This window comes from Kribbella sp. NPDC051586 (assembly GCF_044453965.1).
Lineage (GTDB): Bacteria > Actinomycetota > Actinomycetes > Propionibacteriales > Kribbellaceae > Kribbella.
The window spans coordinates 227,001-284,671 of record NZ_JBITDF010000003.1 but is presented as its reverse complement, the minus strand read 5'-3'; the positions used below and the strand labels follow the sequence as shown (position 1 = coordinate 284,671).

Annotated in this window: 48 protein-coding genes (2 of these 48 cut by a window edge); 28 read left to right on the top strand and 20 right to left on the bottom strand. The window is 69.1% G+C overall.

Going from position 1 to position 57,671, the window contains the following annotated elements; genetic code table 11:
- On the bottom strand, window positions 1-218 hold the start of the coding sequence (locus ACIA58_RS20255; protein WP_396405260.1) for a response regulator transcription factor. Its footprint begins 484 nt before the window's first position; only the first 218 of its 702 coding nucleotides appear in the window; the start codon lies at window positions 216-218; its stop codon lies beyond the left edge, outside the window.
- Between the two features lie 122 nt (window positions 219-340).
- Here ACIA58_RS20255 and ACIA58_RS20250 point away from each other — a divergent pair, with 122 nt between their 5' ends.
- The 5 genes from ACIA58_RS20250 (at window position 341) to ACIA58_RS20230 (ending at window position 5,528) form a co-directional block, all read left to right on the top strand.
- Window positions 341-991: a glycosyltransferase family 2 protein gene (locus tag ACIA58_RS20250; RefSeq protein ID WP_396405259.1), complete on the top strand. Its 651-nt coding sequence runs from the start codon at window positions 341-343 to the stop codon at window positions 989-991.
- Complete coding sequence (locus ACIA58_RS20245) at window positions 988-2,295, top strand: DUF2064 domain-containing protein (RefSeq protein WP_396405258.1); 1,308 nt, start codon at window positions 988-990, stop codon at window positions 2,293-2,295. Before ACIA58_RS20250 ends, ACIA58_RS20245 begins: the two co-directional genes overlap by 4 nt.
- A 224-nt stretch (window positions 2,296-2,519) precedes the next feature.
- Window positions 2,520-3,698: a glycosyltransferase 87 family protein gene (locus ACIA58_RS20240; protein ID WP_396405257.1), complete on the top strand. Its 1,179-nt coding sequence runs from the start codon at window positions 2,520-2,522 to the stop codon at window positions 3,696-3,698.
- The gene (locus ACIA58_RS20235) at window positions 3,655-4,503 is read left to right on the top strand and encodes a RimK family alpha-L-glutamate ligase (protein ID WP_396405256.1); all 849 of its coding nucleotides are present in this window, start codon (window positions 3,655-3,657) and stop codon (window positions 4,501-4,503) included. The genes ACIA58_RS20240 and ACIA58_RS20235 overlap by 44 nt, the downstream gene beginning before the upstream one ends.
- An 89-nt stretch (window positions 4,504-4,592) precedes the next feature.
- Window positions 4,593-5,528: a threonine/serine dehydratase gene (locus tag ACIA58_RS20230; RefSeq protein WP_396405255.1), complete on the top strand. Its 936-nt coding sequence runs from the start codon at window positions 4,593-4,595 to the stop codon at window positions 5,526-5,528.
- Here the strand turns inward: ACIA58_RS20230 and ACIA58_RS20225 are convergent.
- Both ACIA58_RS20225 and ACIA58_RS20220 read right to left on the bottom strand, forming a co-directional pair.
- Complete coding sequence (locus ACIA58_RS20225; RefSeq protein ID WP_396406490.1) at window positions 5,525-6,982, bottom strand: glycosyltransferase family 87 protein; 1,458 nt, start codon at window positions 6,980-6,982, stop codon at window positions 5,525-5,527. The two genes, ACIA58_RS20230 and ACIA58_RS20225, sit on opposite strands and share 4 nt — an antisense overlap.
- A gap of 91 nt (window positions 6,983-7,073) precedes the next feature.
- On the bottom strand, window positions 7,074-7,568 hold the full coding sequence (locus tag ACIA58_RS20220) for a MarR family winged helix-turn-helix transcriptional regulator (RefSeq protein WP_396405254.1): 495 nt from the start codon (window positions 7,566-7,568) through the stop codon (window positions 7,074-7,076).
- A 40-nt stretch (window positions 7,569-7,608) separates the two neighbouring features.
- On the opposite strand from ACIA58_RS20220, the gene ACIA58_RS20215 reads away from it, so the two are divergent.
- Both ACIA58_RS20215 and ACIA58_RS20210 read left to right on the top strand, forming a co-directional pair.
- A complete protein-coding gene (locus ACIA58_RS20215) occupies window positions 7,609-8,502 on the top strand; it encodes a DMT family transporter (RefSeq protein WP_396405253.1) in 894 nt (297 codons plus the stop codon).
- The gene (locus ACIA58_RS20210; RefSeq protein ID WP_396405252.1) at window positions 8,499-10,505 is read left to right on the top strand and encodes a glycoside hydrolase family 36 protein; all 2,007 of its coding nucleotides are present in this window, start codon (window positions 8,499-8,501) and stop codon (window positions 10,503-10,505) included. Before ACIA58_RS20215 ends, ACIA58_RS20210 begins: the two co-directional genes overlap by 4 nt.
- On the opposite strand, the gene ACIA58_RS20205 is transcribed toward ACIA58_RS20210, so the two are convergent.
- Window positions 10,484-11,176, bottom strand: coding sequence for a hypothetical protein (locus ACIA58_RS20205; RefSeq protein ID WP_396405251.1), 693 nt, complete (start codon window positions 11,174-11,176; stop codon window positions 10,484-10,486). The two genes, ACIA58_RS20210 and ACIA58_RS20205, sit on opposite strands and share 22 nt — an antisense overlap.
- A 121-nt stretch (window positions 11,177-11,297) precedes the next feature.
- Between ACIA58_RS20205 and ACIA58_RS20200 the strand changes: the two genes are divergently transcribed.
- Complete coding sequence (locus ACIA58_RS20200) at window positions 11,298-12,317, top strand: LacI family DNA-binding transcriptional regulator (RefSeq protein ID WP_396405250.1); 1,020 nt, start codon at window positions 11,298-11,300, stop codon at window positions 12,315-12,317.
- Here ACIA58_RS20200 and ACIA58_RS20195 read toward each other — a convergent pair.
- From ACIA58_RS20195 to ACIA58_RS20175, 5 genes are read right to left on the bottom strand one after another with little or no spacing between them, the layout of a single operon-like run.
- A complete protein-coding gene (locus ACIA58_RS20195) occupies window positions 12,293-14,188 on the bottom strand; it encodes a beta-galactosidase (protein WP_396405249.1) in 1,896 nt (631 codons plus the stop codon). The two genes, ACIA58_RS20200 and ACIA58_RS20195, sit on opposite strands and share 25 nt — an antisense overlap.
- Window positions 14,185-16,341 carry a carbohydrate-binding protein gene (locus ACIA58_RS20190; RefSeq protein WP_396405248.1) on the bottom strand — a complete coding sequence of 719 codons (2,157 nt, stop codon included), beginning with the start codon at window positions 16,339-16,341 and terminating at the stop codon, window positions 14,185-14,187. The genes ACIA58_RS20195 and ACIA58_RS20190 overlap by 4 nt, the downstream gene beginning before the upstream one ends.
- Window positions 16,338-17,243, bottom strand: a complete 906-nt coding sequence (locus tag ACIA58_RS20185) for a carbohydrate ABC transporter permease (protein WP_396405247.1) — start codon at window positions 17,241-17,243, stop codon at window positions 16,338-16,340. Before ACIA58_RS20185 ends, ACIA58_RS20190 begins: the two co-directional genes overlap by 4 nt.
- On the bottom strand, window positions 17,240-18,148 hold the full coding sequence (locus ACIA58_RS20180) for an ABC transporter permease (protein WP_396405246.1): 909 nt from the start codon (window positions 18,146-18,148) through the stop codon (window positions 17,240-17,242). Before ACIA58_RS20180 ends, ACIA58_RS20185 begins: the two co-directional genes overlap by 4 nt.
- Before the next feature lie 58 nt (window positions 18,149-18,206).
- Complete coding sequence (locus ACIA58_RS20175) at window positions 18,207-19,874, bottom strand: ABC transporter substrate-binding protein (RefSeq protein WP_396405245.1); 1,668 nt, start codon at window positions 19,872-19,874, stop codon at window positions 18,207-18,209.
- 49 nt (window positions 19,875-19,923) lie between these two features.
- Here ACIA58_RS20175 and ACIA58_RS20170 point away from each other — a divergent pair, with 49 nt between their 5' ends.
- Together ACIA58_RS20170 and ACIA58_RS20165 are read left to right on the top strand one after the other, a co-directional pair.
- Window positions 19,924-21,168 (top strand): ROK family protein, encoded by a 1,245-nt coding sequence (locus ACIA58_RS20170; RefSeq protein ID WP_396405244.1) that lies wholly within the window; start codon window positions 19,924-19,926, stop codon window positions 21,166-21,168.
- Between the two features lie 159 nt (window positions 21,169-21,327).
- Complete coding sequence (locus ACIA58_RS20165; protein ID WP_396405243.1) at window positions 21,328-24,099, top strand: glycoside hydrolase family 3 C-terminal domain-containing protein; 2,772 nt, start codon at window positions 21,328-21,330, stop codon at window positions 24,097-24,099.
- Here ACIA58_RS20165 and yicI read toward each other — a convergent pair.
- Window positions 24,048-26,297: an alpha-xylosidase gene (yicI, locus tag ACIA58_RS20160; protein WP_396405242.1), complete on the bottom strand. Its 2,250-nt coding sequence runs from the start codon at window positions 26,295-26,297 to the stop codon at window positions 24,048-24,050. The two genes, ACIA58_RS20165 and yicI, sit on opposite strands and share 52 nt — an antisense overlap.
- 121 nt (window positions 26,298-26,418) lie before the next feature.
- On the opposite strand from yicI, the gene ACIA58_RS20155 reads away from it, so the two are divergent.
- The 4 genes from ACIA58_RS20155 to ACIA58_RS20140 all read left to right on the top strand — a co-directional run bounded on the left by ACIA58_RS20155 (window position 26,419) and on the right by ACIA58_RS20140 (window position 29,770).
- Window positions 26,419-27,096 carry a response regulator transcription factor gene (locus ACIA58_RS20155; RefSeq protein WP_396405241.1) on the top strand — a complete coding sequence of 226 codons (678 nt, stop codon included), beginning with the start codon at window positions 26,419-26,421 and terminating at the stop codon, window positions 27,094-27,096.
- A 139-nt stretch (window positions 27,097-27,235) separates the two neighbouring features.
- Window positions 27,236-28,531, top strand: a complete 1,296-nt coding sequence (locus tag ACIA58_RS20150) for an ATP-binding protein (protein WP_396406489.1) — start codon at window positions 27,236-27,238, stop codon at window positions 28,529-28,531.
- 68 nt (window positions 28,532-28,599) lie between these two features.
- A complete protein-coding gene (locus ACIA58_RS20145; protein WP_396405240.1) occupies window positions 28,600-28,788 on the top strand; it encodes a DUF1918 domain-containing protein in 189 nt (62 codons plus the stop codon).
- A gap of 217 nt (window positions 28,789-29,005) precedes the next feature.
- Complete coding sequence (locus ACIA58_RS20140) at window positions 29,006-29,770, top strand: SDR family oxidoreductase (protein WP_396405239.1); 765 nt, start codon at window positions 29,006-29,008, stop codon at window positions 29,768-29,770.
- Between the two features lie 10 nt (window positions 29,771-29,780).
- Here the strand turns inward: ACIA58_RS20140 and ACIA58_RS20135 are convergent, their stop codons facing one another.
- Window positions 29,781-30,362 carry a superoxide dismutase family protein gene (locus tag ACIA58_RS20135; RefSeq protein WP_396405238.1) on the bottom strand — a complete coding sequence of 194 codons (582 nt, stop codon included), beginning with the start codon at window positions 30,360-30,362 and terminating at the stop codon, window positions 29,781-29,783.
- A gap of 56 nt (window positions 30,363-30,418) precedes the next feature.
- Complete coding sequence (locus tag ACIA58_RS20130) at window positions 30,419-31,315, bottom strand: LysR family transcriptional regulator (RefSeq protein WP_396405237.1); 897 nt, start codon at window positions 31,313-31,315, stop codon at window positions 30,419-30,421.
- An 81-nt stretch (window positions 31,316-31,396) separates the two neighbouring features.
- Between ACIA58_RS20130 and ACIA58_RS20125 the strand changes: the two genes are divergently transcribed.
- Window positions 31,397-32,326, top strand: a complete 930-nt coding sequence (locus tag ACIA58_RS20125; protein WP_396405236.1) for a DMT family transporter — start codon at window positions 31,397-31,399, stop codon at window positions 32,324-32,326.
- Here the strand turns inward: ACIA58_RS20125 and ACIA58_RS20120 are convergent.
- Window positions 32,225-33,619 carry a ricin-type beta-trefoil lectin domain protein gene (locus tag ACIA58_RS20120; protein WP_396405235.1) on the bottom strand — a complete coding sequence of 465 codons (1,395 nt, stop codon included), beginning with the start codon at window positions 33,617-33,619 and terminating at the stop codon, window positions 32,225-32,227. The two genes, ACIA58_RS20125 and ACIA58_RS20120, sit on opposite strands and share 102 nt — an antisense overlap.
- 31 nt (window positions 33,620-33,650) lie before the next feature.
- On the bottom strand, window positions 33,651-34,757 hold the full coding sequence (locus tag ACIA58_RS20115) for a DNA glycosylase AlkZ-like family protein (protein WP_396405234.1): 1,107 nt from the start codon (window positions 34,755-34,757) through the stop codon (window positions 33,651-33,653).
- 184 nt (window positions 34,758-34,941) lie between these two features.
- On the opposite strand from ACIA58_RS20115, the gene ACIA58_RS20110 reads away from it, so the two are divergent.
- Together ACIA58_RS20110 and ACIA58_RS20105 are read left to right on the top strand one after the other, a co-directional pair.
- A complete protein-coding gene (locus ACIA58_RS20110; protein WP_396405233.1) occupies window positions 34,942-35,691 on the top strand; it encodes a hypothetical protein in 750 nt (249 codons plus the stop codon).
- 105 nt (window positions 35,692-35,796) lie between these two features.
- The gene (locus ACIA58_RS20105; RefSeq protein ID WP_396405232.1) at window positions 35,797-36,066 is read left to right on the top strand and encodes a GlsB/YeaQ/YmgE family stress response membrane protein; all 270 of its coding nucleotides are present in this window, start codon (window positions 35,797-35,799) and stop codon (window positions 36,064-36,066) included.
- 17 nt (window positions 36,067-36,083) lie between these two features.
- Here the strand turns inward: ACIA58_RS20105 and ACIA58_RS20100 are convergent, their stop codons facing one another.
- From ACIA58_RS20100 to ACIA58_RS20080, 5 genes are all read right to left on the bottom strand, one after another.
- Window positions 36,084-38,453, bottom strand: a complete 2,370-nt coding sequence (locus ACIA58_RS20100; RefSeq protein ID WP_396405231.1) for a glycoside hydrolase family 65 protein — start codon at window positions 38,451-38,453, stop codon at window positions 36,084-36,086.
- Window positions 38,450-39,229, bottom strand: a complete 780-nt coding sequence (locus ACIA58_RS20095) for a beta-phosphoglucomutase family hydrolase (RefSeq protein ID WP_396405230.1) — start codon at window positions 39,227-39,229, stop codon at window positions 38,450-38,452. Before ACIA58_RS20095 ends, ACIA58_RS20100 begins: the two co-directional genes overlap by 4 nt.
- A 10-nt stretch (window positions 39,230-39,239) precedes the next feature.
- Entirely contained in the window at window positions 39,240-40,190 is a 951-nt protein-coding gene (locus ACIA58_RS20090; protein ID WP_396405229.1) for an RNA polymerase subunit sigma-70, read from the bottom strand.
- Complete coding sequence (locus ACIA58_RS20085) at window positions 40,187-40,600, bottom strand: glyoxalase superfamily protein (RefSeq protein ID WP_396405228.1); 414 nt, start codon at window positions 40,598-40,600, stop codon at window positions 40,187-40,189. Before ACIA58_RS20085 ends, ACIA58_RS20090 begins: the two co-directional genes overlap by 4 nt.
- Before the next feature lie 106 nt (window positions 40,601-40,706).
- Window positions 40,707-41,717, bottom strand: coding sequence for an acetylxylan esterase (locus ACIA58_RS20080; protein WP_396405227.1), 1,011 nt, complete (start codon window positions 41,715-41,717; stop codon window positions 40,707-40,709).
- A gap of 140 nt (window positions 41,718-41,857) precedes the next feature.
- Between ACIA58_RS20080 and ACIA58_RS20075 the strand changes: the two genes are divergently transcribed.
- The 8 genes from ACIA58_RS20075 to ACIA58_RS20040 are packed head-to-tail and all read left to right on the top strand — an operon-like array spanning window position 41,858 to window position 52,307.
- On the top strand, window positions 41,858-42,445 hold the full coding sequence (locus ACIA58_RS20075) for a PadR family transcriptional regulator (RefSeq protein WP_396405226.1): 588 nt from the start codon (window positions 41,858-41,860) through the stop codon (window positions 42,443-42,445).
- Window positions 42,446-42,485: 40 nt separating this feature from the next.
- A complete protein-coding gene (locus ACIA58_RS20070; RefSeq protein ID WP_396405225.1) occupies window positions 42,486-44,069 on the top strand; it encodes a sulfatase in 1,584 nt (527 codons plus the stop codon).
- A gap of 10 nt (window positions 44,070-44,079) precedes the next feature.
- Window positions 44,080-45,594 carry an ABC transporter substrate-binding protein gene (locus ACIA58_RS20065; protein WP_396405224.1) on the top strand — a complete coding sequence of 505 codons (1,515 nt, stop codon included), beginning with the start codon at window positions 44,080-44,082 and terminating at the stop codon, window positions 45,592-45,594.
- A 4-nt stretch (window positions 45,595-45,598) separates the two neighbouring features.
- A complete protein-coding gene (locus ACIA58_RS20060; protein WP_396405223.1) occupies window positions 45,599-46,540 on the top strand; it encodes an ABC transporter permease in 942 nt (313 codons plus the stop codon).
- Window positions 46,537-48,231, top strand: coding sequence for a dipeptide/oligopeptide/nickel ABC transporter permease/ATP-binding protein (locus ACIA58_RS20055; protein ID WP_396405222.1), 1,695 nt, complete (start codon window positions 46,537-46,539; stop codon window positions 48,229-48,231). The genes ACIA58_RS20060 and ACIA58_RS20055 overlap by 4 nt, the downstream gene beginning before the upstream one ends.
- Window positions 48,224-49,051: an ATP-binding cassette domain-containing protein gene (locus tag ACIA58_RS20050; RefSeq protein ID WP_396405221.1), complete on the top strand. Its 828-nt coding sequence runs from the start codon at window positions 48,224-48,226 to the stop codon at window positions 49,049-49,051. The genes ACIA58_RS20055 and ACIA58_RS20050 overlap by 8 nt, the downstream gene beginning before the upstream one ends.
- Window positions 49,048-50,799 (top strand): sulfatase, encoded by a 1,752-nt coding sequence (locus ACIA58_RS20045; RefSeq protein ID WP_396405220.1) that lies wholly within the window; start codon window positions 49,048-49,050, stop codon window positions 50,797-50,799. The genes ACIA58_RS20050 and ACIA58_RS20045 overlap by 4 nt, the downstream gene beginning before the upstream one ends.
- Entirely contained in the window at window positions 50,799-52,307 is a 1,509-nt protein-coding gene (locus tag ACIA58_RS20040) for a sulfatase (RefSeq protein ID WP_396405219.1), read from the top strand. Before ACIA58_RS20045 ends, ACIA58_RS20040 begins: the two co-directional genes overlap by 1 nt.
- Here the strand turns inward: ACIA58_RS20040 and ACIA58_RS20035 are convergent.
- Window positions 52,291-55,002 (bottom strand): ATP-binding protein, encoded by a 2,712-nt coding sequence (locus ACIA58_RS20035; protein ID WP_396405218.1) that lies wholly within the window; start codon window positions 55,000-55,002, stop codon window positions 52,291-52,293. The genes ACIA58_RS20040 and ACIA58_RS20035 overlap by 17 nt on opposite strands.
- A 73-nt stretch (window positions 55,003-55,075) precedes the next feature.
- Here ACIA58_RS20035 and ACIA58_RS20030 point away from each other — a divergent pair, with 73 nt between their 5' ends.
- The 3 genes in view from ACIA58_RS20030 to ACIA58_RS20020 are tightly spaced (at most 13 nt apart) and all read left to right on the top strand, a layout consistent with a single transcriptional unit that may run on beyond the window.
- A complete protein-coding gene (locus tag ACIA58_RS20030) occupies window positions 55,076-55,786 on the top strand; it encodes an SDR family oxidoreductase (RefSeq protein ID WP_396405217.1) in 711 nt (236 codons plus the stop codon).
- A gap of 13 nt (window positions 55,787-55,799) precedes the next feature.
- Complete coding sequence (locus ACIA58_RS20025) at window positions 55,800-56,645, top strand: DUF427 domain-containing protein (RefSeq protein WP_396405216.1); 846 nt, start codon at window positions 55,800-55,802, stop codon at window positions 56,643-56,645.
- Window positions 56,642-57,671: the 5' portion of an MOSC domain-containing protein gene (locus ACIA58_RS20020; protein ID WP_396405215.1), read on the top strand. 647 nt of this gene lie beyond the right edge of the window; the window shows 1,030 of its 1,677 coding nt (coding positions 1-1,030); it begins with the start codon at window positions 56,642-56,644; the stop codon falls past the right edge of the window. Before ACIA58_RS20025 ends, ACIA58_RS20020 begins: the two co-directional genes overlap by 4 nt.

Genomic DNA, 57,671 nt, shown 5'->3' with positions numbered 1-57,671 from the left:
TCGGCCGCACGCATCCGGCGCAGCACGTCGAGGCCGGACAGGCCGGGCAGCATCACGTCCAGTACGACGACGGACGGTTTCCACTGCTGCCAGACCTCGACCGCCGACACGCCGTCCGCCACCACGCGGGCGGCGTACCCGGCCTTGGTCAGGTACGCCGACACGACGTTGGACACGGTGGGGTCGTCGTCGACCACGAGTACACGAGTAGCAGCCACGATCAGAGCGTAGATCGTCCGGTCGGCACCGGGCCGCACCAGCACCGGAACGCAGTACGACGTAAGCGATCCGTAGCCGGGTTGGGCCACCGGAGGCGCAGATTCGTCCTTACCGTCGGAATATGCCCGTCGATCTCGTCCTGCCGTGCCTGAACGAGGCGGCCGCCCTGCCCTGGATCCTCGAACGGCTCCCACCCGGCGTCCGCGCCATCGTCGTCGACAACGGCTCCACCGACGGATCCCCCGAGGTCGCCGCCCGGCTGGGCGCCAGCGTCGTGCACTGCGAGATCAAGGGGTACGGCGCCGCGTGCCACGCCGGACTGGAGGCGGCCGAGGCCGACGTGGTGGCCGTGATGGACGCGGATGCGTCGCTGGATCCGCAGCAGCTGAGTCGGGTGACTGCACCAGTCCTTGCCGATCGCGCCGACCTCGTCGTCGGTCGCCGGCGCCCGGTGACACGGGGCACCTGGGCGTGGCATCTCCGCCTCGCCAACCTCGAGCTGTCCCGGCGGATCCGGCGCCGTACGGGCGTTGCCCTGCACGATCTCGGTCCGATGCGGGCGGGTCGTCGTACGGCGCTGCTCGAGCTCGGACTGACGGATCGGCGGTCCGGGTACCCGCTGGAGACGGTTGTCCGGGCGGCCGACGCGGGCTGGCGGATCGCCGAGGTGGATGTCGATTACCTGCCACGGTCGGGTCGTTCGAAGGTGACGGGCACCCCCCTCGGCGCGGCCCGCGCTGTGCTCGACATGTCGAAGGTCCTGGCCCGGTGAAAGGGGCGGTGAAGGGGACGCTGATCGTCATCGCAAAGGAGCCTGTGCCGGGGCGGGTGAAGACGCGGCTGCAGAGCGAGTTCACCGCTCAGGAGGCGGCCGCGTTGGCCCGGGCGTCGCTGGTGGACACGCTGAGCGCGGTACGGACGGCCCGGGTGTCGCGGCGGGTCGTTGCGCTCGAGGGCGATCCGGGACCGTGGCTGCCGGCTGGGTTCACGGTTGTCGGGCAGCGTGGGGACGGGCTGGACGAGCGGATCGCGGGCGCGTTCGAGGACGCGTACGACGGTGGGCCGATGCTGCTGGTCGGGATGGATACGCCGCAGCTTCGACCCGAACTGCTCGGGTTCCACTGGTCCGGGTACGACGCGGTGCTCGGGCTGACCGAGGACGGCGGGTATTGGTGCCTCGGGCTACGAGTTCCGGACCGGCGCGCGGTCGTCGGCGTACCGATGTCGACCGATCACACCGGACGCGATCAGCTCCAGCGGTTGCAGGAGCTGGGTCTGCGGGTGGGGATGTTGCCGACCCTGCGTGACATGGACACGCCACGCGACGCGGCGTACCTCGCTGCCGAGTTCCCGTCATTGCGGGTATCGCGGTTGTTTCGGCGTCTGCAGCATGCGGCGCACCCAGGGCTGCTGTTCGAGCAGGCTCTTGGCGGTACGGCGCGAGTAGTTGCTACTGGCATCGATGGACGGACTGTGCCGGCGCTGTCCGAGCTCGACCGCTGGACGGCGCCCGCCGACGAGGTCGACCGGCTCGCACTGAGCCGCTGCGAAGGCCCGGTGCTCGACATCGGCTGCGGACCCGGCCGGATCGTGACAGCTCTGGCCGAACGTGGGATCCCCGCGCTCGGCGTCGATGTCTCGCCGCGCGCGGTCAAACTCACGACGTCGCGGGGCGCGGCCGCTCTCCATCGTCCGGTGCAGGATCGGCTGCCCGGCGAGGGGCGTTGGGGCAGCGTGCTGTTGATGGACGGCAACATCGGGATCGGCGGCGCTCCGGTCGACCTGCTCCGCCGCTGCGCCGAACTCGTCCGGCCCGACGGCCTGGTGCTGGTCGAGGTCGACCCCGACGACGACCTCGACGACACCGACCCGATCGTCCTGCGCAGCTCCACCGGGCGCCGCTCCACCCCGTTGCCCTGGGCAAGAGTCGGCACCCGTGCGGTACTCCGGTACGCCCGCCACGCCAACCTCCACCCGACCGAGGACTGGCGCGCCGGCCACCGAGCCTTCCTCGCCCTCCGCCGAACCACCTCCCCAGCCCTGACCCCGACGACCTTGTGCACGGCTCAGCCATGATCCGGCGCCCGAAATGGTCGAACCGTGCTCAAGGTTGGGTTGGCGGGGGCGGGGCGGTGGTTGTGAGTGTGGGGGTGGTGGGGGCGGCGGCGGGGCAGTGGGGGCCTAATGGGGTGCTTGCGGCGGGGACCGTTGCGGTGGGGGTGTTGGTGTGGCGGTTCGGGCGGGGGTTGAGTGTCGCAGCAGTCGTGATTGTGGCGGGGTTGTGTCAGGTGCCGGGGTTGATGCAGGCGCCGATCACGAGCACGGATGCCTACCGCTACGTGTGGGACGGGCGGGTGCAGTTGTCCGGGCACTCGCCGTACGCGCATGTGCCGCTGGACGACTCGTTGGCGCAACTGCGCGATCCGGTGCTGTTTCCGGGGTTGTCGCCGGAGCAGAAGTCGGGTGTGACCGGTCCGCCGAAGGTCCCGACCGACCCGGCCGCGCTGACGAAGTACTCCGAGGACGACCCGCGGACGCGGATCAACCGGCCGTTGGTGCCGACGATCTACCCGCCGGTGGCGCAGGCGTATTTCACCGTGGTCGCGCTCTTCACACCCTGGTCGGCCGGCACGCTCGGACTGCAGATAGCGGCCGCATTGATCGCAATCGCACTCACCTGGCTACTCGCCGTACAAAACCCACGCTGGGCCGCCTTGTGGGGTTGGTCACCGATCGTTGCCCTCGAAGCAGGCAACGCCGCCCATGTCGACGTCCTCGCCGCCCTGCTCATCACGGCCGCCGTCATCACCGCCGCGAGACGCCCGAAACTCGCCGCCGTCCTGCTCGGCGCGGCCGGCAGCGTCAAACTCCTTCCCCTGCTCCTGCTGCCCGCGTTCCGCACCCGCCGCCCTGTCGTTGCCCTCGGCACCTTCATCGCCTCGTACGTCCCGCACGTCCTTGCCGTCGGCACCTTGGTGCTCGGGTTCCTGCCCGGCTACCTGAACCAGGAAGGGTTCGACGACGGCAGCTCGAGATCGGCGATTCTCGCGCTCCTGCTGCCTCCTGAGGCCCGGCAGGTCGCCGCCGCCATCCTCGCGCTCGCCCTCGCCGTACTCGCCTTCCACCGCGCGAAACGCGATCCGCCGGCCTTCACCTGCTGCTGGCTGTACGGCGCTGCGCTGCTGATCGCCACGCCGACGTACCCGTGGTACGGCCTCCCGTTGATCGCCCTCGCCGCGCTGGCCCACCGCCCCGAGTGGATCGCCGTACCGATCGCGGCGTACCTCGCCTACGCCAGCTTCGGCCACGACACCCGCCAGGGCCTGAGCTATCTCGCCGCCGCTGCCATCGTTGTCACCGCCATCACGATCCGTCGCCGATTCGTCGCGGAATCACGTTTGACTGACGACGGGTCGCCTGCCAACACTGGCGAGCGTGACGAAACGCATCGCCCTCGCGACCTCGGCCGAGCACGCTGAGTTGCACCCGAACGACCTCCCGCTCGTCGAAGCCCTCCGCACCGCGGGCGTCGACCCGGCGGCCGAGGTCTGGACCGACCCGTCGATCGACTGGTCGGCGTACGACGCCGTGCTGCTGCGGTCCGTCTGGGACTACCACCTGCGGTACGACGAGTTCACCGAGTGGCTCGCGCTCCTCGACAAGGCCGGCGTACCCGTGCTGAACGACTCCGGTCTGGTCCGCTGGAACGGCGACAAGCGGTACCTGCTCGAGCTCCGCGAGCGCGGCGTGGCGATCGTGCCCTCCCAGGTCGCGGCGGGTGCGTGCCTGCGCGAGGTGGTGACCGGGCTCGCCGGGCAGGAGATCGTGGTCAAGCCGACCGTCGGCGCGACCGCCCTGCACACCGTCCGCGGTGTCGCGGGCTCCGCCGAGCTCGACCAGGCGCTGGCCGAGCTGCCCGAGATCGTCTACCTCGTGCAGCCGTTCCAGCCGGAGATCGTCGCCGACGGCGAGTGGTCGCTGATCTTCGTCGACGGCGAGTTCACCCACGCGGTGGTCAAGCGCGCGGCCGAAGGCGACTACCGCGTCCAGGACGACTTCGGCGGCAGCGTCACGCCGACCGACCCGACGCCTGCCGTACTGGACGGGGCCCGCGCCGCGCTGGAGGCAGTCGGCCGGACGCCCGCGTACGCGCGCGTCGACGGCGTGGTCGTCAACGGCCGCTTCCTCCTGATGGAGCTCGAGCTGATCGAGCCGGAGCTGTTCTTCCCGCAGCACCCGGAAGCCGCGCACAAGCTCGCCGCCGCGATCGCCACCCGCGTCTAGCTCGCGGCCGACTCCGGACGGCCGCGCCGGCACGCGGCAGGGCATGTCTCGAAATGTGACCGGGTCACTGGACTTTTAAGGTCTGGGGTATGCCGACACTCGATGACATCCGCCAGGCCGCCCGGGACCTCGAGGGACGGATCCACCGCACGCCGATGCTGAGCTCGTCGGCGCTGGACGAACGGTTCGGCGCCGAACTGGTGCTCAAGGCGGAGCTCTTCCAGAAGACCGGCAGCTTCAAGGTCCGCGGTCTGCTGACCAAGCTGCTGCGGCTGACCGCCGAGGAGCGGGAACGCGGCGTGATCACCGTCTCGGCCGGAAACGCGGCCGGAGCGCTCGCCTGGGCCGCGCGGGACGCCGGCGTCCCGGCCACGGTCGTGATGGCGAAGACCGCCGTACCGGCGAAGGTCGACGCCGCCCGCGGGTACGGCGCGACCGTCGAGCTCGTCGAGGGCGACCTGATGGCGCAGTACGAGCGGATCAAGGACGATCGGCAGTTGACCGGCGTCCACCCATTCGACGACGAGGACGTGATCACCGGTCACGCGAGCCTCGGGCTGGAGTTGCTGGAGGACCGGCCCGACCTCGGCGCCGTGCTGGTACCGATGGGTGGCGGCGGGCTGATCTCGGGCGTCGCGACGGCGGTCAAGCTGGTGAAGCCGGAGATCCGCGTGATCGGGATCGAGCCCGCAGGCGCCGACGTGGTCAGCCGCAGCCTCGAGGCCGGTGAGCCCCAGAAGCTCCCGACCGCCCGGTCGATCGCAGACGGCCTCGCCGCGCCTGTCTGCGGGACCCGCAACTTCCCGCTCATCCAGCGGTACGTCGACCAGGTCGTCCGCGTCAGCGAGGACGCTCTGCTGGAGGCGACCCGACTGGTCATGTCACGGACCAAGCTCGCGCTCGAACCAGCAGCGGCCGCACCGTTCGCAGCGTTGCTGGAAGGCAGCATCCAGCTCGACGACGTCACCGCCACGGTCGTCAGTGGCGGCAACCTCGACGTCTCGAAGCTGATGCTCCAGCTCTAGGCAGGATCCAGCGCGGCGGCCAGTCTGGCCTGCGCCCGTGACCGTACGCCGTCGCTCGGATCGTCGACCAGGTCACCCCGGCGTACCGGGTCCTTCTCGGGCAGCAGGATGTCGCGAGAGACCACCAGCATCAGCCAGAGCGTGCCGGCCATCCGCAGGATCACGGAGAACCAGTAGATCCGGTCGGGCACCTGTGGGTCGCCGGGGGCCAGGAACTGGGCGAGATGCATCCACACCAGCATCCAGTAGAAGCACTCACAGGCCTGCCAGATCAGCCAGTCACGCAACCGCGGCCGGGCCAGCGCCACCAGCGGCAGCAGCCACAGCACGTACTGCGGCGAGTAGACCTTGTTGATCAGCAGGAACGCGGCCACGACCAGGAATGCCAACTGGGCGAACCGCGGCGGTCTGGGCGCCATCAACCCGAGGATCGCGATCGACAGACACAGCCCGGCGAAGATCACGATGTTGAGCTGGTTGACGTCCGCGACCTCGTGGTTGGCGAGCTTGAGGACGTACCAGATCGAGCCGTAGTCGCTCTCGCGCTGATCGTTGAACTGCCAGAACGACAGCCACTCGTTCTTCGCGAGTAGGTAGATCGGCGCGTTCACCAGGCCCCACGCGACGCCGGCCGCGATCGCCGCCTGGAACCACGGCCACAGCTTCCGGCCGCGGATGCACACGATCAGCAACGGCCCGAGCAGCAGGAACGGGTAGAACTTCGCCGCCGTCCCGAGGCCGAGCAAGATGCCGAACCACACGGGTCTACCGCGCGACCAGGCGAGCATTGCCCCGGCTGTCAGCGCGACCGCGAACAAGTCCCAGTTGATCGTCGAGGTCAGTGCGAGCACCGGCGCGGCAGCGACGTACAGCGCGTCCAGCGGTTGCCCACGTGCCGCACCCGGACGGGTCGCGACCCCGCGGGCCGTCGCGACGGTGCAGCCGACGATGACCAGCGCACACAGGAACAGCATCACCAGGTTGACCACGAAGAACACACCGGCCGTGGCGCGCTTCTGCTCGACGGAGATGTCCTTCTTCGGGTCGCCGGTCATCAGCCAGGTGATCCGCGCCGCGACCTCCATGAAGCCGCCGGTCAGCACCGGGTACTCGAGCACCGGGTAGTTGCCGGTGTCCAGGAACGGCCGGTTACCCTCCGCGAAACCGCGCTCCTGGTACAGGAACCCGATGTCGGAGTAGCACAGCGCCTTGAACGGCCGCCAGCTCTGCCGGTCCCAGCCGGCCTCCATGCACGGCGCCTTCTGCAGCACGCCGAGCCCGAAGGTGATCGTGCACACCGCGAGCGCGATCCGCAGCGGCGTCCACCACGAGGAACTGAGCCGGGCGAACCGCCCGGACGGCCCACCGAGCCCAACGGTCAGGCCGGCGAGCGCCGGATCAGCCTCCGACGGCGCCTGCGCGAGCTCGCGTTGTGGTCCGGTCACGGTGGGCATCATCTCCTATCGGCTCACCTTGCGACCACCAGAGGTTACCCACCCGTGCCCAGAGCGCCGCGCAGGCGTCCCCGCGCGGCGCGGGCCGCGCTCAGTCCGGCGGCTCCAGGTGTGCGAGCCAACTGGTGAGGATCGCCTCGAGCTGGGCACGCTGCTCCGCGGTGAGCGGCTCGAGGAGGCGCTGCTCGTTGGCCATGTGGGCGGTGAAGGCCTTGTCGATCAAGCGGCGGCCCGCCGGGGTCAGCCGGACCACACGGCCGCGCCCGTCGGCGTCGCTGCGGCGTCTCCGGACCAGACCGGCACTCTCGAGCCGGTCGACCCGCTTGGTGACCGCGCCCGTCGTCACCATCGTGTGCAGCGCGATCTCCCCCGGCGCCCGCTCGTACGGCGCCCCCGCCCGGCGCAGCGCGGCGAGTACGTCGAACTCCCCCTCGGACAGCCCGTACTTCGCGTACAGCAGCGTCAACTCGCCGGTCAACTGGTTCGCGATCCGGTGCAGCCGGCCGATGACACCCTGCGGACCGGTGTCGACATCCGGCCGCTCGGCCTGCCATTCCGCCTGGATCCTGGCCACGTGATCGGTCACGCCTTCCACTATATCTTCCCGGGAAGATATAGTGTTTTCCATGGAAGATACTTTCCGCTGGACCCTCGTCACCGCGATCGCGCCGATCGCCTGGGGCACGAACTACTTCGTCACCCACGAGTACCTGCCGGCCGGACACCCCTTGTACGGCGCCGTGTTCCGCGCCCTGCCGGCCGGATTCCTCCTGCTCTGCGTGGCCCGGCGTCTCCCCCGCGGCGTCTGGTGGTGGCGCTCGCTGCTGCTGGGCGTCTGCAACATGGGCGCGTTCTTCGCGCTGATCTACCTCGCGTCCCAGCTGCTCCCGGTCAGTCTCGCGTCGACGATCATGTCGGCGTCACCGCTGATGATGGCGCTGTTCGCCTGGGCACTGCTCGCTGAGCGACCGACCGTCCCGGTCCTCATCGGCGCCGCGACGGGAATCGCCGGCGTCTGCCTCCTCCTCGGCGCCGGCACGACCACGGTCGACCTCCGCGGCGTCGCCGCCTCGCTGGCCGCCCTGACCATGTCGTCCTGCGGCTACATCCTCGCCAAGAAGTGGGGACGCGCCGACGGCCCGATCGCGACCACCTCGTGGCAACTGATCGCCGGCGGCCTGGTGCTGATCCCGTTCGCGGTGATCTTCGAAGGCGCCCCACCCCACCTCGACCTGCCGGCCATCGGCGGCTTCGCGTACGTCGGACTGGTGGCGACCGCCGTGGCGTTCACCGCCTGGTTCACGGGTCTGCGCCATCTCAGTGCAGCGACCGTCGGCCTGATCGGGCTGCTCAACCCGGTGACCGGCGTACTGCTCGGCGTCCTGGTGTCAGGCGACGTGCTCACGCTCCGGCAGATGCTCGGACTGGCGCTCGTACTGTCCGGCATCACGCTGAGCCGTCCACGTCGCGGATCACGAGTTGAGGCCGGAAGGGCGGAGCCCTCTAAGGTTTATCGATGAACCTCGTGTGGCGCACCCCCGAGCTGACCCTCACCTTCGCGCTCGACGACGGCCCGGTGCGGCTGACCACCGGGACCGAACCGGAGAGCCAACCGCTGGTCGAGGTCTCCGCACTCGGCCACGGCCGCTCTCCCGGCACGAACCGCCACGTCGACACGATCATCGGCCGGCGCCTGCGGTACGTGACCCACGAGGACGCGGGCTCCACCCTACGGATCGTTCAGGAGGACGCCACCACCGGTCTGCGTGTCACCAGCGTCTTCGAGGCCGGAGCCGGCGTGCGGGCCTGGTCCGAGGCCGCCCTCACCGGTCCCGGCGAGCTCGTGCTCGACTTCCTCTCGTCCCTCGTCGTGGGCCTGGAGTCCGTCGACGCCGACCTGTACTCCGCCGCCAACGACTGGATGGCCGAGAACCGCTGGTCGGTGCAGTCCTTGCGCGCGGGTGGCGTAGCGCAGATCGTCCGCGACCCGCACTACCCGGTGTCGAAGAGCCGCCACGCCGTCACCAGCACCGGTTCGTGGTCGACCGGCGAGCGACTGCCGATCGGGGTCCTCGTCGGTACGTCGTACGCCCTCGGCTGGCAGATCGAGCACAACGGACCCTGGCACTACGAACTCGGCGAGAACCGGCACGGCGGATACCTCCTGCTCAGCGGACCCACCGACCAGGAACATCAGTGGACCGTCCGGCTGACCGGCGACGAGACGTTTGCGACGGTGCCGGTCTCGCTGGTCACCGGGACCGATCGCGACAGCGTCTTCGCCGCGCTCATCCGCCAGCGTCGCGCCGTACGGAAGCGCCGGCCGGTCGACGACCGGATGCCGGTGATCTTCAACGACTACATGAACACGTTGATGGGCGACCCGACCACCGAGAAGCTGCTCCCGCTCATCGACGCCGCGGCCGAGGTCGGCGCGGACTACTTCTGCATCGACGCCGGCTGGTACGCCGAGGGCGACTGGTGGAGCACCGTCGGCGCGTGGCAGCCGTCGACCACGCGCTTCCCCGGCGGGCTCGGTGAGGTGATCGACCGGATCCATCAGCGCGGCATGGTGCCCGGCCTCTGGCTCGAGCCCGAGGTGATCGGCGTCGACGCCCCGATCGCCCGCGAACTGCCTGACGACGCATTCCTCACCCGGCAGGGCATCCGGGTCGCCGAGCACGGCCGCTACCTCCTCGACCTGCGCAACCCGTTGGCGCGTCAGCACCTCGACGACACGGTCGACCGGCTCGTCACGGATTTCGGCATCGGCTTCTTCAAGTTCGACAACAACACGATGACCGGGCCCGGCACCGACAAGGGCGGTACGTCGCTCGGACACGGACTACTCGAACACCAGCGGGCGCTGCTCGACTGGCTCGATGCGCTGCAGGCACGGCATCCGGAACTGCTGATCGAGAACTGTGCGTCCGGTGCGATGCGGATGGACTACGCGATGCTGTCCCGGTTGCATCTGCAGTCCACCTCGGACCAGCAGCATCCCTTGCTCTACGCCCCGATCGCCGCGGCCGCGCCGGCTGCCGTACTGCCTGAGCAGGCCGGGCACTGGGCGTATCCGATCACCGGGACCACGCGCGAGGAGTTCACCCTCGCACTGGTGAACGGCATCCTCGGTCGCCTCTACCTGTCCGGCCACTTGAACCAGATGACCAGCGGCGAACTGGAGCTGGTCCGGTCCGCGCTGGCCGCGCATCGCGACGTACTGAAGGAGCTCGAGACTCTCGTCCCGTGCTGGCCGCTCGGCCTGCCGGAGTGGACCGACGAGTGGATCGTTCTCGGCCTCACCGGCTCTCGATCCACCTATCTGGCCGTGTGGCACCGGGGTGCCGGTCCGGCCGAGGTAACGATTCCGCTGGCGCGCGGGACCGCTTGTCCGATCTTCCCGACCGACGCCGACGGCTGGACCACCATCTGGTACGACGACACCCTGGTCGTCGCGACCGAGCTGGCCGAGCCGTCGGCGCGGGTCATCCGGGTGGATCAGCTGGACGACACGGAGTAGGAGTTGCTGGTGAAGTTCAGGCCGCCGGACGACGATGTGATCTCGAAGCCGAACTGGACCTCGCCGACCGTGGCGTCACCCATCCAGCCCTGACCGCGGATCCAGTTCAGGACGGCCTTCACGTCGACCGAGCCCGAGTTCGTGTTGGACGTGCGGAGGAAGGAGAACACCGCGTTGGCGCCGTTGCTGCCGCGGTAGACGTCCCAGGTGTGACCGCCGACGGAGACCGTGGTCTGCTTCGACCCGATCGCGCCGACCGCCCCCTGCTTGTTCATCCACAGCATGATCTCGTACGCGTTGTTGTCGGCCCAGATGTCGTACGTCGTCGCGTACGCGCCGCTGCCGGGCCGGGACACGTTGAAGTTGCTGGTCAGCGACCCGAGGGCGCTGACCCGCTTTCCGATGTTGCGGGCGGAGTGGGGGTACGCCTTCACGCCGCCGGTGTTCGGGTGGTCGGCCCAGACTCCCCAGTTGCTGTAGGAGTTGGCCCAGATCGTCTGCGCGCCGGCGCCACTGCCCCAGACGTCATTGCGAACGGTGTACCCGCCGTTGGACCAGGTTCCGAACTTGTCCGACGACGACCAGGCCGCCGCGTCGGCCGGTGCCGCGGTCACCAGACCGGCGGCCAGTACTGTCAGCACTGCTGTTGCTGCTTTCCACCATCTCGGCATTTCGTTTCCTCTCGTTGGGGCGAACGCAGGGGAAGAACCATGGGCGAGTGCAGGGGTATAAAGGGGTGTCGAAGCGCTTCGACTGGGGTAGAACTGGGGCAGGTTGACGAAAGGGAGTGCGATGGTCACGATCGCGGACGTCGCCCGGCATGCCGGGGTCGCGGCCAGCACGGTGTCCTACGTGCTCAGCGGGAAGCGGACGATCTCGACCGACACCCGCGAGCGCGTGCAGCGCAGCGTCCACGCGCTCGGCTACCGGCCGAACGCGAGTGCCCGGGCGCTGGCCAGCCAGCGGTCCAACGTGCTCGCGCTGGTGATCCCGCTGCGGACCGGTATGCACGTCCCGGTGATGATGCAGTTCGCCACCGCGGTCGTGACCACGGCCCGCCGGTTCGATCACGACGTACTGCTGCTGACCGCCGACGAAGGACCGGACGGGCTGGAGCGGGTCGCGCAGAGTTCGCTGGTGGACGCGCTCGTCGTGATGGACGTCGAGCTGCACGACGAGCGGGTCCCGGTGCTGCGCGAGCTGCCGATGCCGTCGGTGCTGATCGGGTACCCCGACGACGCCGACGGCCTGACCTGCATCGACCTGGACTTCGTTGCCGCCGGCGCGCATTGCGTCGACCACCTGGCCGACCTCGGCCACCGTTCGCTGGCACTCCTCGGTACGCCGTCCGCCGTCTACGAACGCCAGACCGGGTTCGCCCAGCGGACGCTCACCGGATTCGTCGAGGCGGCCGAACGCCGTGGGGTGCTCGGGGTGGAAACGCCGTGTGAGCACACCTTCGACGCGATCCTGCACACCGTCGAGGAACTCCTCAGCGACCATCCCGACATCACCGGACTCGTCGTCCAGAACGAGCCGATCATCGGCCCGCTCCTCGACGTCCTGCGCCGTCTGGGCCGCCGCGTCCCGGAGGACATGTCGGTGGTCGCGATCTGCGCGGACGACGTCGCCGAGCGGCAGGTCCCCCAGTTGTCGTCGGTCAGCATCCCGGCGGAACGGATCGGCGACCAGGCGGTCGAGTCGCTGATCACGAAGCTCGAGGGCGGCGACGTACCCGGGCTGACCCTGGTCCCGCCGACGCTGACCGCCCGCGGCAGCAGCGGCCGTCACGTCGACCTCACCACCGCATAACCGCCGGCCGGGACCGGGAGCTCGCCGGCCACCAACTCGCCCGCATCCGGTACGGCGAACTCTGCGTCTCCGTGGTTGAACAGGAAGGTCCAGGTGGTGTCGCCGGAGCGTCGCCGTACGACCTCCACCGGCGACGCCGACAGATCGAACACGTGGGCCGCGGTTGCATCGTCCAGCTCGGTCGACACGTACCACGCACTACCCGCGCCGACCTGATGGCGCGTGATTGCAGGCTCCCCGTCCAGCACTCCCCCGGCGTACCGATCGACGACCTCGGCCGACACCGCGTGGACGTGCTCACTCCACAAGCGCCCGCGGCCGCCGGAGGAAAGGACGACCTCGCCGTCCTCCGGCAGCGGATGGAACTCCTCGACGCGCACCCCGAGCAGCTCGGTGAACGCACCGGGATACCGAATCCTCAGGTCAGGATCGACAATCCCGCTGAAGTACCCGACGACCAGCTGCCCGCCGCTGTCCACGTAAGCGGCGAGCGCGGCCGCGGCCTCGTCCGAGATCAGATAGAGCGACGGCACGACCACCAGCCGGTACGACGACAGGTCCGCGGCCGGCGCCGCGAAGTCGACCGTGAGGCCCGCGTGCCAGAACCGCCGGTGTGCCGACCGGACCGCCGCCAGGTAGTCCAGCGACGACGACGGCAGGTGGGTGCCTTGCATCGCCCACCAGCACTCGACGTCCCAGAGGATCGCGACGTCGGCCTCAACGTTGCTCCCGGCAATCTCAGCCAGGTGCGGCAGTTCCGATCCGAGCTTGGCGATCTCCCGGAACATCCGGCTGTCCGGGCCCGCGTGCGGCACCATCGCCGAGTGGAACATCTCCGCGCCACCCCGGGAAGCGCGCCATTGGAAGAACAGCGCACCCTGCGAGCCGCGGGCGACGTGGGACAAGCTGTGTCGCGCCATCCGCCCCGGCTCCTTCGCGTGCAGCCGGTGCCCGGTATTGAGCGTGCCGGCCGCCTGCTCCATCAACAGCCACGGCTTCCCGCCGGCCCACCCGCGCGCCAGGTCCGCACCGAACGCGGTCTGCTCCTCGGCCCCGATCCCGGCCTGGTCCGGATAGTGGTCAATGGCAACGACATCGACCTCGGCGGCCCAGCGCGCATGGTTCACCGGTACCCAGTTGCCGAACACGAAGTTCGTCGTCACCGGCAACGCCGATGCCTTCCGCAACTCCGTCTTCTGCTCCAGATACGCGGCCAGCAGCTCGTCCGACCAGAAGCGCCGGAAGTCCAGGTACTGCGTCGGATTCACCAGGTACTGCGTCTTGCGCGGCGGCTCGATGTCCGTCCACTCGGCGTAGCCCTGACTCCAGAAGGCGGTCGTCCACGCCTCGTTCAATCGGTCGAGCGTGCCGTACCGCTCCTGCAGCCACTCGCGGAATCGCGCCGCAGCCAACGAGCAGTGGCAGACCGTCCCGTACTCGTTGTGCACGTGCCACATCGCCAGCGCCGGATGATCGTGGTACCGCTCCGCCAACGCCCGAGCGATCCCCCGCGCTGCTCCGCGATACGCCGGCGCGCACGCGCAGTACGTGTCCCGGCTGCCATGCGTGAGCCGCACGCCGTCCGCGGTGACCGGCAGCGCCTCGGGGTGCAGCCGGCTGAACCACGGCGGCGGCGACGCGGTCGGCGTAGCGAGGTCGACGCTGACGCCACCGTCGTACAACTGGTCGAGCACCTGGTCCAGCCAGGTGAAGTTGTACTGCCCCGGCGACGGTTCCAGGGTCGACCAGGAGAAGACGCCGACGGTCACCAGGTTCACGCCGGCCTGACGCATCAGGTCGACGTCCTCCTTCCACACCGCCGGATCCCACTGCTCCGGGTTGTAGTCGCCGCCATACCAGAGTCTCGTCATGCCGGCTCCCCGTACGGGATCCCGAAGCCATTGGTGGACAGGTACACCCGCCCGTACACCCGCGGATCGCCCGCGATCGCGTCACCGGTGGACGCGTACTGATGCCGGTCGTCGTTCACCCGCACCCACGACGCGCCGCTGTCGTCCGACCGGAACACCCCACGGACACCGGCCACCTTCCCCGACGTGTACGCGGCCATGTCCCGGTGGCGGGGCGCGGCCTTGCCGAAGCCGATGGTGTGGGCCTCCTCGATCGATGTCACGTGAATGTACGTTAGCCCGCTGTCGATCGACCGATACAGCCCACCGGCGCCGGCCGCCAGCCAGCAGTGCCCCGCCCGATCGAGCACGGTCTCCAGCTTCCCGGCGCCGGTCGGCAGACCACTCGCGGTCGCGGTGAAGGCGGCGCCGCCGTTCGTGCTCACGTACGCCGTACCGGTAGCCGGGTCGAACCCGTAGAACACCCGGCCGTCGACCCGATCACCGACCACCACGGCCTTGACCGGCAGACCCGTGACCGCGGTCCATGTCGCACCACGATCGCGCGAGTAGTGCGCGACCAGGTCGTCCGGCGCCCAGATGATCGTCCGTGCGTCGCTGCCCACCGCGATCCGGCCGGGTTGCGTCATCGGCGCCGGCTCGCCGGCGAACGGCTGCCAACTGACTCCGGCATCGGTCGAGTAGGCGCCGCGCTCCCCCGCGTTCGCGTTCGCCAGCCGAACCACGAATCCCGGTGCTCGGGCGGCGTAGTCCAGGCTCGGCGAGGTTCCACTGACCGGATTCGACGCCTGTCCGTCCGGCGGCACCCGGTCCAGCCGGTCGTGCCGGTACACCCCGATATCGCCGAGCGCGCTGATCAACGGCGGTCCCCAGGGCGGACTGATCAGGTCGAGGACGGCGGTCTCCTCCAGGCCCTGCGCACGGACCGACCAGTGGGTACTGCGACCCGCCTCGGCCTCGGTCGCGTCGTCGGTGCCGAAGATCGTCGCACCGGTGACGTAGAGAACCTTGCCGGAGTCGAACGGGTCGATCGAGATGTCGCCGATCATCCAGCCGAGCTTCGGCGTCGCGTGGAAGTTCAGGTACGGCGCTCCCGACGTGTCGAGCACGATCCGCTCGCCGATCGAGGACCAGGTCCGGCCGCCGTCCACCGATCGGAAGATGTCGTCCACCGGACCCCATCGGCCCATCGTCGCCACCATCACGGTGCCGGGCCGACGCGGATCCGTGGCAAGGCCGGCGTACCCGAACCCGGCCTCCCCGCCGGTGTTCGGGCGCAGCGGGGTGATGTCGGTCCATTCGCCGGTGGCGGTGTCCAGCTTGTGCACAGCACCGTCGTACATCTCGTACGGTCCCGGCAGGTCGCCGTAGCTGACGTAGATGTTGCCATCAGCCCCTAATTCACCGTGGTGTGGCAACAGTCCGGTCGGTTGGCCGGCGATCCGCGCCCAGGTCGCACCGGCGTCGGTGCTGCGGTACAAGCCGCCCGCGGCATCGGTCACGCCCGCGTAAACCGTGCCGTCGCGTGGGTCGAAGAAGACGAAGCCGATCCCTAGACCAGGCGTGCCGGTGTCCGGGAAGCCGTCGACCCGCGCCCAGGTGACACCGCGATCGCCGCTGCGCCACAGCCCCTGGCTGCGGGTCCCGAGGAACAGGGTCCGGCCGTCGTGCGGATCGACGGCCAGCCGCTCACCCATCGAACGGCCGGGCTCGTTGCCGCCGAGCTTGAACGGCAGGTCGGTCCGTACGAACGTCCGGCCCTGGTCACCGGAGCGGAGGATCGCGCCGTTGATCGGAGACCACTCGTTGGTATAGGTGCCGACGGCAAGGTACAGCCGTCGTGGGTCGGCCGGGTCGACGGCGAGACTCTCGACGCCGGTCCAGTTCCACTCGTCCCAGCCGATCCAATGCAGCAGTTGCACCCACCGCTGGGTGCGGTTGTCGAACCTGACCGCACCCCCGATGTCGGTGCGCGCGTAGACGAGCCCGCGCTGGCCCGGATGGTGAGTGATTCCGGTGACGAAGCCGCCGCCGACGATCTCGACGTTCCGCCAGCGATACCTGTTCGACGCCGCGGCCTGGGCGTGGCCGGCGGTTGCCGCGAGCATCGCCGTACCGGTGCCGAGGGCAAGGAACTGCCGTCGCGTGCTCATCCCTTCACCGCGCCGATGATGACGCCCTTGGTGAAGTGGCGCTGGATGAACGGGTAGACGAGGAGGACCGGGACGATCGCGATCACGACGATCGCCATCTTGATGGCCAGACCGGGGGCGGGCTGCAGGCCGAGGCCGGTGCCGGTCGCCACGCCGCCGGCACCGGTCGGCAGCGGCTGTTGCTGCACGATGTACGTCCGCAGCACCATCTGCAGCGGCCACTTGTTGTTGTCGTTGATGTAGAGCAGCGCGTTGAAGAAAGCGTTCCAGTAGCCGACCGCGTAGAACAGGCCCACGACCGCGACCACGGCCTTCGACAGCGGCATCACGATCCGGCGGAGGATGGCGAACTCGCCGGCACCGTCGATCCGCGCGCTGTCGATCAGCTCGCCCGGGATGCCCATGAAGAACGAGCGCATGACGATCAGGTTGAACGCCGAGATCGCGGTCGGCAGGATCAGCGACGCGTAGTGGTCGATCAGGCCGAGCGAGTTCACCAGCAGATAGCTCGGAATGATGCCCGGCCCGAACAGGAACGTCAGCAGGACGACGAACAGCAGCGGCCGATGGAACAACGACCCCGGCCGCGACAGGCCGTACGCCGCCAGCACGGTGATCCCGAGACTGAACGCCGTACCGACGGCTGTGATCAACACGCTGATCAGCAGCGCCCTCGTGACCACTCCACCGGACAGCAGTTGCACGTACGCCGCCACGGTCAGCTCGCGTGGTACGACGACCAACCCGCCGGCGCGGGTCACCGCTTCCGTGCTGGACAGACTTGTCACCACGACGACGTACAGCGGGAACGCGACCGCCAGGGCGATCAGCATCAGCACGACCGGCTTGCTCAGCCTGCCGATCGCGGTCGGTTCCTCTTCCCAGACAGCCCTTGCGGTCATGAGCGCGAATACACCCCCTGCTCGCCCACCAGGTGGGCGAATCGGTTGGCCACCAGGACCAGGACGAGGCCGATCACTCCTTTGAAGAGACCGGCGGCGGCGCCGTACCCGAAGTCGCCGACGAGCAGGCCCTGGTAGTACACGTACGTGTCGAGCACCTCGGCGGCGCCTCCGCCGACGGCGCTGCGTTGCAGGATGAACTGCTCGAAGCCGACCGTCAGCGCGTCGCCGAGGCGGAGGATCAGGAGCAGGACGATCACCGGGCGCAGGCCGGGCAGCGTGATGTGCCAGAGCCGGCGCCATCGGTTCGCTCCGTCGGCCGCAGCGGCCTCGTAGAGAGCTGGGTTGATGGTGGACAGGGCGGCCAGGAACACGATCATCCCCCAGCCGGCGTCCTTCCAGACCGACTGCGCGGTGACCAGCAGGATGAATGTGTCCGGCTTCGTCATCAGGTCGATCGCCGAGTGTCCGTGGTCCCGCAGCATCTGCGCGAGCAGGCCGGCGCCGCCGATCATCTGCTGGAACAACGACACGACGAGCACCCAGGAGAAGAAGTGCGGCAGGTACACCACACCCTGGATGACGTTGCGCAGCTTGGCCGACAGCACGCTGTTCAGCAGCAGGGCCAGTCCGATCGGGATCGGGAAGAAGAACACCAACTGGACCGCGGTGATCGAGAGTGTGTTCGCCACCGCCCGCCAGAACGCCGGCTCGGAGAACATCCGGCTGAAGTTCGCGAACCCGATGAAGTCACTCCCCCGGATCCCGGCGTACGGCGAGTAGTCCTGGAAAGCGATCACGTTGCCGAGCGTCGGAAAATAGTGGAAGACGCCGAGCAGCACGATCACCGGCAGCACCATCACCAGCAACGGCCAGTCCCGGCGGAACCGGTGCCGGAACCGCATGCCAGTGGGCTTTTGAGACCTCACCGGAGCAGCCTGCCGGGCTGCCCGCTCCGGAGGCTTAACGACCGTTGTCACTGAGGACCTTGGCGTAGAAGTCACGGCCTTCGTTGCCGCCGTTGGTCTGCCATTGTTTGACCGCCGTCTTCAGCTCGCTGACCGGCTTGCGGCCGCGGAAGATGTCTTGGAGCGCGTCGTCGAAAGGCTGGTTCAGCGCCGCCATCTTGGCCGGTTGCTCGACCCGGATCCCGTCGAAGAGGTTCTTCTCGCGGACCTTCGCCGCCGCGTTCTGCCAGGCACTCATCGACTGCACGTACCCGGGGTACTCGCTCTCGGTGATCGCCGTCGGCCGGCCACCCAGGAAGATGTACGTCTGCGAGACCTCCTTCTGGCCGAGTGTGGTGAGCTTCGGAGCGCCGGAGGCCTGCTTCACGTAGTGCTTGCCCTCGACCCCGTAGTTGTAGAGCACGTACTCCTCCGTTCCGAACGGCGCCGACGTGTAGTTCATGACGCCGAGCAGCTCCTTCACCCGCTGCTCGCCGACCCCCTTCTTCACGAAGGTGAAGATGCCGGCCGGATCGCCGCCCCACGTGATCGGCGCACCGCCGTCGTGAGCGAACGGCATCACCGGCTGCGGATCGAACTTCGGGTTGATCGTCTGCTGCCGCTGCAACGCCTCGTGCCAGCCGCCCAGCCCGTTCTGCCGGATCACGAACTTGCCGCCCTCGAACAGCGCGTTCTCGTCCGCGCCGGCGTTCGCGACCACCTCCGGATGCACGTACCCCGACTGGAACAGCTTGCGGACGAACGCCACCGACGCCTCGAACTCCGGGGTCTCGATCTTGTTCACCAGCTTGCCGCTGGAGTCCTTGCGCCAGCCGCCCGGCGCCCCGAACATCCGGGCCATCTCGTCGGCGACCGAGCCGAACGCCCACCGGCCCGCCTTGGCGTCGGTCAGCTGCTTGCCCAGCGCGAGTACCTCGTCGGCGTTCTTCGGCGGCTGCGCGCCGACCTGCTCGAAGATGTCCTTGCGGTAGAACAGCGCCCACGGGAACCCGTCCGACGGGAACGGCACCGCCTTCAGCTGCGAGTTCCAGACGCCGTACGCCCAGGCCCGGGTCGGCAGGTTGGCCAGCATCGGGTACGCCGCCGCCTTGTCGCCGGCCAGGTACGGCGTGAGGTCCTCGAACAGCTTGTCGACGGCCTGACCGAACCGAGTCAGCCCGGAGATGTTCCAGCCCGGGATGCAGAGCAGCTCGGGCACGTTGCCGGCCGCAAGGATCGGGCCGAGCTTGTCGCCGTAGTCGTTGCCGTTGAGGATGTTGAACCGGACCGGCGCCCCGATCCGCTCGTTGTTCGCGTCGTAGTAGGAGTTCTTGCCGAGGCCGGGCGGCATCGGGCTCCACAGCGGCGTCATCGCCGAGACTTCCTTGCCGCTCGGCACCATCTTGTCGGGCACGGCCCGCTTCAGCTCGCTCGGATAGTGCGAGAAGCCGGGCGAGGCGCCGTTCTCGCCGGGCAGGTCCGGCGTCACCGGCTCGTACGCGATGTACTTCGGCAGCAGGCCGGACAACTTGTCCTCGGTCTCGGCCCGGCCGGTCGTGCTGGATCCCGCGCTGCCGTTGGAGCAGCCGGTCAGCGAGACCCCACCGGCAGCAGCGGCCGCACCCGCGCCGAGCAGGGAGATGAACGTCCGGCGGCTGGCTCCGCCACGCACTGGTCCAGTCACTGTGGATCCCCTAGAATTAGTTGGGCTGGTAGCCAAACAAATTAGCTCAGTGCCGAGCAGCCGACAAGGTGTAGAACTGACCCAGGACTCGATCGAGGGACGGACCTTGACCACACAGACCGCGGACCACACCCACATCCGCGCGACCAACCAGGCCGCGGTGCTGGGCTACCTGCGCCGCGAGGCACCCTGCTCGCGGGCCGCGATCGCCACCGGGACCGGCCTCAACAAGGCGACCGTGACCAGCATCGTCGGGGACCTGCTCGATCGCCGGCTGGTGCGCGAGACCCAGCAGACCCAGAACCATGTCGGCCGCCCGGCGACCCTGCTGGTGCTCGACGGGTCGGCGTACGCGACGATCGGGCTCGAGGTCAGCGCCCGCGGCCTGACCGCGCTCGGCTCCGACACGGCCGGAGAGCAGGTACTGCGCTGGCACCGCGCCGGACCCGGGGTCGACGCCGGACCGGCGAAGACGATCGCGGCGCTGGCGACGCTGGCCCGCCGGGCAGTGACCGCGGTGCAGTCGTCGGGCCGGCGGGTGCTCGGGATCACGGTGGGTGTGCCCGGGCTCGTCAACCGCGACGGCGCCGTCGTACTGGCGGCCGGCCTGGGGTGGCGCGACGTGCCGATGCGGGCGGAGCTCGCGGCGGCGCTCGGGCGGCCGGACATCCCACTCACGGTCGACAACGACGCGTCGCTGGGCGTGCTGGCCGAGCATCTCTACGGCCCACAGGCCGGGACGGCCAACCTGATCCGGCTCACCGGCGACACCGGCGTCGGCGCCGGCATCATCGCCGACGGCAAGCCGCTGGAAGGTCACCTCGGGTACGTCGGGGAGATCGGCCACCTGCGCCTGGTCCCTGACGGGCCGCGCTGTGGTTGCGGCCGGAGGGGCTGCCTCGAGGCGCTGGCGAGCCTGCCGTCGATCCTGGCGCGGACGGACGTGTCCGACAGCGATCCTCAGCTCCAGCTGGAGGAGCTGATCCGGCGCGCCGATGCCCAGGAGACCCCCGTGACACAGGTCCTCGCCGAAGCCGGTGCGTACCTGGGCCAGGGCATCGCCGCGCTGGTCAACGTCCTCAACCCCGAGGTCGTCCTCCTCGGCGGGGCCTACGCCCTGCTCGCCGACCATCTCACGCCCGCCCTCGACAAGGCCCTTCGCGAAGCCACCATCGCACCCGACGCCGGCGGCTGCACGGTCCTCGCCTCCACCCTCCCCGACACCGCCACTCCCCTGGGCGCCACCGCCCAGGCGCTCGCCCCGCTCACCCGAGGCCAACTGCCTGCCTACTAGCCCCGAAAGCGCCTCCCTGAGCGACCCGCCCCAGGTCTTGACCGTCGGCGCTCGGGATGCAACCCTCTGTTCACGCCCGATCTGTCGAAGCGCTTCGATCAACCGTCGCCGATGATCGTTCGAAGCGCTTCGACACACAGCCCGTGGAGTCGATCGCCGATGAGTACTCCAGCTCCTCCCCCGTTCCGCGACCCGGTCCGGCCGACCGGCGCGCGGATCGACGATCTGCTCGCCCGGCTCACCCCGGACGAGAAGGTCGCGCTCCTGCACCAGTACCAGCCGCCCGTCCCCCGGCTCGGCCTGGACACCTTCCGCACCGGCACCGAGGCGCTGCACGGCGTCGCCTGGCTCGGTCCGGCGACGGTCTTCCCGCAGGCGATCGGCCTCGCCACCACCTGGAACCCGGACCTCGTCCGGGCCGTCGGCGCCGCGGTCGGCGACGAGGTCCGCGTCTTCCACCGGAAGGACCCGGCCGGCGTCGGCCTGAACGTCTGGGCGCCCGTGGTCAACCCGCTCCGCGATCCGCGCTGGGGCCGCAACGAGGAGGGGTACGCCGAGGACTCCTGGCTGACCGGAGTCGTCGCCACGGCGTACGGACACGGTCTGGCCGGCGACGACCCGGCGTACCTGAAGACCGCTCCGACCCTCAAGCATTTCCTTGCCTACAACAACGAAACCGACCGCTGCACGACCTCGAGCAACCTGCCGCCGCGGGTCTTGCACGAGTACGAGCTGCCCGCGTTCCGCGCCCCGATCACCTCCGGCGCAGCGGTGGCGGTGATGCCGTCGTACAACCTGGTGAACGGACGGCCCGCCCACCTCAGCCCGCTGATCAACGACGTACTCCGCACCTGGACCGACGACGACGTGCTGGTGGTCAGCGATGCGTACGCGCCCGGCAACCTCTTCGGCCTGCAGCAGTACCTGCCCGACGGCCCGACCGCGTACGCCGCCGCGCTCAAGGCCGGCGTCGACAGCTTCACCCAGGACGACACGAACTCCGCCCCGACGATCGACCGGCTCGACGAGGCGCTCGACCGCGGCCTGATCACGTGGACGGACATCGACACCGCGGTACGCCGGGTGCTCGCGATCCGGCTCCGGCTCGGCGAGTTCGACCCGCCCGAACTCGATCCGTACCGCGGTCTCGAGCCCGATCTGGTCAACTGTCCCGCACACCGCGACCTCGCCCAGGACGCGGCTCGCCAGGCGATCGTCCTGCTCAAGCACGAGTGCCAGGTCCTGCCCATCGACGCCTCCACCGAGCGGATCGCCGTCATCGGACCGCTGGCCGGCGCCGTCAGGGCGGACTGGTACGCCGGGACGCTGCCGTACCAGATCACCGCCCTGGACGGCGTTATCGAGCGACTCGGGCAGGACCGCGTCGAGTACTGCGAGGGCGTCGACCGGATCACGCTCCGGATCGCCGACTGCTCGTCGTACCTGGCCGTCGGTCCGGCCGCCGTACTGCGAGCCGACCGCGAGCCGGGCGCGTTCGACCTGTTCGACTGGGGCGGTGACGCGTTCGCATTGCGAGCTGTGCAGAACGGGCAGCACCTGAGCGTGAGCGACGACGGTGAGCTCGTCGCGGATCAGCCCGGTCCGAACGGCTGGGAGGTCAAGCAGACCTTCAGGTTCGTGCACCTGGCCGGCACCGTGCTGATCCAGCATCTGCACAGCGACCGGTACCTTCACGTCGGGCCGGACGGCGCGGTCAGCATTGCCGACCAGGCGACCGCGTTCGAGCTCGAGGTCGTCGTCGACGGCGCGGCCCAGGCGGCCGGCGTCGCCGCCCGGGCCGACGTGGCGATCGTTGTTGCTGGCAACCACCCGCTGGTGAACGGCCGCGAGACCGAGGATCGCGACAGCCTCGACCTGCCGGCAGCCCAGGACCGGCTGATCCGCCAGGTCCACGCGGCGAACGCGCGCACGGTCCTGGTGCTGAGCAGCAGCTACCCGTTCGGGATCGGCTGGGCGCAGCAGCACCTGCCGGCGATCCTGTGGTCCGCGCACGGCGGGCAGGAGTACGGGCGCGCGCTGGCCGACGTACTGTTCGGCGACCACGACCCGGCCGGACGGCTGACCCAGACCTGGTACGACTCCGCCGCGGACCTGCCCGATCTGCTCGACTACGACATCATCACCACGGACGCGACGTACCTGTACTACCGGGGCACGCCGCTGTACCCCTTCGGCCACGGCCTGAGCTACACCAGCTTCGCGTACGGCGATCTGCGTCTGAGCACACCGTCGATCGCGAAGGACGGTGAGGTCCGAGTCGCGTTCACCGTCACCAACACCGGCGACCGGCCGGGCACCGAGATCGCCCAGCTCTACACCCGCCAGCAACGTTCCCGGGTCAAGCAACCGCTGCGGCAGCTCCGTGGCTTCCGGCGAGTGTCCTTGGAGCCCGGAGAGACCGTGGAGCTCGAGCTGACCCTGGCCGCGGCCGACCTCGGATTCTGGGACGTCACGCGCGACCGCCACTGCGTCGAGTCCGCCCGCCACAGCATCATGGTCGGCCGATCCAGCACCGACCTCCGCCTGACCACAACCCTGGACGTCCACGGCGAACGCATCCCGCCGCAATCACTCGAACTGGCGGCGACCAACTTCGACGAGTACTCCGCGATCACACTGTCCCACGAGGCGACCGTCTCGCTGGAACCCCAAGCCTGGTTGGCGTTCCACGACGTCCAGCTGAACTCCGAAACGGCCGTCAGCCTCACCGCCGCCAACCACGGGATCGAGCCGGCGACGATCGAGCTCCGCCTGGACGACCCGCGACAAGGTGAGGTCCTGACCACCGTGCAGGTCCCGCCGGGTCAGCTCACGACGATCACCGGTGAACTGACGCCGGTGACCGGCGTACACACGCTCTACGCGGTCTTCTCCGCGGCGGACGTCGGGCTCGAGAGCTTGACGGTGTAGCGCTCGCACGCACCTTCGATCACCCGGGACTCAACGACGCCGTCGCGGAGGGCCATTTCGATCACGGCTGCCACTCCCCCGTGCGCGTCGGGCAGTTCGACGACGGCCGTCCGGCCCTCGGCCGGCGCGAACCAGCGCAGCTCGACTCCGTCCGCCCAGTCGTAGTCCGGGCGATCGTCGACCGCCCCGATCGGGATCACCGCGCCTTCACGCACCAGCAGGGGCAAGCTGTCGAAGCCATGCGTCTGCTGAACCCATCCCGGACCTGACAGCACCTCGCCGGTCAGCAACGAGGTCCAGCGGCCGCGCGGCAGGTAGAACGAGACCTCGCCGTCGAAGCTCATCACCGGCGCGACCAGCAGATCGGGACCGAGCATGTACTGCCGATCCACGGAGGTGGCCGCGGGATCGCCGGGGAACTCCAGGACCATCGGCCGCATCATCGGTACCCCGTCCTGATGCGCCTCGGCCGCAGCGGTCATCAGGTACGGCATCAACGACAGCTTCAGCTTCGTGAACTTCCGCAGTACGTCGACCGCTTCGTCGTCGAACGCCCACGGCACCCGGTACGACGACGAGCCGTGCAGCCGAGAATGCGATGAGAGCAGCCCGAAAGCCACCCACCGCTTGAAGATCGCCGGGTCCGGGCGCCCCTCGAAACCGCCGATGTCATGGCTCCAATAGCCGAACCCCGACGCGGCCAACGACAACCCACCGCGCAACGACTCCGCCATCGCCTCGAACGTCGACTCGCAGTCGCCGCCCCAGTGCACCGGGAACCGCTGGCCGCCGGCGGTCGCGGACCGGGCGAACAGGACCGCGTCGCCCTCACCCCGGTTCTCCTCCAGCAGACCGAAGACGGCCGCGTTGTAGAGCTGCGCGTAGTAGTTGTGCATCCGCGCCGGGTCGGAACCGTCGTACCAGGCGACGTCGGTCGGGATGCGCTCGCCGAAGTCGGTCTTGAAGCAGTCGACGCCCAGATCGATCAGGGCCTGCAGCTTCGCGCGGTACCACGCGGTCGCGTCCGGGTTGGTGAAGTCCACGATCGCCATACCCGCCTGCCACAGGTCCCACTGCCAGACCGAGCCGTCCGGCCGCTTGAGCAGATAGCCGAGCCGGCGGCCTTCCTCGAACAGGACCGAGCGCTGGGCGATGTACGGGTTGATCCACAGGCTGACACGCAGCCCGCGATCCTTCAGGCGGCGGACCATGCCGGCCGGATCCGGGAACGCGACCGGGTCCCAGAGGAAGTCGCACCAGTGGAACTGCCGCATCCAGAAGCAGTCGAAGTGGAAGACGCTCAAGGGAAGATCGCGCTCGGCCATCCCGGTCACGAATCCGCTGGTGGTCTCCTCGGTGTAGTCCGTGGTGAACGACGTCGACAGCCACAGCCCCATCGACCACGCGGGCACGCGCGCGGGCCGCCCGGTCAGAGCGGTGTAGCGGCGCAGCACGTCCTTCGGGGTCGGGCCGGCGAAGACGTAGTACCCGAGCTCCTGGCCCTCGACGCTGAACTGGTTGCGCGACGTGACCTCCGAACCGATCTCGAACGACACCCGGGCCGGGCTGTCGACCAGTACGCCGTACCCGCGGCTGCTCAGGTAGAACGGGACGTTCTTGTACGCCTGCTCGCTCGACGTGCCGCCGTCGGCGTTCCAGCTGTCGACGACCTGACCGTTCTTCACGAACGCACCGAAGCGTTCACCGAGGCCGTAGATCGTCTCGCCGACGCCGAGCGCCAGCTGCTCGTGCACGTACTGCTGGCCGTCGGCATCGGTGATCAGGCCGACGCTGCGGGCACCGGAGTTCGTCAGCGGCTTCCCGTCCTGCTCGAAGCGCACGTCCCACGGCCCCTCGAGCGCGATCACCACGCTCAGCTCGCCCGACGTCAGCCGCGCCTCGGCGGCGCCGGCCTCCACCTTCACCGGGTGATCGTCGTCGACGTTCAGCTGGTACGACGGCCGCGCGGGCAGTCCACCGAGGTGGTGCCCGATCCGCACGCCGATCACCCCGCGCGCCGGCGAGGAGAACGTCACCGTGAACATCGGCTGGTTGAGCGTGTCACTGCGCCGTTCGATCCGCTTGGCCGGCGCGAACACGGTCAGCTCCCGCTCGCCCGCCTGCACACTCTCGACCCCGGCCGGCCGCAGCCGCGTCAGTCCCGCCCGGAGCTGCCAGTACCCGTCGCTGAACTTCATCGTGGCCAGCCTCTCCCAAAGCGTTGTCGAAGCGCTTCGACAACGCTAGGTGGGCCGCCTTGATCGCGTCAAGTTTGTGGCTCTCAGCGGATTCTCAGCGGTCTGCGGTGACACTGGGTGGATGCGAGTGCTGATGGTCGAGGACGAACTGCGCCTGGCCGACACGGTCCATCGTGGACTGACCGACGCCGGGTTCGTCGTCGAGATGGTCCACGACGGCGAGAACGCGGTCTGGGCGGCGACCGAGCACAGCTACGACGTGATCGTGCTGGACATCATGCTGCCGAAGCTCAACGGGTACCGCGTGCTGGAGATGCTGCGGGCGCGCGGGATCTGGACGCCGGTGCTGATGCTGACCGCCAAGGACGGCGAGTACGACCAGACCGACGCGTTCGATCTGGGTGCGGACGACTACCTGACCAAGCCGTTCAGCTTCCTGGTCCTGATCGCCCGGTTGCGGGCCCTGATCCGTCGCGGCGGACCGGAGCGGCCGGTGGTGCTGATGGCCGGCGACCTGTCGCTGGACGTGGCCCGGCGGCGGGTCGAGCGCGACGGGCGGGAGATCACGCTCACGCCGCGCGAGTACGGGCTGCTCGAGTTCCTGATGCGGCACCGCGGCGACACCGTCAGCAAGACCGAGATCCTCGCATCGGTCTGGGACCCGGCGTTCGACGGCGACCCGAACGTGGTCGAGGTCTACGTGCGCTACCTGCGGAAGAAGATCGACACCCCGTTCGCCCGGCACGCGATCGAGACCATCCGAGGCATGGGATACCGGCTCAACCCCGAGGGCGGATAGGCGTACCTGCGAAGATTGCTGGGTGAGCACGGTCGTGCGACGACGGGTCGACGGGTGGTACCGGACCGCGGGCGGGTTGCGGCAGGCCAGCGTGCGAGGCCGTTCCACGGCTGCGGCCGTGATCGTGGTCGCCGTCGCGATGATGCTCGGCGCCGCCGCCCTGCTCCTCCTTCTGCAGCGGGCCCTGATCACCGAGGTGTCCGACGCGGCCGAGGGACGGGTCGAGGACGTGGCCGGCCAGGTCAGCGCGGAGGGTACGGCGGGCCTCGCGCGCGATCTGGCCGAGACCACCCGTGCCACCCAGTTGGTCCAGGTCCTGGACTCGGCCGGCCGGGTCATCGCCGCCTCGTCGACGCGGGTCGACAGCACTCCGTTGTCCGACCTCCGGCCGCCGCCCGGGGCCTTGCTGCGCGCCGAGGTCGGCGAGATGCCGCTGATCGACGACGACCACAACTACCTGATCGTCGCGCAGGGAGCGTCGCACGAAGGCCAGACGTACACCGTGGTGGTCGCGTCGTCGGTGGAGACACAGCGGCAGACGGTCACCACGGTCGCGAAGTACCTGGTGATCGGGTTCCCGGCGTTGCTGATCGTGGTCGGCGTGGCCGGGTGGCTGATGGTCGGGCAGGCGCTGCGGCCGGTGGAGCGGATCCGGGCCCGCGTACAGGGCATCGGGACGCGGGACCTGACCGAGCGGGTCCCGGTGCCGCACACGCGGGACGAGATCGCGCGGCTCGCGGTGACGATGAACGAGATGCTCGACCGGCTCGAGACCGGCCAGGCGACGCAGCGGGCCTTCGTGGCCGATGCGAGTCACGAGCTGCGGTCGCCGTTGGCCACGCTGACCGCGGCGCTGGAGGTTGTCGAGGCGGACACCAGTGGGCAGGCGTGGCACGAACTGCGCGCGGTGATGGCGACCGAGACCGACCGGATGCGGCAGCTCGTCGAGGACCTGCTCCTGCTCGCCAAGGCGGACGACACCGGGCTCAGGATGCGGCAGACCGACGTGGACCTGGACGACCTGGTCGCGGCCGAGATCCAGCGGCTGCGGAGCTCGGTGCCCGAGCTGAAGGTGACCGGTGACATCCACCCGGTGCGCGTGGTCGGCGATCCGGCCCGCCTGAGCCAGGTACTGCGGAACCTCGTCGACAACGCAGCCCGCGCCGCGCACACCAGCGTCCGCCTGACCACCGCCGAGGAGAACGGGTCGGCCGTCATCACGGTCGAGGACGACGGCGACGGCATCCCCGAGGACGAGCGGCAGCGGGTCTTCGAACGCTTCGTCCGACTCGACACCAGCCGGTCACGCGCGAGCGGCGGCTCCGGGCTGGGCCTGTCCATCGCCCGCGAGATCACCCGCGCCCACAACGGCACGATCACGTTGACCTCGTCGAGCACCGGCGGAACGACGGCCACTATCACGCTCCCAAGCTGACCGACGGTCGACGAGGGGTGGTGCCGCGCGCCCGACGGTACGAAGCTGGGGTGAAGGAGGTGGGTGTGGTGAAAGCGGCAGCAGGCGACCAGGTCGTGGTGGAGACCAGCCATCTGATGGCACACCGGCGCGAGGGGAAGATCGTCGAGGTACACGATCCGGACGGCGCACCGCCGTACCTCGTGCACTGGAGCGACACCGACAGCGAGTCGCTGTTCTTCCCCGGCCCCGACGCGCACATAGTCCCCAGACCATAAAGCCCCCCCGTGGCCGAGTCGTGGCAGTCGGCGGGCCCCAGGTTCGCCGAGTCGTGGAGAGGGGTTCTGAGAATCTGCCTTGATCCACGACTCGGCGTTCGGGATCGGAACCATTCGCCACGACTCGGCGAGGCTGCGCCGCCTCTCTTCCTGGAAGAGCCCATCCGAGCCAGGAATTCGGTTGCCGGGCGGGTCGGCTTCCAGCAGGATCGCCGGCATGACCCAGTCAGCTGCCCGGCCGATCGCCCTCGTCACCGGCGTCGGCCGTACCGTCGGCATCGGCGCCGGTATCGCCCGTCGGCTCGCGACCTCAGGCTGGGACATCGCGTTCAGCTACTGGACGGCGTACGACGACCGGATGCACTGGGGCGTGCAGTCGGGGGCCACCGACGAGATCGTCAAAGAGCTGAGCGACCTCGGCGCGACCGTGGCGCCGATCGAGGCGGACCTCGTCGACCCGGCCGCGCCGGAGCGGATCTTCGCAGCCGCCGAGGAGCAGCTCGGCAAGGTCGCCGCGCTGGTGATGTGCCACTGCGAGTCGGTCGACTCCAGCATCCTCGACACAACCGTCGAGAGCTTCGACCGGCACTTCGCCGTCAACGCGCGCGCCACCTGGCTGCTGATCCGCGAGTACGCCCAGCGCTTCACCGGGGACTACGGCACCGGCCGGATCGTCGCGCTGACCAGCGACCACACCGTCCACAACCTCCCGTACGGCGCCAGCAAGGGCGCGCTCGACCGCATCACCCTCGCGGCGGCGCAGGAGCTGTCCGACCTGGGCATCACCGCGAACGTGGTCAACCCCGGCCCGATCGACACCGGCTGGATGACCGACGAGGTCCGCGACGCCTGCCTCCGGCAAACCCCGCTCGGCCGCCTGGGCACGCCACAAGACACCGCCCACCTGGTCGAGTTCCTCTGCTCCCCTCAAGGCCAATGGATCAATGGCCAGCTGCTGAAGAGCAACGGCGGGTCCGCCTAGTTCCAGGCCCTTAGTCCCACGTCAGTGGGATGCAGGCCAGGCGGGCGCCCGCGGTGCCGTGGGAGTCGGTCGCCTCTTGGTGGATGACGATGGAGCGGTTGCCTGGCTTCGGCGCGAAGGGTACGACGGTCGACGCCGTACCGGCGCCGCTCGGGCTGACTGTGAAGTCGAGCCAGACCTCGCGCTCGCGGTCGGCCCGCGCCGGTTTGCGGCCCTCGATCGCGTCGGTGTTGTAGTGCGGTCCGGCGGCAGCGCCGTCGCCTGCCACGCACGGGCCGGTGTGCAGGTGCGCGCCGAAGGTGCGGCCGGCTGCATGCTCGATGCCCGTCACCTTGAGCCGGACGCTGGTACGCGCACCGTGCGACACCATTACGACGACTGCGCGAGCGGTGCCGAACGGTCCGTGCGGCTGCAGCGGCCGCAACGGTCCGTTGCTTGATGCAACGTTCGAGTCCGGCGCGACCGGGATGGCGATCTCGCCCCGGGGTACGCCGGGTGGCCGGTTCTGCGCCGCTGCCACCGGGCCGGCGATCACCCCGACCACTCCCAGCACCCCGACCACGGCGAGGACGCCGCGCACTCTTCCCGTCATGTCTCCCTCTCCCGGAACGACTGCCCCGGGCGGGGAGCGAACTTGTCGTGAGGCTATCAAGCGCTCGCGGTCCGGATCGCCGCAGCCGCCTCCTTCAGGTTGGCGAGTGTCGTACGCACGGCCCGCCGAGCGGTCCGCTCCGGCCGGTGCAGGGCGTCGATGTGGCGCCGCGCGTGCACGGCCCGCATCGGCACGAGCACGATCCCTGGATGCGAACGGGCCGTCCAGCGCGGGATCAGCGCCAAGCCGGCGCCCGCGGCAACCAACTCGGCGACCACGGTGAACTCGTTGACGCGGTGGACCAGCTCGAGCCGACGGTTCGCCGCCGCCCCGATCGCCTCGATCGTCGCCATCAACGGGAACCCGTCGTGCACGGTGATCCACGGCTCGCCCGCCACCTCCCGCGGGGACAGCGACGGCTTCGACGCCAACCGATGACCAACCGGTACGGCGACATCCAGCGGCTCGTGCAGCAGCGGTGTGACCGCAACCGTCCGCGGCCAGGCGGCAGCGTGATCCATCCGGTGCGCCAGCACCACGTCGTACTCCCGGGTCAACGGCGGGAACTCATCCTGCGCCACATCCTCGTCGTGCAGGCTGACCCTCGGCCCGTCCCCTGCCCGGAACAGCGACGGGAAGAATGCGGCGGCCGCGCTGTGGAACGCGGAGACCGACACGACCGCATCCGGCTGCTCGGCGAACTCGTCCACCACCTGCCGGGCCCGCGCCAGCGCGGACTCCACGTCGGCTGCCGCCGCTGCCAACGCACGCCCGGCTGGGGTGAGCACCACTCTCCGGCCTTCGCGCTCGGTCAACGGGACCGGGATCGATCGTTGCAGAAGCCGAAGCTGCTGCGAGATGGCCGACGGGGTGATGAGCAGCGCGTCGGCGGCCGCCGTCACGCTTCCCAGCTCGCCGACCTCCCGAAGCACCCGCAGCTGTCGTTCGTCCATCTCAATACTGTAGGCGTCCTACAAGGTCGATTAAGAAGCTGGTACTTGGCTTCATCTTCATCACCGGTCACCGTTGGACCCGTGCCCGCCTCCCGCCGTACCGATCTCCTTCTGCTGCTGGTCGCCATCGTCTGGGGTTCGAGCTACCTCGCCGCCAAGACAGCGACCGCGGCCACGCCCGTGCTGACCGTGCTCTTCGTCCGGTACGCGATCTCCGCGGTCGCGTTGCTGCTCGTCGTACGGCGCATCAGCCGCGAGGAGCTCCGGATCGGCGGGGTCCTCGGCCTGACGCAGGCCGCCGTACTGATCCTCGAGACGTACGGCGTCACGCACACCAGTGCCGCCAACGCCGGACTGATCATCAGCCTGACGCTCGTGCTGACCCCGCTGCTCGATCGTCGCCGGCTCCCGCCGCGGTTCTATCTCGCGGCCGCGGTCTGCGTCGCAGCGGTCGGCCTGCTCATGTCGAGCCACGGGCTCCACGCCCCCGGCGTCGGCGACCTGCTCATGCTCGCGGCCGCGGTCGTCCGGGCCGGCCACGTCGCATTGGTCGGCAGGCTGGCAACCGACCTCAGGCCGTTGCAGCTGACGACGATCCAGACGCTGGTCGGCACAGCGCTCTTCGTCGTGCCCGCCGTGCATCACCTGCCCGCGATCCCCGCCGCGGGCTGGATCCAGATGGCTTATCTGGCCTTGTTCTGCAGCGTTTTCGCGTTCCTGGTACAAACCTGGGCCGTCCAGCGCACCTCCGCCAGCCGAGCCAGCCTCCTGCTCGGAACCGAACCCATCTGGGCCGTTGCCATCGGCATCACCCTCGGCTCCGAGCACCTGACGACCACCGCCGCCCTGGGCGCCGTACTCCTCCTGGCCGGCACCAGCTGGGGGCAGTCGATCGAGCGCAGGGCAAGGCTAGGAGCGGGTCCACTTCTGGTCGTCCGATCCGTTGCACGGAGCAACGATGACGGCGGCGCCGTTGCCGGTCCCATCGGCGGTCAGGCAGCCGGTGGCTGAGGTGACCGTCTGGTCGGCGTTCAGTTGCCAGGTCTGGTCGGCGCCGCCGGTGCAGGTCTCGATGGTGGCCGCGGCGGCGCCGGCGGTCAGGCACTTGTCCGCGTAGACCGTGAGTTGGCCGGTGGCGGTCTGGTTCCACGACTGGTTACCGCCGTTGTTGCAGTCCCAGAGGTCGAGCGCCGTACCCGGGCTGGTCGAGAAGCCCGGTACGTCGACGCATCGGCCGCTCGCGACACCGCGCAGCGGCTCACCCGGCGGAGCGGGCGGCAGAGTGTTCGTCGGCTCCTTCTTCAGCAGACCCCAGCCCCACCACAGCTGGTCGCGGCCACTCTCGCTGTTGACCTGGAGATCCCTCGGTCCGACCTGCGTGGTCATCGAGTACGAGTCGCCGGTCCGCAGGCCGGGCCAGTAGACGATCCCCATCCGCTGTTCGCGCGCGACCTGCGTCAGCGCACCGAGGTACGCCGTGTACACGTTCCCCTCGTGGTTGCCGTAGTTCAGACCGATCGTCATCGGCGAGCCGGCCTCGTCGATGATCGTGCGCCAGCCGTACGAACCGATCCGCGGCCGGAGGTTCGCCAGCCAGGCGGCCTCCGTGGTGTCGGACGCCCAGAACCCGTAGAAGTGCAGCGACAGCAGCGTGCCCTTCAACTCCGGCGCCGCGCCGACCCCGGTCACGTTGTCGTTGTAGCCGGTGCCAGAGATCACGATCCGCCCACGCGGTACGTCGTGGTGCCGGGCGATCCACGCCGAGGTCAGCGACACCCACTCGGTCAGCGAGTACCCGAACGGTTCGTTCGTCGGCTCGAAGTACACGTGCGGGTTCCGTCCGTACGCCTTCACGACGGTGTCCCACATCGCGGCGTACTTCGCGGGGTCGTCGACCCTGCCATCCTTGGCGTTGTCGGCCTCCCAGTAGCTGAGGATGACCTTGAACCCGCCCGCGACCGAGGCGTCGATCGCCGCGCGATAGGAGTTCCACCAGGCGGTGCCCACGCTCGACGGGTTGATCGGCAGCCGGATCGTGTTCGCCTTCAGCTCCTTGCGGAACTCACCGACGATCCCGGTCGCCTTGCCGTACGTCGTGCGGTAGTCGTCCGCCGTACTCAGACCGGACGGGACAACCTCGTCGTGGGCGTAGTTGTCGCGGGGATCGGCCCAGTTCACGCCGCGGAAGTCGTTGGTCCGCGGCGGGCCGGCCGAGGCCGGTATCGCGATCCCGGAGACCAGCACCGAGACCAGCGCGAGGAGGGAGAACAGGACGGTGGCGAGACTGCGAGCGGTTGACCTCACCCGGTGATGTTTACGTGAACATGCGCTCCAGTCAAGGGTTCAGGACGAGTTCCAGCCGCAGCCAGGCCGCCAGATCGCGGATCTCGCGGTGCACCGCGGCGGTCAGCGTCTTCGAGAACGGCTGGTCCTCGTGGATCGCGTCCACGCGGAAGATCCCGGCCTTGCGGTCCGACATCGCGTCGAGCTTCCCGACCAGGCGGTCGTTGTGCAGGATCGGCAACGCGAAGTACCCCCACCGGCGCTTCGCGACCGGTTTGTACATCTCCAGCTGGTAGTCGAACTCGAAGATCTCGTCCAGGCGCTTCCGGTCGTAGACCAGCCGGTCCAGCGGCGAGATGATCGCCGTCCGCCCCTTGAACGGCTGCCCGAGCAGCTCGGGGTCGATCCGCCACTCGCCGCGGACGCCGTCGAGCACGGCTCGCTCCCCCGCCTCGCCGGCGTCGAGCGGCTCGCCCGGGCAGGCCGGGCCCTTCGACCGGAGGATGCCCATCGAACGCAACCGCTGCTCGTCCCGGATCCGGGCGGCCTCGGCCGCCGGCACGGCCGGGTCGTCGGGGTACACCCGGGAGGCGAGGTCCCACAGCCGGTCGCGACCGTCGCGGCCCGCGATCGCCACCTCGCCGCGCTGGATCATGAACTCGAGCAGCTGCGACACGTTCCGGTTGTTGGTCCAGCCGCTCGACTTCCACGGCCGCACGCAGGTGTCGGGCAGCTCGCGCATCACCAGCGGGCCGTCCTGGCGCAGCCGCTCGAGGATGTCGAGACGGCACGCTTCGTTCGCCTTGACCCAGTCGGCGCGGTAGCGCTGCCAGTCGAGCGGCTCACCGTCCGCCGGCCATGCCTCCATCTGGGCCCGGAACAGCGCCAGCGTCTCCGGCAGGCGGACGAACCCGCGAAGCTCCAGCAGCTCCAGTGTCGCCAGCGCGTCGGCGAGCTCGGCAGCGTCGTACGACGAGCCCAGCCGGCTCCACGTCACGAGGTCCGCGTTCGGCGCGACGTACGCCGTCTGGTCCAGCTGGAGCACGTTCAGCCCGCGGACGACCTCGAACAGGCCGGCCGGCCGCTCACTCGTCAGCAGCTGCGCCCGGACGGCCAGCCGCCTGGCATCTCGCTTCGACAACTGATGAAGAACGGTCACAAAGAGAGACTAAGCGACTGATCGGACAGTATTCTGGGACGGAGACTGAGCTAGGTGGGGACCTGGGGGCTCGGGGGGCAGGGGGTTGATGGTGGCGCTACGTGGTTGGGTACTCATGTCCGGGGCGGTTCTGCTGGCAGTTGCCGGTTGTACGAGCGCGGACGGTTCGAGCGGGTCGAGCCCGGTGACAGAGACGCCCTCGATCGTCCTTCCCCGGACCACAGGTCCGGTCAAGCCCGCTGCCGACTGCTCACATTCCACCGAGCAGCTCCCGCCGGAGGCCCAGGCGGACGGCGTCGTGCTGACCGCCAGCACCGACCCGACCCGCACGTCGTTGCTGCTCCAGAACATCGGCGGCCTGTCGGTCATCATCATGCCGGACGCGGGCTTCACCAGCCGGCTGATCGCGGCGCCGTCCGTGAGTCCTACCGACCCGGCGTCGCGCGCCGCACTGATCGCCGTCAACAACAGTGGCGGCCTTGCCGGAGTCCTGGACATCCCCGTGTTCATGCCCAAGTCCCAGATCATCACGGTGCCGCCACAGTGGGCGGTCTGCGTACTCAGCGACAGTCTCAAGGAGTTCGCAACGGCGCGGTACCTGCAGGACAAGCCGACCAGCGCGCAGTACTTCCTGACGAAAGCACTCGCGGACCAGTTGCTCCTCAAGAACAGCGCGGCCAGGACGCAGCCGACGCTGATCAGGTGCGCCAAGAGCACGGTGGACGTCATCAAGGGCAAGCCGTCGCTGTCCGACGTCGAGCAGTACGTCAACGTCCTCGCGCCGGGTTCCCCGTGCCGGAACAGCTATCAGGCTCTGCTGCACAGTGACCGGAACGCCGCCGACGAGCTCGCGACCGCGGTCCTCAGCGAACTCCAGGCGACCCCGAGGCTGCACGCCAACAGCGACCTGCTCCTCACCACCGCACGCAGCTGAACCAGGGTCGGATCCGGGTCCGGTCAGGGACAACTCCACTGCCGCCGGCGCCGTCGCGGCCGGAGACTGGAGTCCTACCGTTCGACCCCTCGGAGGTCTTCAGCCATGATCGGCTTCATCGTCGCCGGACTCGTCATCGGAGCGTTGGCCCGGCTCTTCACGCCCGGCAAGCAGAGGCTCGGCCTGCTCGCCACGTTGCTGCTCGGCCTGGCCGGCTCGGTGATCGGCGGCACGATCGCCGCCATCCTCGGCACCGGCAGCATCTTCGAGCTGAACGTGTTCGGCTTCATCATCGCGGTGATCTCGTCGGTGGCGCTGGTCGGCACGGCCGAGTCGCTGTCCGCCCGGCACAAGAACTCGTCCATCAGCCGGTAGCCCACCAGCCAGGTCGCTCAGCCGTCCTCGTTGATCGCCATCGCCGGCCGCGGCTCGCGGCCCGGCGGTTGCGGCGGCCGGGGCAGCAGCGGCCGGCGCTTCTCCAGCGTCCGGATCACCGGCTGGTCGGCCCGGACCGTGATCTCCTCGCCCGCGTGCAGCAGGGTGATCGCGGAATCCGGCCCGTTGTGGACCGTGTACTTCACCGCCACCGGGTCGATCTCCACCTTGAGCCGGACCCCGCGCCACCGGATCGTGAAGCTCAGGCCGCCCAGCCCGATCGGCAGCGCGGGATCGAACGCCAAGCGGCCGTCGCGGTCGCGCAGTCCTCCGAAGCCGCACACCAGCGCACTCCAGGCACCACCCAGTGAGGCCATGTGCAGTCCGTCGCCGGTGTTGTGGTGAAGGTTGCGCATGTCGATCAGCGCGGCCTCGTACGCATAGTCGTAGGCCAGGTCGAGATGCCCGACCTCGGCGGCCATCACGGCCTGCACGCACGCGGACAACGACGAGTCGCGCACCGTCAGCCGCTCGTAGTAGTCGAAGTTGCGCGCCTTCTCCTCGTCGGTGAACGCGTCTCCGCACCAGAAGGTCGCGAGGATCAGGTCGGCCTGCTTGACCACCTGTGTGCGGTACAGCTGGAAGTACGGCGCGTGCAGCAGCAGCGGGTACTTGTTCTTGTAGGCCTCGAAGTCCCACACGCCGTAGCCGGTGAAGCCTTCGGACTGCGGGTGTACGCCGAGGTCCGCGTCGTACGGCAGATACACGGCGGCGGCCGCGTCGCGCCAGGCGGCCTCCTCCTCGGCGTCGATGCCCAGCTCCCGGGCCTTCGCCGGCAGCTTGCCCGCGACCTCCGCCGCGGCCCGCAGATTCCGCGCCGCCATCAGATTGGTGAAAACGTTGTCGTCGGCAACGGCGCTGTACTCGTCCGGGCCGGTCACACCGGGCAGATGCCAGCGGCCGTCGCGGTCGTGGTGTCCCAGTGAGATCCACAGCCGGGCCGTCTCGGCGAGCAACTCCAGCCCGACCTCGTCGAGGAAGCCCTCGTCGCCGGTCGCGCGGTGGTACCGCATAACCGCCTCGGCGATGTCGGCGTTGATGTGGAACGCCGCCGTACCCGCAGGCCAGTAGCCGGAGCACTCCTGGCCGCGGATCGTCCGCCAGGGAAAGGCCGCCCCGCGGAAGCCGAGCTCCTCGGCACGTTGCTTCGCCATCCCCAGCGTGGAGTGCCGCCACCGCAGTGCATCGGCGGCCGCGTCGGGCATGGTGTAGGTCAGCACCGGCAGGACGAAACCTTCTGTGTCCCAGAACGTGTGTCCGTCGTACCCGGCGCCCGTCAGGCCCTTCGACGGGATCGCCCGGCGCTCTGCGCGCGCACCAGCCTGCAGGACGTGGAACAACGCGAACCGGACCGCCTGCTGCAACTCCGGGTGCCCCTGCACCTCGACGTCGGCACCGTCCCAGAAGTCGTCCAGGAAATCGACCTGCTGCTTCGACAGCCCGTCCCAGCCGGAGAACCGGGCACTGGCGAGCGCTGCCGCCACCTGGTCCCGGATCGCAGTCTCCGAACGCAGACTGGACCAGCCGTACGCCAGGTACTTCACGACGCGCAGACTCTCGCCCGGCTGCAGGTGAGCGATCACCGTGGTCCGCGCCCAGTCCTCACGCACGTCCTGGTCCATCGCGTACCGGACGCTGGTGTCCACCTCGTGCGACATCGCCGCGGCCATCAACTGCTGGCTGCGCGTGGTCCGGTGGATCAGTACGACGCCGTGCTCACCACCGTCGTGGCTGACCGGCTTCAGCGGATTGTCCAGTACTGCGGCCACGCGCGGATCGTCCGACAGCTTCGGCTGCGCCTCGTTGGCGACCAACTCGGACTGGATCACGAAGCGGGCCGGCTGGTCCACGGGCTCCACGACGTACTCGATCGCGGCGACGGCGCGCTGGGTCAGCGACACCAGGCGGCGGCTGCGCACCTTGATGCGCTTGCCGCCCGGCGAGGTCCAGTCGACGTCGCGCTCGAGGACGCCGGTGCGGAAGTCGAGCGAGCGCTCGTGCTTGGTCAGGTACCCGTAGCGGATGTCGAAGGGCGAATCGTCGACCATCAGCCGGATCAGCTTGCCGTTGGTCACGTCGACGAGCGTCTGGCCGGACTCCGGATAGCCGTAGCCGGCTTCGGCGTACGGGAGCGGGCGCTGCTCGTAGAACGAGTTCAGGTAGGTGCCGGGGATCGCGTACGGCTCTCCCTCGTCGAGATTGCCGCGCAGGCCGATATGGCCGTTCGACTGGGCGAACAGGGACTCCGACTGCGCCAGCTTGTCGAGCGCCAGCCGGGTCTCCCGCAGCCGCCACGGCTCGATCGGGTGATGGCCTCGGTCGATCATTCGCCCTCCACCTCTGCTGACACCTCTGCTGACACCTCTGCTGACAGCAGGTCTGCCAGGTCGCGGACCACCACGTCGGCGCCGTGCGACTTGAGCTCGGCCGCCTGGCCGACGCGGTCCACTCCGATCACATGCCCGAAGTGGCCCGAGCGGCCGGCGGACACGCCGGCGAGAGCATCTTCGTACACAGCTGCAGCAGAAGGGTCGACGCCGAAGCCCTTCGCCGCGGCCAGGAACGTGTCCGGCGCCGGCTTGCCCTTCAGCCCCTCGGTCCGGATCGTCACGCCGTCGACGATCAGCTCGACGTACTGCGCGAGTCCGGTGACGTCCAGCACCTCGCGGGTGTTCGCGCTCGACGACACCACCGCCCGGCGGAGGCCGGCCTTCTCGGCGGCCTGGAGGTACCGCCGTGAACCCTCGAAGACGTGCACGCCCTCGGTCCGGATCCGGCGCTGGACCGCTTCGTTCTTGCGGTTGCCCAGACCGTTGACCGTCATCGCGTCCGGCGGATCGTCGCTGCTCCCGTCCGGCAGCGTGATCTTGCGCGCGGCGAGGAAGTCCCGGACTCCGGTCGCGCGCGGCTTGCCGTCGACATAGGCGTCGTACTCCGCCCGCGCGTCGAACGGTGTGAACGGCATCCCGTGCTGCTCCGAGTAGGCGCGGAGGAATTGGTCGAACATCTCTTTCCACGCAGCGGCGTGGACGGCAGCGGTGTCGGTCAGCACACCATCCAGGTCGAAGAGACAGGCCCGGATCCCCGCAGGTAGTCCCAGCATGGGACCCACCCTATTGGGTCAAGCGGTCCGGCAAGCCAAAGGCCGGGAAACGGGAGTAGCCGAAAGTCATGATCTCGGCGATCTTGCCGTCGTGCACCCGCAGCACGTCCAGCTTGAACGCCCGCCACACCGTGTCCCCCGGCCGCAGCAGGTACGACGCTGCCGCGGGCAACCGGTTCGCCGAGGTCGGCACCAGCCGCCACTCGCCCTCGCGGTTCGGTCCGAGCCCACGCTCGAACAGTGGCAGACACGCGGTCAGACCGTCGAACGCCAACCGGTCGGGCGGCATCGAGATCCGCAGGTCCTCGGCGGCGATGGCGATCGCCGCTGCCGCGTCACAGCGCTGGTGTGCGTCGATGAAGCGCGCCAGCACGTCTCGCTCCTCAGCAGTGGGCTCCGGTGCACTCCAGTCGCTCCGGCGCATCGGCAGCCGCTGCTGCATGGTCACGCGGGCTCGTTGCAGCGCACTGTTCGCCGCGGCCACGCTGGTCTCCAACAGCCCGGCAGTCTCTGCTGCAGACCAGCCCAGCACGTCACGGGCGATCAGTGCGGCCCGCTGTCTCGCGGGCAATGCCTGCAGCGCGATCAGGAAGGTCAGCTCGATCGTTTCGCGGTCGACGGCGACCGCATCTGGTTGCTGGGTCGTCGGTGCGATCTCGTCCAGCAGCCGGTCCGGGTACGGCTGCAGCCACACCAGGTCCCTTGCCGTTGGCCGCCGTACGACGTCGAGGCAGATGTTCGTCGCGATCTTGTAGAGCCAGGCCCGGAAGTAGGTGCGGCCGTCGTACGAGTCGCGGGCACGCCACGCACGCAGCAGCGCCTCCTGCACCGCGTCCTCCGCCTCGTCGTACGACCCGAGCATCCGGTAGCAGTGCACGTGAAGCTCGCGCCGGTACTGCGCCGCCAAGGCGGCGAACGCGGTCTCGTCACCCGCGAACGCCGCCTCTTCCAAAGTCGTCACGACCGGTGTCCGACCTCCTGGACCGTCCAGCTGTTGCCGTCCGGGTCCTCGAAGGACAGGAACGTCTCGTAGTCGCCACGGTTCGGCGCGAGGCCGGGCTGCTTGCCCTGGGCGCCGAAGTGGAACGGTTCGCTGATCTCGACGCCGCGCTCGACCAGCTCGGCCCGGGCCGCCTCGATGTCGGTCACCACCAGATGCGTGCCCTGGTAGCTGCCCGGCTTCGCCGAGGACAGCCCGGTGCCGATCGAGATCGAGCAGGCCGATCCGGGCGGGGTCAGCTGCACGACCCGGAACGAGTCGCCCACCCGGTGGTCGACGTCCTCGGCGAACCCGAGCTGGTCGGTGTAGAACTTCTTCGCCCGATCCACGTCCGTCACCGGCACGATCACGAGCTCGAGTTTCCAGTCCATCTGCGGCCTCCCGCGGTCACGGTCGGTCCAGTCTGACCGACATTCATGACCGTGTAACGCCGGCCGGACCCGAAACTCATCGGTCCCCCGATGACTACTTCGATGACTACTTCGCCGCGGCTCCGAAGATCTGCGCGAACCAGTCGAGCTGGGCCAGCTGCTGGTACGTCTGGCCGCCCTCGTGGTTGTTGTAGTGGTAGACCTCGATGTCCTTCTGCTCGCTGCCCGTGGCACCGTAGTGGTTGTACGCCGCGAAGACCGTCGACGGCGGGCAGGTCGCGTCCATCAGCGCGACCGAGAACAGCGCGGGCGCCGTGGCCAGCCGGCCGAGGTTGACGCCGTCGAAGTAACCGAGCGTCCGCAGCGCCGCGTCGACGTCCTGCCGGAACCCCTTCAGGTACCGGGTGATCTCGCCGTACGGGTCCTTGTCGGTGATCTGCAGCGCCCGCTCGAAGTGACACAGGAACGGTACGTCGGGCGCGCAGCCGAGCAGCTCGATGCCGGCGATCGGCGCGAGACCGGCCGCGGCGATCGAGATGCCGCCGCCCTGGCTGCCTCCGGTGACGATCAGCTTGTCCGGGTCGACCAGCGGCGACGTCTTCACCGCGTCGAGCGCGCGGACCGCGTCGATGTACACGCGGCGGTAGTAGTAGGTCTCCGGGTCGGTGATGCCGGCGGTCATGAAGCCCGGCGTGTGGTTGAGACCGGCGTACGGCGTGTCGTCCGGCGTGCTGTCCAGGCCGCCGGCACTGTAGCCCTGACCGCGGGTGTCCATCACGAAGTGGGCGTAGCCGGCCTGCGCCCACAGCGTGGTCGCGTGCGGGAAGCCACGGCCGCCGGAGTACCCGTGGTACTGCACCACGGTCGGCAGCGGGCCGGTGGCGCCGGCCGGGACGTGCAGCCAGCCCTTGACAGGCGCACCGCCGAAGCCGGCGTAGGTGACGTCGTAGGTGTCGATCACCGCGAGCTTGTTGTCGATCGGGGTGAACGAGGCGGACAGGTCGTCGGTGCGCGCCTTGTCGATGGAACGGCGCCAGAAATCGACCAGGTCGGCGGGCGCGGCCACCTCGGGCCGGTAGTCGCGGAGCTTGTCGAGGGAAAGGTCGAACATGGCCATGAGCGACAAATTTACGCCCGCCGGGTGCGGACCGGTAAACGGTGTCCATAACTGGACAGGGACCTGAACTCTTGACGGGGTATTCCACTTGTGGTGTCCTCTCGGGTATTCCACTTGTGTCATACCGGTCGGAGTCGATCATGAAGCTCGAGCACATCCTTCTCGGCGTGCTGCTGATGCGTCCCAGCACCGGCTACGACCTGAAGCGCTACATGGACGCCCGCGGGATGTTCCTGCGGCCCAACACCCAGATGAGCCAGGTCTACCGCTGCCTGTCGTCGATGGAGGAGCGCGGCTGGGTCTGGCACACGGTCGAGCCCCGGCCGGGCGCCCAGGACGCCAAGACCTACCGGGTCACCGACGAAGGGATCACGGTGTTCATGGACTGGCTGACCGCACCGTACTCCCCGACCACGCTCTACACCCGGGATCCCGGGTTCTACGGGCGGCTCGCGTTCTGCGGGTTCCTCCAGCCCGACCAGGTGATCGAGCTGCTCGATCGGGAGATCCTCGCCCGGCAGCTGCAGATCAAGCGCTTCCGCGACCGCGACCGCTCGGTTCCCGAGGAGCCGGAGCTGCCGTTCGACGCGGAGCTCCAGGCCTTGGTCGAGGAGCGGACGCACGAGCTCGGTTCGCAGTACATGGACCAGCACGTCGCCTGGTGCATCGAGCTCCGCGAAGAGCTGCAGAGCAGCAGCCCCCAGCGGCGCATCCGCGCGGTCGACTGACCGCAGGACCACGCGCAGTTGCCCTTTCAGGAGCACAGCTATGCCCAAATCCAGGCCGAACGTGTTGTGGATCAGCACGCACGACATCAATCCGCACCTCGGGTGCTACTCCGGGATCTGGCCGGGGGCCGAGCAGGCATCCACCCCGCGTCTCGACGCCCTGGCCGCCGACGGCCTCCTGTTCGAGCGCGCCTTCTCCGCGGCGCCGGTCTGCGGCCCGTCCCGCAGCGCGATCATCACCGGCTGCTTCCCACCGGCGATCGGCACCATGCACATGCGGACCCGCGCCACTCCCCCGCCGTCGGTCCGGCTGCTGCCCGAGTACTTCCGCGCCGCGGGCTACTGGACCGGCAACACCGCGTTCACCGACTTCCAGGTCGACATCCCCGAGCCCGTGTACGACGAGCTCGGCGATCACGCGCACTGGCGGCTGCGGGAGGATCCGGACCAGCCGTTCTTCATGGCGTTCCACAGCCTGATCACGCACGAGTCGCAGATCTACCTGGACGACGACGAGTTCGCCCGCAAGACCCCCGATGCGCAGCGGGTCGAGAAGGCCGAGGTACCGCCGTACCACCCTGACACCGAGGTGTACCGGACGTCGTGGCGGCGGTATCTCGAGCTGATCAGCCAGATGGACCACTGGGCCGGCGGGATCCTCGACCAGCTCGAGGAGGACGGTCTCGCGGACGACACGATCGTGGTGTTCTGGAGCGACCACGGGCTGGGGATGCCGCGCGGCAAGCGGTGGGCGACCGAGCTCGGGTTCCGCGAGCCGTTGATCGTCCGGTGGCCGGGGAAGGTCGCCGCGGGGTCGAGGTACGCCGAGCCGGTCGCGCTGATGGACCTCGCGCCGACGATGCTCGCGATGTGCGGCCTCGAGCCCGCCGGTCACCTGCACGGCGAGGCGGTCCTCGGCGCAGATGGTAGCCCGCGGCAACGATCCGGGTACGTCGTCAGCGCCCGGGACCGGATGGGCGAGGCCGAGGACACCTCCCGCTCGATCCGCGACCGCCGGTTCCGCTACACCCGGCATCTGCATCCGGACCGCTCGCCGATGGGCCACACGGAGTACCCGGACAACCTGTGGACCTGGAAAGAACTGCGCCGGCTGTTCGCCCAGGAGGCGCAGCAGCAGCTGGCGCTCGGCGAGCAACCGTCGATCCTGACCGACCTGCAACGCTCGATCGTTGCCGCCAGCAAACGCGCGCCCGAGGAGCTGTACGACGTCGAGGCCGATCCGCACGAGGAACGCAACCTCGCCGGGCTGCCGGAGTACGCCGACGTGCAGCAGCGGCTCGCAGACGCTCTCGATTCGTGGCTGGCGCAGACCGGCGACCTCGGCCGAAGACCTGAGCGGGATCTGCTGGCCGAGTGGCGTCCGGACGGGAAACGTCCGCAGACGGCCGCACCCGAGGTCGAGCGTCGTGACGGCGTGGTGGCGATCGCGTGCCCGACGGCCGGCTCGCTCATCGGCTGGACCGCCGACCCGCCGGCGGCGGAGCGCCGCCGTTGGCAGCTCTACACCGCCCCCTTCACCCCATCCGCACCCATCTGGGTCAAGACCTGGCGGCTCGGCTTCCAGCCCAGCGCAGACATCCCGGTCGCGACGCCCGCACGCTAAGGAGCCGATCATGCTCATCCGCCGCTGCAGCGCCCTGCTGGCCGCTGCCGCCCTCGTTGCCGGAGTCGGCGCCTGTTCGGGCGCCGGCGCCAGTTCGTCCGCGGCCAAGACGCTGACCATCGCCGCCGTCCTGGACAACAACTCCTTCGACCCTACGCAACTGAACATCGGCAACCAGATGCAGTACTGGTCGCCCGTCTTCGACACGCTGCTGGCCCGCGACAAGGACAACAAGCTCCAGCCGTGGCTCGCCACGTCCTGGAAGTACGACGCCAAGCGCACCACGCTGAATCTCAAGCTCAAGAGCGGCGTGAAGTTCAGCGACGGAACACCGTTCGACGCGACCGCGGTGAAGGCCAACCTGACCAACCTGGCCGCCGGGACCGGTCAGAACTCGTACATGAGCCGCTCGATCGCGACGTACCAGATCGTCAGCCCGACCGAGCTCAACCTGAAGCTGAAGACGCCGGATCCCGGGCTGATCGACTACCTGGCCAGCGTCGGCGGCGTGATGGCCGGCCCGAAGTCGCTGAAGACCAAGGACGTCGCGACCACACCGGTCGGCAGTGGACCGTACGAGCTCGACAAGACCGGGACCGTTGTCGGCAGCACCTACACCTACAAGCGGAACCCGGACTACTGGAACACCGCCGCCTTCCCGTACGACAAGATCGTGATCAAGCCGATGACGGACCTGACCGCCCGGCTGAACGCGATCAAGTCCGGCCAGGTGAACGGCGCGCTCACCGACACCAACTCTCTCGCCGACGCGCAACGCAACGGGCTGACGGCCAACACCACGCCGGTGAACTGGAACGGCCTGCTGCTGATGGACCGCGACGGCAAGCTCGTCCCGGCGCTGAAGGATGTGCGGGTCCGCAAGGCGATCAACTACGCCTTCGACCGGGAGGCGATCCTCAAGAACGTCTCGCACGGTCAGGGTGCGCTGACAACGCAGATCTTCAACGCCGCCGGAGACGGATATGACAAGTCGCTCGACGGCATCTACAACTACGACCCGGCGAAGGCCAAGCAGTTGCTCGCCGAGGCCGGCTATGCCGACGGCTTCGCGATCACGATGCCGGAGTCTCCCGGCTTCGCGCAGTACAACGCGATCATCGAGCAGCAGTTGGGTGCCATCGGCATCAAGGTGAAGTGGGTGAAGGTGCCGGCCAACGCCGTCATCCCGGAGATCCTGTCCGGCAAGTACCCGGTCGCGTTCATGACCCTGGGCAGCCAGTCGGCCTGGCAGGACATCCAGAAGGCCGTCACCCGCAAGTCGCCGTGGAACCCGCTCAAGGCAGGCGACCCACAGCTCGACAAACTGCTGGCCACCGCGCAGAACGCACCGGAGGCGCAGCTGCCGACGGCGATGAAGGCGGTCAGCAAGTGGCTGGTCGACAACGCCTGGTTCGACCCGTGGTACCGCGAGAACAGCGTCTACCTGACCGATGCGAAGACCGCGGTCGCCATGCAGGCCTACAACGTGGCGCCCGGCATCAGTTCGTTCGCCCCGAAGGAGTGACGGCATGTTTCGATTCATCGGACGCCGGCTGGTCGCATGCGCCGTACTGGTCGTGGTGATCGCCGGCATCACCTTCCTGCTCGCCTTCTCCGGCACGGGCAACGTCGCCCGCAACCTGCTCGGCGAGAGCGCCACACCTGACCAACTCGCCGCCAAGAACGCTGAGCTCGGTCTGGACAAGCCACTGCTCGCACAGCTCGGCACGTGGGCCGGGCACGCGCTGCACGGCGACCTGGGCATCTCCTGGTTCACCAACGAGCCAGTGGCACAGGCGATCGCCAACCGGCTGCCGGTGACCTTGTCGATGGTCGTGCTGGCGGTGGCTCTGACAGCACTGATCAGTGTCGGGCTCGGCGTGGCCGCAGCGGTCCGTGGCGGCTGGCTGGACCGGGTCATCCAGGTCCTGAGCGTTGCCGGCTTCGCCCTGCCGAACTTCTGGGTCGCACTGGTCCTCGTGGTGTTCTTCTCGGTCACCCTCGGAGTCCTTCCGGCGACCGGCTACGTACGGCTCTCGGAGTCACCCGGCAGCTGGGCAGCGGCCCTCGTACTGCCGGTGGCGTCCCTGGTGATCGGAAGCACCGCGTCGGCAGCCCAACAGGTACGTGGCGCAGTGATCGACGTACTGCGCCAGGACTTCATCCGCACACTGCGGGCACGCGGCATCAGTCCGCGGTCCGTGCTGTTCCGCCACGCACTGCGGAACGCCGCGAGCCCGGCCCTGACCGTGTTGTCGCTGCAGTTCATCGCTCTGCTCGGCGGCGCCGTAGTGATCGAGAAGGTGTTCGCGATCCCGGGTCTCGGCACGCTGACCATCAACGCCGCGCTGCAGGGCGACGTACCGGTCCTGATGGGAGTCGTGGTCACCCTGGTCGTCCTGGTCGTCATCGTCAACCTGGTCATCGACGTCATCAGCGGCTGGGTCAACCCCAAGGTGCGTGTCCAATGACAGCTCGCAAGGTACTCCGCAACCCGCTGGCGATCGCGGCCCTGGCGGTCCTGCTGATCATCGTGCTGGCCAGCATCTTCGCGCCACTGATCGCGCCGCACAGTCCGACCGCGCTCAGACTCGACAAGATCAACGCCGGTCCTGGTGGTGGCTACCTGCTGGGTGGTGACAGCGCCGGTCGCGACATCTTCAGCCGTCTGCTGCATGCCGGCCGGAACACGCTGACCGGTGCCGTGATCGCTCTGGCGGTCGCACTGGTGCTCGGGGTGCTCTCCGGTCTGCTCAGCGGGTACTACGGCGGCCTGTTCGACGGCGTCCTCGGCTGGGGAGCCAACCTGCTGATGGCACTGCCGACGATGATCGTGCTGCTCGCGCTTTTCCAGGCGCTGGGCTCGTCGATCTACCTGGCGATGGTCGCGTTCGGCGTGATGCTCTCCCCCGGTTTCCACCGGCTGGTGCGCGGTCAGGTGATGGCGGTCAAGCACGAGTTGTACGTCGACGCGGCGCGGGTCTCGGGCTTGAGCGATCCGCGGATCATCGGCCGCCACGTCCTGCTGGTCGTCCGCGCGCCGATCGTCATCCAGGCGTCGGTCGTGGCCGGTATCGCCATCGTCGTACAGTCCGGTCTGGAGTTCCTCGGTCTGGGCGATCCGGGTACGCCGACGTGGGGCGGCATGCTGCAGGACGCGTTCACCAACATCTACACCTCGCCGGTCGCGATCTGGTGGCCCGGCATGACGATCGCCCTGACCGTCGCCTCACTCGTCCTGCTGGGCAACGCGATCCGCGATGTCATCCAGCGCACCGACCGGCCGCGCAAGCCACCCAAAGCACCGAAGCTCGTCCCCGCGACCCCAAACACTGGTGAGCTGCCGCTGTTGCGCATCACGGACCTGTCCGTCGGATACCCAAGCAACGACGGTTACCGCGAGGTCGTTCACGGCGTCGATCTCGACGTCCGGCACGGAGAGGTGATGGGCCTGGTCGGCGAATCCGGCTCCGGCAAGACGCAGACCGCGTTCTCGGTCCTCGGCCTGCTGTCACCCGGCGGCACGTTGCTCGGTCGCAGCAGCATCGTCTTCGACGGCACCGAGCTGAGCCGGCTGCCCGAGTCCGGGCGACGAGCTCTGCGGGGCAAGCGGATCGGATACATCCCGCAGGAGCCGATGTCGAACCTCGACCCGTGCTTCCGTGTCGGAGAGCAACTGGTGGAGCCACTGCGGATGGTGTCCGGTCTGTCCAAGCAGGCTGCCGTAGTGGAGGCGCTGAACCTGTTGGAGCGCGTCGGCATCCCGGACCCGCGGCGTACGTTCGCCGCCTACCCGCACGAGATCTCCGGCGGTATGGCGCAGCGCGTGCTGATCGCCGGTGCCGTGTCGGGCAAACCGGATCTGCTGATCGCGGACGAGCCGACGACGGCGCTGGACGTCACGGTGCAGGCCGACGTACTCGATCTGCTGCGCGGTCTGCAGACCGAGTTCGGGATGGCGATGCTGCTGGTCACGCACAACTTCGGAGTGGTCGCGGACATCTGCGACCGGGTGGCCGTGATGCAGGACGGCCGGATCGTCGAGGTCAACGACGTACGGCTGTTGTTCGCGAGTCCCCAGCACCCGTACACGCAGACGCTGCTCGGCTCGACGCTCGAGGACAGCGCACCACGCACCCGACTCGAGGTGAACCATGCTTGAGGCCCACAACGTCGTCGTCGAGTACGCCGGGCGCCGGCGCGCCATGGCCTTCCGGGCCCTGCACGACGTGTCCTTCGACATCAAGCCGCACGAGACGCTCGGTCTGGTCGGTGAGTCCGGATCCGGCAAGACCACGATCGGACGGGCCGTCCTCGGCCTGGTCCCGGTCAGCTCCGGTTCGATCCGGTTCGACGGGCAGGAGCTGGTCGGGATGCCCCGCCGCGAGCGCCGGCGGCTGAGTGACGACATCCAGGTGGTGTTCCAGGACCCGTACAGCTCGCTCAACCCGTCGATGACCGTCGAGGACATCCTCGTCGAGCCGCTGGTCGCCCGTGGGTCGGTCAGCCGCCTTGCCGCGACCGAACGAGTACGCACGCTGCTCGACCAGGTCGGTCTGCCGCAGGACGCCGTAGGCCGGTTGCCGCGGGAGTTCTCAGGTGGTCAGCGGCAACGCATCGCCATCGCCCGGGCGCTGGCGCTGCGGCCGAAGCTCATCGTTTGCGACGAGCCCGTGTCCGCACTGGACCTGTCCACGCAGGCCCGGGTACTTGACCTGTTCATCTCGATCCAGGAGGAGACCGGAGTGGCCTACCTCTTCATCTCGCACGACCTAGCCGTCGTCCGGCACATCAGCCACCGCGTCGCGGTCCTCTACCGCGGCGACATCGTCGAGTACGGCGACGCGGCCGACGTGACCGAGCGGCCCCAGCACTCCTACACGCAACGCCTGCTGATGGCCGCACCCATCCCCGATCCCGAGCGACAGGCGATACGCCGGCAGGAACGGCGTGAACTGCCGGCCAGTGAGGCGGTCGGATGAAACGCGCCGTCATGGTCATGTACGACTCGCTCAACCGGCGGATGCTCCCGCCGTACGGCGCGGAGAACGTGCACGCACCGAACTTCGGCCGACTGGCCGACCACACCGTACTGTTCGAGAACTGCTACGCCGGGAGCATGCCCTGCATGCCCGCACGGCGCGAGCTCCACACCGGGCGGTACAACTTCCTGCACCGGTCGTGGGGTCCGCTGGAGCCGTTCGACGACTCGATGCCGGAGCTGTTGCGGCAGAACGGCGTACACACGCATCTGGCGACCGATCACCAGCATTACTGGGAGGACGGCGGCGCGACGTACCACAACAGGTACTCGACGTACGAGTTCTTCCGGGGGCAGGAGGGCGATCGGTGGAAGGGGCAGGTCGGTGAGCCCGATATGCCCGACACGCTGAACGCGACGACGTTCCTCAGCCGGCAGGACTGGGTGAACCGGCAGCACATGCAGGACGAGTCGCAGCACAGTCAGACGCTGACGTTCGACGCGGGGGTCGAGTTCATCGAGACGAACCTCGCCGAGGACCAGTGGTTCGTCCAGATCGAGACGTTCGACCCGCACGAGCCGTTCTTCAGCTACGAGCAGTACAGGCGGCTGGCAGGGGTCGACACCGAGGCGCCGGTGTTCGACTGGCCGTCGTACCGGCGGGTGGTCGAGACGCCGGAGGAGGTGGAGCGGGCACGTGGTGAGTACCTGTCGTTGCTGGCGATGTGTGACCGGTCGCTGGGCCGGGTGCTCGATCTGTTCGACCAGCACGGGTTGTGGGACGACACGATGCTGATCGTCTGCACCGACCACGGGTTCCTGCTCGGCGAGCGGGGGTGGTGGGGCAAGAGCGTGCAGCCCTGGTTCGACGAGACGATCCACACCCCCTTGTTCCTCTGGGATCCACGCGAACGCGCGGCCGGCGTACGACGGGACGCGCTGGTGCAGACGATCGACATCGCGCCGACGCTCCTGGACTACTTCACCGTCGAGACTCCACCCGACATGCAGGGTCTCGCGCTGTCTGATGGGCGGGTGCGCGATGGCGCGTTGTTCGGCGCTCACGGCGGACACGTCAACGTGACCGACGGCCGGTACGTCTACATGCGCGCCTGCGCCGACCCGTCCAACTCCCCGCTCCACAACTACACGCTGATGCCCACCCACATGCGAGCCCGCTTCAGCCCCGAGGAGCTCCAGGACGCCGAGCTGGTCGACGGCTTCAAGTTCACCAAGGACGTGCGTCTCCTCCGCGTACCAGGGCCAGCGGTCGGGAACCCCTGGTGGCATGGCTCGCTCCTGTTCGATCTGCACACCGATCCCCAGCAGCAGCACCCTCTGCGCGACGACGACCTGGAGCTGAGGTTGTGCAACCTGATGCTCGAGCTCATGCGCGCCAACGACGCCCCACCCGAGCAGTACGAACGTCTGGGACTGCCGGCCGAGGGACCCGCGCTGACTGAGCATCTGCTGATCGGGCACCAGTGGGAGCAGGTGCAGCGAGCACTCCAGCCGTCGGTGCACCGGTCCGATCTGAAGGAGGACTCACCACTGCGGACGCTGACGCTGACCGACGTCCTGGATCGCTGTCCGGACGTGCTGCCCGGGCACATCCTCGCCGGGCTCAACGGGATGCGCCGGCTCAACCCCACCGCTCCCCTGCTCGAAGTCTTCGCCGCACATCCCGGTGTCACCGCCGAGATGATGCTGGAGCTCGACGCCGCCCTCGTCACAAGGAATGGGAATTGATGGCACGCCCGAACATCGTCTTCGTCATGTCCGACGACCACGCCGCCCACGCCATCTCGGCGTACGGGAGCAAGGTCAACAGCACCCCGCACCTGGACCGGCTGGCCCAGGGCGGGGTGCGGATGGACGCGACGTACTGCACGAACTCGATCTGCTCGCCGTCGCGGGCGTCGATCCTGACCGGCACCTACAGCCACGTCAACGGGGTCGCGTCGATCTTCACCGAGATCGACTACCGCGTGCCGACGTTCGCCGAGGTGCTGAAGGACACCGGCTACCAGACCGCGCTGTTCGGCAAGTGGCACCTCGGTGAGCGGCCGGAGTCGGCGCCGCGGCACTTCGACGCGTGGCGGGTCTTCCCCGGTCAGGGCGAGTACGTCGATCCGCTGATGCTCGGACCGGACGGCGCCGAGACGGTGCCCGGGTACGCGACCGACATCGTCACCGACCAGAGCATCGACTGGATCCGGCAGCGGGACCCGGAGCGTCCCTTCCTGCTGCTGGTGCACCACAAGGCACCACACCGGCCCTGGATGCCGGACGAGAAGCACAAGGACCTCTACCCGATCGGATCGATCCCCGAGCCGAGCACTCTGTTCGACGACCACAGCACCCGCAGCCAGGCAGTGCGTGGCGTGCGCATGTCCGTCGCGGACGACCTGGGTGCGGACGAGCTCGGTGAGGACCTGCCGGACGAACTGCGCGGCCCGGAGAACCGCGAAGCCCGGATGCGATGGAAGTACCAGCGCTATCTGCGTGACTACCTGCAGTGCGTGCAGTCGATCGACGACAACGTCGGACGCCTCCTCGACGTACTGGACGACGAAGGGCTCAGCGAGCACACGGTCGTCGTCTACACCTCGGACCAGGGGTTCTTCCTCGGGGACCACGGGTGGTTCGACAAGCGGCTGATGTTCGACGAGTCGCTGCAGATGCCGATGATGATCCGTTGGCCGGAGGTGATCCCCGCCGGCGGCACCTGCGATGCGATGGTGACCAACGTGGACTTCGCGGCCACGTTCCTCGACATGGCCGGCCTGGACGCTCCGTCGGTTCTGCCCACGTCGCAGGGCCGGACCTTCCTGCCCGTACTACGGGGTGACGACGTTCCGGACTGGCCGGACGCGATGTATTACCGGTACTGGGAGCACGACGACCCGATCCACCACGCTCCGGCGCACTACGGCGTGCGGACGAAGGAGTACAAGCTCATCCACTACTACGGCGCCGGTCTCGGCGTACCGGGGTCGTCGGAGCGGCTGTTCGAGTCGGAGTGGGAGCTGTACGACCTGCGGAAGGACCCGGAGGAGTTGGTGAACGTCGCCGATGATCCGGCGTACTCCGACGCCCGCGCAGCGCTGACCGCTCAGCTGGCCGAGCTGCAGGCGCACTACGCGGACACGCCGTACAGCGGGCCGGAGACTCCGCGGCCGGAGTGGTCGTGGGCGGACGAGAAGTCGTTGCGGCAGGTGGCGGAGTACACGAAGCACCTCAACCAGCAGGCATGACCTGGTCGAGCTGACTCCGGGACGTGATGTCCAGCTTCGAGAACACCTTGCGCAGGTGGTACTGCACCGTCCGCGAGCTGATGAACAGGCGGGTGGCGATCTCGGGGTTGGACAGCCCGTCGCGGGCCATCCGGGCGATCTGAGCCTCCTGCGCGGTCAGCTCGCTCTGGGTAGGCACCACGCGCTTGCGAGCGGTGCCGCCGGCCGCCTGGAGCTCTCGCCGCGCACGTTCGGCGAACCCGGTCAGGCCCATCGCCTCGAAGCCGGCATGCGCCGTACGAAGGTGCTCACGCGCGTCCGTACGGCGTCGCTCGCGCCGCAGCCATTCGCCGTACACGAGCTGGGCCCGTGCGAGCTCGACCTTCAGCCGGGTCTTCTCCAGGTGCGCGATCGCCTCCCGGTACAGGCGTTCGGCCGTGTCGCCGGCGCTGATCATCGCCCGGGACCGCGCGTGCACACCGAGCGCCCAGTCGGTGCCGGTCGCGTCCGCCATGTCACCGAGGACGTGGCACGCGCGGTGTGCGGAGTCGATCGCCCCGGTCCGTACGGCAGCCTCGACCAGCTCACTCGGCGCCAGCATCATCGACAGCTGGTCACTGGGATCGCGGAACGCCCGCTCCGCCGCATCGGCCGCGTCCTGGTACCGGCCGAGCCCGTTGGCGAGGACAGCGGCCGCCCAGTCCGCGAAGGCCAGACCGATCCCCTCGCCGCGCCGGGTCCCGTCCTGCTCGGTCGCCGCAACCAGAGCCAGCGTCTCGTCCCGGTCACCACGGAACGCGGCCAGGGCCAATCGGCCGTACGGCGCGAGGTTGCCGCCGGTCACCTCGTTCGCTGCCTGCACTTCGTCCGTCAGAGTCGCCGCTGCCGACAGGTCGCCCGCGAACACGGAGACGTAGGCCAACGACGTCAGCGCCAGCGCGACGTTGCTGAGTACGCCGGTCTCACGCACGAGCTGCAGATGCCGCCGCGACAGCTGCTCCCACCGATCGGCGTCCCAGAGCCGCAGCGCGGATGTCGTTGCCATCCACAACAACTGCAGCTCTTCCTCGACGGTCATCCCCTCGCCGACCCCGGCCAGTGCCTTGTGCAGCGTCTCCGCGCCGGCGGCGTACCCGTCGCGGTAGTGCAGCGCATTACCGTCCAGCAAGAGGTCCGCGGGACGCACGACTGCCGGGCGCGGCGCGGCGGCCGCGGCCCGTGCCACCTCGATCACGTCTCCGCCGGGCTTGGCCAGTCGTCCCGCGAAGATGGCCGCCGACAACGCGTCCAGGTACGTCGCTCGCGCCAGAGCGACATCGACCGACTCGAGCCGCCTCGCGGCCTTCAGCATCAGCTGCGGGGCGTCATTGCCCCGGTTGGTCAGGAACGCGAGCTGGGCGTGGACCAGGTCGGCCCGGGCACGCTGCAGGTCGCTCAGCTGCTCGGCCTCGGCCATCGTCAGCAGGTCGGCCGCCGAGTCGAACGCTCCGGTCTGCAACTCCGCCTGCGCCGCGGCCAGTGCCCGACCGGCTCGCTTGACCGGATCGATGGTGAGCGCAGCCGAGCGCAGCAGGAACGCAGCCGTCGCGGCGAACCCACTCCGGGCTTGCGCCCGCCCAGCCGACTGCTCCAGCTCGTCGGCGATCTCCTCGTCCGGTCCGGGCGTCCCCTGGGCCCGGTGCCAGGCCCGGCGGTCCGGGTCGGCTTCGGCGTCCGTCACCGCAGCCAGCGCCTGATGCACTTCACGCCGCTCGGCCGGTGACGCCGAGCAGTACGCCGCCGAGCGCACCAACGGGTGCCGGAACCGGATGCGGGTCGCGAACTCCGCCAGTCCCGCGTCGCTCGCCGCAACGGCCGCCTCCGGGCGCAGACCTAGCAGTCCGGCGGCCCGGCGGACCAGGGCGTCCTCGCCGGATGGTTCGGCGGCCGCGAGGACCAGGAGGCGGCGCGTCTCGTCCGGCATGGCGTTGACCCGCCGTACGAAGCTCTCCTCGATACCGCCCGCACCGGGCAGTCCGAAGCCACCAGCCAGCTGAGCGGGCGTCAGGCCACGAGGCAGCTCCAGCAGTGCCAGTGGGTTGCCATGCGCCTCAGCCACCAGCTGGTCGCGGACCTGTGCATCGATCGGCGATGTGAGTACGGCGTCCAGCAGCGAGCGGGCGTCCGCGTCGCGGAGTCCACCGATCGAGCACTCCGGCAGTCCGGTCAGCACCTGGCTGACCTCACGAGTCGCGAAGATCAAGCCGACCGACTCCGCATCGAGCCGGCGGGCGACGAAGGACAGGATCTGCGCCGAGCAGCGGTCCAGCCACTGCTGGTCGTCGACCAGACAGATCAGCGGCTGCCGCTCCGCAGCCTCGGCCAGTAGGCTCAGCACGCCCAGACCGATGAGGAACATGTCCGGTGGCGGCCCGGCACTGATCCCGAACACAGTCTGTAACGCGTCACGCTGCGGCGCGGGCAAGCTCTCCAGCCGATCCAGCACCGGCGCACACAGCTGGTGCAGGCCGGAGAAGGCCAGCTCCATCTCGGACTGGACCCCGGACGTCCGCGTGACCCGGCACCCGTCCGCCCGGCCCGCCAGGTAGTCGAGCAGTGCGGTTTTGCCGACTCCTGCCTCGCCTGATAGCACCAACGCTCGGCTCTCTCCGGTCCGCACGGCCGCGACGACCTGTGCGAGCGCACCGCACTCCGCAAGCCGACCGGTCAGTTCCACAGCCACAAGCTATCCCGGTCGGCCAGCCAGTGGCGGATGCGAATGTGTCGGCCGTTCGTGTTCCGTAAGCGTCATGACACTCAAAGGCAAGACAGTCCTGGTCGTCGGCCGCGGCGGCGGCATCGCCGGTGCGGTCACGCTGGCCGCACGGGACGCCGGCGCACAGGTCATCGCCGCCGGCCGGAGTCAGGACAAGCTGAAGGCGGCGTACGACGGCGAGCCCGGGATCACCACCGAGTACGTCGACCTCACCGACGAGGCCTCGATCGCGGAGCTCGGCGAGCGGCTCGGGACCGTCGACCACATCGTGTCGACCGCGTCGGCCCGCGCTCGCGGGAAGATCGCGGACCTCGACCGGGACGCGGTCCGGGCGTCGTTCGACACCAAGGTCATCGGTCCGCTGATGCTCGCCAAGCACCTCGCACCGCGGATCAAGGCGGGCGGATCGCTGACGATCTTCTCCGGCGTCGCCGCCGCGAAGATCGCCGTCGGCACCCTCGCCGTCGCGATCACCAACGGCGCCGCCGACGTGCTGGCCCGGTCGCTGGCGCTCGAGCTGGCCCCGGTCCGCGTGAACGCGGTCTCCCCCGGCGTCATCGACACGGGCGCGTGGGACGGACTCGGCGCGGGCAAGGACGACTACTTCCGGGACATCAGCGAGCGGAACCCGGCCCGGCGGATCGGTACGGCGGACGACGTCGCGCAGACCGTCCTGTTCGCGATGACCAACACCTTCGTGACCGGTACGACGCTCCGCGTCGACGGTGGCGAACCGCTGACCTGAAAGGAGCGGACCGATGGGACTGGCATGGCAACAAGGTCCTTTGGGGACCGGTGCGATCGGGCGCTTCCTGGTGCCGGTCGAGCTGCCGGAGCGGATGCTCTTCGCGGAGCCGCTGCGCCGCCGGATGCGAGTACGGTTCGGCGACAGCTGGATCGCGGACAGTGAGGACGTCGTACTGCTGCACGAGCCGGGGCGGTATCCGGTGGCGTACTTCCCGCTGGCCGACGTCGTGGCCGACGTACTGCAGGCCGAGAAGCGCACGACGCGGCACAAGGACCTCGGCGAGACGTCGTGGTTCACGGTGACGGCCGGTGAGGCTTCCAAGGCGCGTGCGGCCTGGCAGCACACTGCGCTGCCGGACTACGCGAGCGACCTGAAGGGGCGCGTCGCGTTCGCGTGGCGGGCGATGGACGCGTTCTACGAGGAGGACGAGCGGATCGTCGGTCACGCCGCCGATGCGTACCACCGGATCGACATCCGGCAGACCAGTCGCCACCTGATCGTCCGGGACGGCGATCGGGTCGTGGCTGACTCGTCGCGTCCGCTGGTGCTGTTCGAGTCGGGCTTCGCGCCGCGCTGGTACGTGCCACGGGAGGACGTCGACGAGAGCGCCCTCACACCCGTCGAAGGCCAGACGTTCTGCCCGTACAAGGGCCTGTGCAGCTACTACGCCGACCGCGCCGCGTGGTCGTACGAGGACGCCTGGACCGAGGTACGCCGGATCTCCGGCATGGTGTCTTTCGAGCCGGACAAGCTCGAGGTGGAGCTGGACGGGAAGCGTCTTCGGCTGGAGCCTGGCCAGAGTGTCGTCTCGCACGGAGTCGACCGGGATCTGACCGTCGAGGAGCTCTCGGGATGAGCACAGCCGTTGTGTCGGGCACTGTGTTGTCGGTGAACGTCGGCCTGCCGAAGAACGTCGAGTGGAACGGCAAGACCGTCTACACCGGCGTCTGGAAGCAGTCTGTCGACGGACCGGTGATGGTGCGGCGGCTGAACCTCGACGGTGACGGACAGGGCGACCTGGCCGGCCACGGTGGCGAGCAACGCGCGGTGATGGTGTACCAGATCGACTCGTACCGCCACTGGGAGGAGCACTTCGGGCGGGACGACTTCGTCCACGGGCAGTTCGGCGAGAACCTGACGATCGACGGACTGCCCGACGACCAGGTCTGCATCGGGGACCGGTACCAGATCGGCGGCGCCGAGCTGGAGGTCACGCAGCCGCGGGTCACGTGCTACCGGGTCGGACTGCGGATGGGCGAGCCGGAGCTGCCCGCGCTGCTCGTCAGCCACCACCGGCCGGGGTTCTACTGCCGGGTGATCACCGAAGGTGAGATCACGGCCGGCGACTCGATCGTCAAGACCAGCACCGGTCCGCACGCGCTGAGCGTTGCCGATGTGGACGCACTGCTCTACCTGCCCGACCGTGACCTCGCACAGCTCCGGCAGGCGGTCGACATCGCCGCACTCAGCCCGGGCTGGCAAGGCTCGTTCCACGACTTGCTGAAGGAAGCGGTCACTCCCAAGCCCGCATGGGAGGGCTTCCGCCGGCTGCAGGTGACCAGTGTGGTCCCGGAGACCCCGAACGTGTTCTCGATCCAGCTCGCCGCAGCTGATGGCAGTGAGCTGCCTGCTGCGCTGGCCGGTCAGTATCTGACCTTCCGGCTGCCGGACGCCGGCCAGCCGATCCCGGTGCGCAGCTACTCGCTGTCCACCTCACCCGGCTACCGCATCAGCGTGAAGCACGAGCCGCACGGCCTCGGAAGCGGCTACATGACTACCAAGCTGCACCCCGGAGACGTGCTGGACGTCGCAGCGCCACGTGGCGAGTTCCTCCTCGACGACGCGGACACCCCTGTTGTGCTCCTCTCGGCAGGCATCGGCG

Excerpts from the sequence above, each read along its gene's own strand:
- ACIA58_RS20100 (WP_396405231.1), bottom strand. The coding sequence starts at position 38,453 with ATGATCGACCGAGGCCATCACCCGATCGAGCCGTGGCGGCTGCGGGAG.
- ACIA58_RS20190 (WP_396405248.1), bottom strand. The coding sequence starts at position 16,341 with ATGAGCACGCGACGGCAGTTCCTTGCCCTCGGCACCGGTACGGCGATG.
- ACIA58_RS20105 (WP_396405232.1), top strand. The coding sequence starts at position 35,797 with ATGATCGGCTTCATCGTCGCCGGACTCGTCATCGGAGCGTTGGCCCGG.
- ACIA58_RS20215 (WP_396405253.1), top strand. The coding sequence starts at position 7,609 with ATGGAAGATACTTTCCGCTGGACCCTCGTCACCGCGATCGCGCCGATC.
- ACIA58_RS20185 (WP_396405247.1), bottom strand. The coding sequence starts at position 17,243 with ATGACCGCAAGGGCTGTCTGGGAAGAGGAACCGACCGCGATCGGCAGG.
- ACIA58_RS20225 (WP_396406490.1), bottom strand. The coding sequence starts at position 6,982 with ATGCCCACCGTGACCGGACCACAACGCGAGCTCGCGCAGGCGCCGTCG.
- ACIA58_RS20155 (WP_396405241.1), top strand. The coding sequence starts at position 26,419 with ATGCGAGTGCTGATGGTCGAGGACGAACTGCGCCTGGCCGACACGGTC.
- ACIA58_RS20180 (WP_396405246.1), bottom strand. The coding sequence starts at position 18,148 with ATGCGGTTCCGGCACCGGTTCCGCCGGGACTGGCCGTTGCTGGTGATG.
- ACIA58_RS20040 (WP_396405219.1), top strand. The coding sequence starts at position 50,799 with ATGGCACGCCCGAACATCGTCTTCGTCATGTCCGACGACCACGCCGCC.
- ACIA58_RS20030 (WP_396405217.1), top strand. The coding sequence starts at position 55,076 with ATGACACTCAAAGGCAAGACAGTCCTGGTCGTCGGCCGCGGCGGCGGC.
- ACIA58_RS20165 (WP_396405243.1), top strand. The coding sequence starts at position 21,328 with ATGAGTACTCCAGCTCCTCCCCCGTTCCGCGACCCGGTCCGGCCGACC.
- ACIA58_RS20250 (WP_396405259.1), top strand. The coding sequence starts at position 341 with ATGCCCGTCGATCTCGTCCTGCCGTGCCTGAACGAGGCGGCCGCCCTG.
- ACIA58_RS20050 (WP_396405221.1), top strand. The coding sequence starts at position 48,224 with ATGCTTGAGGCCCACAACGTCGTCGTCGAGTACGCCGGGCGCCGGCGC.
- ACIA58_RS20210 (WP_396405252.1), top strand. The coding sequence starts at position 8,499 with ATGAACCTCGTGTGGCGCACCCCCGAGCTGACCCTCACCTTCGCGCTC.
- ACIA58_RS20045 (WP_396405220.1), top strand. The coding sequence starts at position 49,048 with ATGAAACGCGCCGTCATGGTCATGTACGACTCGCTCAACCGGCGGATG.
- ACIA58_RS20200 (WP_396405250.1), top strand. The coding sequence starts at position 11,298 with ATGGTCACGATCGCGGACGTCGCCCGGCATGCCGGGGTCGCGGCCAGC.
- ACIA58_RS20230 (WP_396405255.1), top strand. The coding sequence starts at position 4,593 with ATGCCGACACTCGATGACATCCGCCAGGCCGCCCGGGACCTCGAGGGA.
- ACIA58_RS20195 (WP_396405249.1), bottom strand. The coding sequence starts at position 14,188 with ATGACGAGACTCTGGTATGGCGGCGACTACAACCCGGAGCAGTGGGAT.
- ACIA58_RS20085 (WP_396405228.1), bottom strand. The coding sequence starts at position 40,600 with ATGGACTGGAAACTCGAGCTCGTGATCGTGCCGGTGACGGACGTGGAT.
- ACIA58_RS20140 (WP_396405239.1), top strand. The coding sequence starts at position 29,006 with ATGACCCAGTCAGCTGCCCGGCCGATCGCCCTCGTCACCGGCGTCGGC.
- ACIA58_RS20065 (WP_396405224.1), top strand. The coding sequence starts at position 44,080 with ATGCTCATCCGCCGCTGCAGCGCCCTGCTGGCCGCTGCCGCCCTCGTT.
- yicI (WP_396405242.1), bottom strand. The coding sequence starts at position 26,297 with ATGAAGTTCAGCGACGGGTACTGGCAGCTCCGGGCGGGACTGACGCGG.
- ACIA58_RS20025 (WP_396405216.1), top strand. The coding sequence starts at position 55,800 with ATGGGACTGGCATGGCAACAAGGTCCTTTGGGGACCGGTGCGATCGGG.
- ACIA58_RS20130 (WP_396405237.1), bottom strand. The coding sequence starts at position 31,315 with ATGGACGAACGACAGCTGCGGGTGCTTCGGGAGGTCGGCGAGCTGGGA.
- ACIA58_RS20240 (WP_396405257.1), top strand. The coding sequence starts at position 2,520 with ATGCAGGCGCCGATCACGAGCACGGATGCCTACCGCTACGTGTGGGAC.
- ACIA58_RS20080 (WP_396405227.1), bottom strand. The coding sequence starts at position 41,717 with ATGGCCATGTTCGACCTTTCCCTCGACAAGCTCCGCGACTACCGGCCC.
- ACIA58_RS20075 (WP_396405226.1), top strand. The coding sequence starts at position 41,858 with ATGAAGCTCGAGCACATCCTTCTCGGCGTGCTGCTGATGCGTCCCAGC.
- ACIA58_RS20205 (WP_396405251.1), bottom strand. The coding sequence starts at position 11,176 with ATGCCGAGATGGTGGAAAGCAGCAACAGCAGTGCTGACAGTACTGGCC.
- ACIA58_RS20070 (WP_396405225.1), top strand. The coding sequence starts at position 42,486 with ATGCCCAAATCCAGGCCGAACGTGTTGTGGATCAGCACGCACGACATC.
- ACIA58_RS20095 (WP_396405230.1), bottom strand. The coding sequence starts at position 39,229 with ATGCTGGGACTACCTGCGGGGATCCGGGCCTGTCTCTTCGACCTGGAT.
- ACIA58_RS20060 (WP_396405223.1), top strand. The coding sequence starts at position 45,599 with ATGTTTCGATTCATCGGACGCCGGCTGGTCGCATGCGCCGTACTGGTC.
- ACIA58_RS20135 (WP_396405238.1), bottom strand. The coding sequence starts at position 30,362 with ATGACGGGAAGAGTGCGCGGCGTCCTCGCCGTGGTCGGGGTGCTGGGA.
- ACIA58_RS20055 (WP_396405222.1), top strand. The coding sequence starts at position 46,537 with ATGACAGCTCGCAAGGTACTCCGCAACCCGCTGGCGATCGCGGCCCTG.
- ACIA58_RS20150 (WP_396406489.1), top strand. The coding sequence starts at position 27,236 with ATGATGCTCGGCGCCGCCGCCCTGCTCCTCCTTCTGCAGCGGGCCCTG.